The 57671-nt window shown below is 71.3% G+C and carries 49 protein-coding genes and 1 pseudogene (1 of these 50 running past the window's edge); 28 read left to right on the top strand and 22 right to left on the bottom strand.

The window, feature by feature from the left end:
- Positions 1 to 853, top strand: partial view of an ATP-binding protein gene (locus tag ACH4VX_RS15660; protein WP_398367945.1) — the 3' portion only. The gene continues 422 nt to the left of window position 1, outside the view; only the last 853 of its 1275 coding nucleotides appear in the window; the start codon falls outside the window, past its left edge; it ends in the stop codon at positions 851 to 853.
- 3 nt (positions 854 to 856) lie between these two features.
- On the opposite strand, the gene ACH4VX_RS15655 is transcribed toward ACH4VX_RS15660, so the two are convergent.
- The gene (locus tag ACH4VX_RS15655; RefSeq protein ID WP_398367944.1) at positions 857 to 1396 is read right to left on the bottom strand and encodes a GtrA family protein; all 540 of its coding nucleotides are present in this window, start codon (positions 1394 to 1396) and stop codon (positions 857 to 859) included.
- Positions 1397 to 1549: 153 nt separating this feature from the next.
- On the opposite strand from ACH4VX_RS15655, the gene ACH4VX_RS15650 reads away from it, so the two are divergent.
- The 4 genes from ACH4VX_RS15650 to ACH4VX_RS15635 all read left to right on the top strand — a co-directional run bounded on the left by ACH4VX_RS15650 (position 1550) and on the right by ACH4VX_RS15635 (position 5703).
- Positions 1550 to 2689 carry a 5-(carboxyamino)imidazole ribonucleotide synthase gene (locus ACH4VX_RS15650; protein WP_398367943.1) on the top strand — a complete coding sequence of 380 codons (1140 nt, stop codon included), beginning with the start codon at positions 1550 to 1552 and terminating at the stop codon, positions 2687 to 2689.
- The gene (purE, locus tag ACH4VX_RS15645) at positions 2686 to 3210 is read left to right on the top strand and encodes a 5-(carboxyamino)imidazole ribonucleotide mutase (RefSeq protein WP_398367942.1); all 525 of its coding nucleotides are present in this window, start codon (positions 2686 to 2688) and stop codon (positions 3208 to 3210) included. Before ACH4VX_RS15650 ends, purE begins: the two co-directional genes overlap by 4 nt.
- Positions 3211 to 3227: 17 nt before the next feature.
- On the top strand, positions 3228 to 4406 hold the full coding sequence (locus ACH4VX_RS15640; protein WP_398367941.1) for a dipeptidase: 1179 nt from the start codon (positions 3228 to 3230) through the stop codon (positions 4404 to 4406).
- A gap of 169 nt (positions 4407 to 4575) precedes the next feature.
- Positions 4576 to 5703: a dipeptidase gene (locus ACH4VX_RS15635; RefSeq protein ID WP_398367940.1), complete on the top strand. Its 1128-nt coding sequence runs from the start codon at positions 4576 to 4578 to the stop codon at positions 5701 to 5703.
- An 18-nt stretch (positions 5704 to 5721) separates the two neighbouring features.
- Here ACH4VX_RS15635 and ACH4VX_RS15630 read toward each other — a convergent pair whose 3' ends face one another.
- Positions 5722 to 6114 carry a VOC family protein gene (locus tag ACH4VX_RS15630; protein WP_398367939.1) on the bottom strand — a complete coding sequence of 131 codons (393 nt, stop codon included), beginning with the start codon at positions 6112 to 6114 and terminating at the stop codon, positions 5722 to 5724.
- Positions 6115 to 6136: 22 nt separating this feature from the next.
- Positions 6137 to 6496, bottom strand: coding sequence for a VOC family protein (locus tag ACH4VX_RS15625; RefSeq protein ID WP_398367938.1), 360 nt, complete (start codon positions 6494 to 6496; stop codon positions 6137 to 6139).
- 109 nt (positions 6497 to 6605) lie between these two features.
- On the opposite strand from ACH4VX_RS15625, the gene ACH4VX_RS15620 reads away from it, so the two are divergent.
- Complete coding sequence (locus ACH4VX_RS15620) at positions 6606 to 7112, top strand: CGNR zinc finger domain-containing protein (protein WP_398367937.1); 507 nt, start codon at positions 6606 to 6608, stop codon at positions 7110 to 7112.
- 236 nt (positions 7113 to 7348) lie between these two features.
- On the opposite strand, the gene ACH4VX_RS15615 is transcribed toward ACH4VX_RS15620, so the two are convergent.
- Positions 7349 to 8692 carry a UDP-glucose dehydrogenase family protein gene (locus tag ACH4VX_RS15615; RefSeq protein WP_398367936.1) on the bottom strand — a complete coding sequence of 448 codons (1344 nt, stop codon included), beginning with the start codon at positions 8690 to 8692 and terminating at the stop codon, positions 7349 to 7351.
- A gap of 181 nt (positions 8693 to 8873) precedes the next feature.
- Here ACH4VX_RS15615 and ACH4VX_RS15610 point away from each other — a divergent pair, with 181 nt between their 5' ends.
- A complete protein-coding gene (locus ACH4VX_RS15610; RefSeq protein WP_398367935.1) occupies positions 8874 to 10031 on the top strand; it encodes an acyl-CoA dehydrogenase in 1158 nt (385 codons plus the stop codon).
- Positions 10032 to 10229: 198 nt separating this feature from the next.
- On the opposite strand, the gene ACH4VX_RS15605 is transcribed toward ACH4VX_RS15610, so the two are convergent.
- Positions 10230 to 11099: a tyrosine-type recombinase/integrase gene (locus ACH4VX_RS15605; RefSeq protein ID WP_398367934.1), complete on the bottom strand. Its 870-nt coding sequence runs from the start codon at positions 11097 to 11099 to the stop codon at positions 10230 to 10232.
- Positions 11090 to 11404 (bottom strand): hypothetical protein, encoded by a 315-nt coding sequence (locus ACH4VX_RS15600; RefSeq protein ID WP_398367933.1) that lies wholly within the window; start codon positions 11402 to 11404, stop codon positions 11090 to 11092. The genes ACH4VX_RS15605 and ACH4VX_RS15600 overlap by 10 nt, the downstream gene beginning before the upstream one ends.
- A 136-nt stretch (positions 11405 to 11540) precedes the next feature.
- Between ACH4VX_RS15600 and ACH4VX_RS15595 the strand changes: the two genes are divergently transcribed.
- The 3 genes and pseudogenes from ACH4VX_RS15595 to ACH4VX_RS15585 all read left to right on the top strand — a co-directional run.
- Complete coding sequence (locus ACH4VX_RS15595) at positions 11541 to 12092, top strand: hypothetical protein (protein WP_398367932.1); 552 nt, start codon at positions 11541 to 11543, stop codon at positions 12090 to 12092.
- Between the two features lie 595 nt (positions 12093 to 12687).
- Positions 12688 to 13491, top strand: coding sequence for a class I SAM-dependent methyltransferase (locus ACH4VX_RS15590; protein WP_398367931.1), 804 nt, complete (start codon positions 12688 to 12690; stop codon positions 13489 to 13491).
- A gap of 95 nt (positions 13492 to 13586) precedes the next feature.
- Positions 13587 to 14124 (top strand): annotated as a pseudogene (locus ACH4VX_RS15585) (transposase family protein); the annotation flags it as partial.
- A 456-nt stretch (positions 14125 to 14580) separates the two neighbouring features.
- Here ACH4VX_RS15585 and ACH4VX_RS15580 read toward each other — a convergent pair.
- A complete protein-coding gene (locus tag ACH4VX_RS15580) occupies positions 14581 to 15744 on the bottom strand; it encodes a phosphatidylserine/phosphatidylglycerophosphate/cardiolipin synthase family protein (RefSeq protein WP_398367930.1) in 1164 nt (387 codons plus the stop codon).
- Positions 15745 to 15946: 202 nt separating this feature from the next.
- Here ACH4VX_RS15580 and ACH4VX_RS15575 point away from each other — a divergent pair, with 202 nt between their 5' ends.
- On the top strand, positions 15947 to 16315 hold the full coding sequence (locus tag ACH4VX_RS15575; RefSeq protein ID WP_384720144.1) for a four-helix bundle copper-binding protein: 369 nt from the start codon (positions 15947 to 15949) through the stop codon (positions 16313 to 16315).
- A gap of 52 nt (positions 16316 to 16367) precedes the next feature.
- On the opposite strand, the gene ACH4VX_RS15570 is transcribed toward ACH4VX_RS15575, so the two are convergent.
- Complete coding sequence (locus ACH4VX_RS15570) at positions 16368 to 17642, bottom strand: LCP family protein (RefSeq protein ID WP_384720146.1); 1275 nt, start codon at positions 17640 to 17642, stop codon at positions 16368 to 16370.
- 119 nt (positions 17643 to 17761) lie between these two features.
- On the opposite strand from ACH4VX_RS15570, the gene ACH4VX_RS15565 reads away from it, so the two are divergent.
- Complete coding sequence (locus ACH4VX_RS15565; RefSeq protein ID WP_384720148.1) at positions 17762 to 18319, top strand: acyl-CoA thioesterase; 558 nt, start codon at positions 17762 to 17764, stop codon at positions 18317 to 18319.
- Between the two features lie 18 nt (positions 18320 to 18337).
- Here the strand turns inward: ACH4VX_RS15565 and ACH4VX_RS15560 are convergent, their stop codons facing one another.
- Positions 18338 to 19699 carry an LCP family protein gene (locus ACH4VX_RS15560; RefSeq protein ID WP_398367929.1) on the bottom strand — a complete coding sequence of 454 codons (1362 nt, stop codon included), beginning with the start codon at positions 19697 to 19699 and terminating at the stop codon, positions 18338 to 18340.
- 233 nt (positions 19700 to 19932) lie between these two features.
- Between ACH4VX_RS15560 and ACH4VX_RS15555 the strand changes: the two genes are divergently transcribed.
- Positions 19933 to 20970, top strand: coding sequence for a glycosyltransferase family 2 protein (locus tag ACH4VX_RS15555; RefSeq protein WP_398367928.1), 1038 nt, complete (start codon positions 19933 to 19935; stop codon positions 20968 to 20970).
- 262 nt (positions 20971 to 21232) lie between these two features.
- Here ACH4VX_RS15555 and ACH4VX_RS15550 read toward each other — a convergent pair whose 3' ends face one another.
- From ACH4VX_RS15550 to ACH4VX_RS15525, 6 genes are all read right to left on the bottom strand, one after another.
- On the bottom strand, positions 21233 to 21652 hold the full coding sequence (locus ACH4VX_RS15550) for a spore-associated protein A (protein WP_398367927.1): 420 nt from the start codon (positions 21650 to 21652) through the stop codon (positions 21233 to 21235).
- 443 nt (positions 21653 to 22095) lie between these two features.
- Entirely contained in the window at positions 22096 to 23694 is a 1599-nt protein-coding gene (locus tag ACH4VX_RS15545; protein WP_398367926.1) for an LCP family protein, read from the bottom strand.
- Positions 23695 to 23832: 138 nt separating this feature from the next.
- Complete coding sequence (locus tag ACH4VX_RS15540) at positions 23833 to 25464, bottom strand: LCP family protein (protein ID WP_398367925.1); 1632 nt, start codon at positions 25462 to 25464, stop codon at positions 23833 to 23835.
- A gap of 71 nt (positions 25465 to 25535) precedes the next feature.
- Positions 25536 to 27284 (bottom strand): LCP family protein, encoded by a 1749-nt coding sequence (locus tag ACH4VX_RS15535; RefSeq protein ID WP_398367924.1) that lies wholly within the window; start codon positions 27282 to 27284, stop codon positions 25536 to 25538.
- A 244-nt stretch (positions 27285 to 27528) separates the two neighbouring features.
- The gene (locus ACH4VX_RS15530; RefSeq protein WP_398367923.1) at positions 27529 to 28734 is read right to left on the bottom strand and encodes an LCP family protein; all 1206 of its coding nucleotides are present in this window, start codon (positions 28732 to 28734) and stop codon (positions 27529 to 27531) included.
- Between the two features lie 277 nt (positions 28735 to 29011).
- On the bottom strand, positions 29012 to 29773 hold the full coding sequence (locus ACH4VX_RS15525; protein ID WP_398367922.1) for a TIGR03089 family protein: 762 nt from the start codon (positions 29771 to 29773) through the stop codon (positions 29012 to 29014).
- Between the two features lie 129 nt (positions 29774 to 29902).
- Here ACH4VX_RS15525 and ACH4VX_RS15520 point away from each other — a divergent pair, with 129 nt between their 5' ends.
- Together ACH4VX_RS15520 and ACH4VX_RS15515 are read left to right on the top strand one after the other, a co-directional pair.
- Positions 29903 to 31414 carry a peptidoglycan recognition protein gene (locus tag ACH4VX_RS15520; protein WP_398367921.1) on the top strand — a complete coding sequence of 504 codons (1512 nt, stop codon included), beginning with the start codon at positions 29903 to 29905 and terminating at the stop codon, positions 31412 to 31414.
- Positions 31415 to 31510: 96 nt separating this feature from the next.
- Positions 31511 to 32593 (top strand): sugar phosphate nucleotidyltransferase, encoded by a 1083-nt coding sequence (locus tag ACH4VX_RS15515; RefSeq protein WP_398367920.1) that lies wholly within the window; start codon positions 31511 to 31513, stop codon positions 32591 to 32593.
- A gap of 295 nt (positions 32594 to 32888) precedes the next feature.
- Here the strand turns inward: ACH4VX_RS15515 and ACH4VX_RS15510 are convergent, their stop codons facing one another.
- From ACH4VX_RS15510 to ACH4VX_RS15495, 4 genes are read right to left on the bottom strand one after another with little or no spacing between them, the layout of a single operon-like run.
- Complete coding sequence (locus ACH4VX_RS15510) at positions 32889 to 33890, bottom strand: DNA-3-methyladenine glycosylase family protein (RefSeq protein WP_398367919.1); 1002 nt, start codon at positions 33888 to 33890, stop codon at positions 32889 to 32891.
- A gap of 54 nt (positions 33891 to 33944) precedes the next feature.
- Complete coding sequence (locus ACH4VX_RS15505) at positions 33945 to 35246, bottom strand: coenzyme F420-0:L-glutamate ligase (RefSeq protein ID WP_398367918.1); 1302 nt, start codon at positions 35244 to 35246, stop codon at positions 33945 to 33947.
- Complete coding sequence (gene cofD / locus ACH4VX_RS15500; RefSeq protein WP_398367917.1) at positions 35243 to 36226, bottom strand: 2-phospho-L-lactate transferase; 984 nt, start codon at positions 36224 to 36226, stop codon at positions 35243 to 35245. The genes ACH4VX_RS15505 and cofD overlap by 4 nt, the downstream gene beginning before the upstream one ends.
- Before the next feature lie 33 nt (positions 36227 to 36259).
- Positions 36260 to 36802: a cysteine dioxygenase gene (locus ACH4VX_RS15495; protein ID WP_398367916.1), complete on the bottom strand. Its 543-nt coding sequence runs from the start codon at positions 36800 to 36802 to the stop codon at positions 36260 to 36262.
- A 716-nt stretch (positions 36803 to 37518) separates the two neighbouring features.
- Here ACH4VX_RS15495 and ACH4VX_RS15490 point away from each other — a divergent pair.
- From ACH4VX_RS15490 to ACH4VX_RS15480, 3 genes are all read left to right on the top strand, one after another.
- Complete coding sequence (locus tag ACH4VX_RS15490) at positions 37519 to 37782, top strand: WhiB family transcriptional regulator (protein WP_030377564.1); 264 nt, start codon at positions 37519 to 37521, stop codon at positions 37780 to 37782.
- Between the two features lie 323 nt (positions 37783 to 38105).
- Positions 38106 to 41690, top strand: a complete 3585-nt coding sequence (locus ACH4VX_RS15485; RefSeq protein ID WP_398367915.1) for a glycosyltransferase — start codon at positions 38106 to 38108, stop codon at positions 41688 to 41690.
- Entirely contained in the window at positions 41687 to 43207 is a 1521-nt protein-coding gene (locus ACH4VX_RS15480) for a DUF5719 family protein (RefSeq protein WP_398367914.1), read from the top strand. The genes ACH4VX_RS15485 and ACH4VX_RS15480 overlap by 4 nt, the downstream gene beginning before the upstream one ends.
- 272 nt (positions 43208 to 43479) lie before the next feature.
- Here ACH4VX_RS15480 and ACH4VX_RS15475 read toward each other — a convergent pair whose 3' ends face one another.
- The gene (locus tag ACH4VX_RS15475; protein WP_398367913.1) at positions 43480 to 43923 is read right to left on the bottom strand and encodes a metallopeptidase family protein; all 444 of its coding nucleotides are present in this window, start codon (positions 43921 to 43923) and stop codon (positions 43480 to 43482) included.
- 283 nt (positions 43924 to 44206) lie between these two features.
- Here ACH4VX_RS15475 and ACH4VX_RS15470 point away from each other — a divergent pair, with 283 nt between their 5' ends.
- The 7 genes from ACH4VX_RS15470 to ACH4VX_RS15440 all read left to right on the top strand — a co-directional run bounded on the left by ACH4VX_RS15470 (position 44207) and on the right by ACH4VX_RS15440 (position 51880).
- Positions 44207 to 44629, top strand: coding sequence for a DUF3499 domain-containing protein (locus ACH4VX_RS15470; RefSeq protein WP_040907000.1), 423 nt, complete (start codon positions 44207 to 44209; stop codon positions 44627 to 44629).
- Between the two features lie 140 nt (positions 44630 to 44769).
- On the top strand, positions 44770 to 46386 hold the full coding sequence (locus tag ACH4VX_RS15465; protein WP_398367912.1) for an L-lactate permease: 1617 nt from the start codon (positions 44770 to 44772) through the stop codon (positions 46384 to 46386).
- Between the two features lie 100 nt (positions 46387 to 46486).
- Entirely contained in the window at positions 46487 to 47857 is a 1371-nt protein-coding gene (locus ACH4VX_RS15460) for a phosphomannomutase/phosphoglucomutase (protein ID WP_398367911.1), read from the top strand.
- A 271-nt stretch (positions 47858 to 48128) separates the two neighbouring features.
- Positions 48129 to 48311 (top strand): Trm112 family protein, encoded by a 183-nt coding sequence (locus ACH4VX_RS15455; protein ID WP_398367910.1) that lies wholly within the window; start codon positions 48129 to 48131, stop codon positions 48309 to 48311.
- A 74-nt stretch (positions 48312 to 48385) separates the two neighbouring features.
- Positions 48386 to 49516: an SIS domain-containing protein gene (locus tag ACH4VX_RS15450; RefSeq protein ID WP_398367909.1), complete on the top strand. Its 1131-nt coding sequence runs from the start codon at positions 48386 to 48388 to the stop codon at positions 49514 to 49516.
- 87 nt (positions 49517 to 49603) lie between these two features.
- Entirely contained in the window at positions 49604 to 50755 is a 1152-nt protein-coding gene (manA, locus tag ACH4VX_RS15445) for a mannose-6-phosphate isomerase, class I (RefSeq protein ID WP_398367908.1), read from the top strand.
- Positions 50756 to 50899: 144 nt separating this feature from the next.
- The gene (locus ACH4VX_RS15440; RefSeq protein WP_398367907.1) at positions 50900 to 51880 is read left to right on the top strand and encodes a cation diffusion facilitator family transporter; all 981 of its coding nucleotides are present in this window, start codon (positions 50900 to 50902) and stop codon (positions 51878 to 51880) included.
- On the opposite strand, the gene lepB is transcribed toward ACH4VX_RS15440, so the two are convergent.
- Entirely contained in the window at positions 51799 to 52635 is an 837-nt protein-coding gene (gene lepB / locus ACH4VX_RS15435; RefSeq protein ID WP_398367906.1) for a signal peptidase I, read from the bottom strand. The genes ACH4VX_RS15440 and lepB overlap by 82 nt on opposite strands.
- 345 nt (positions 52636 to 52980) lie before the next feature.
- Here lepB and ahcY point away from each other — a divergent pair, with 345 nt between their 5' ends.
- The gene (ahcY, locus tag ACH4VX_RS15430) at positions 52981 to 54438 is read left to right on the top strand and encodes an adenosylhomocysteinase (RefSeq protein WP_398367905.1); all 1458 of its coding nucleotides are present in this window, start codon (positions 52981 to 52983) and stop codon (positions 54436 to 54438) included.
- Positions 54439 to 54588: 150 nt separating this feature from the next.
- Positions 54589 to 55203: a hypothetical protein gene (locus ACH4VX_RS15425; protein WP_398367904.1), complete on the top strand. Its 615-nt coding sequence runs from the start codon at positions 54589 to 54591 to the stop codon at positions 55201 to 55203.
- A 20-nt stretch (positions 55204 to 55223) separates the two neighbouring features.
- On the opposite strand, the gene ACH4VX_RS15420 is transcribed toward ACH4VX_RS15425, so the two are convergent.
- Entirely contained in the window at positions 55224 to 56171 is a 948-nt protein-coding gene (locus ACH4VX_RS15420) for an RDD family protein (RefSeq protein WP_398367903.1), read from the bottom strand.
- A 140-nt stretch (positions 56172 to 56311) separates the two neighbouring features.
- On the opposite strand from ACH4VX_RS15420, the gene ACH4VX_RS15415 reads away from it, so the two are divergent.
- Positions 56312 to 57319, top strand: coding sequence for a stage II sporulation protein M (locus ACH4VX_RS15415; protein WP_398367902.1), 1008 nt, complete (start codon positions 56312 to 56314; stop codon positions 57317 to 57319).
- Positions 57320 to 57671: the final 352 nt, after the last annotated feature.

Raw genomic sequence — 57671 nt, 5'->3', positions numbered from 1 at the left:
GCTGCTGGCGATCCGCCAGGCCAGCAGGCTCGCCTCCCCGCTGACCGACCTCGCGGAGACCGCCGAACGCCTCGGCTCCGGTGATCCCCGCCCCCGTCACCGCCGCTACGGCGTTCCCGAGCTGGACCGGGTCGCGGATGTGCTGGACCGCTCCGCCGAGCGCATCGCCCGCATGCTGACCGCGGAGCGGCGCCTCGCCGCCGACGCCTCCCACCAGCTGCGCACTCCCCTCACCGCCCTGTCCATGCGCCTGGAGGAGATCACCCTCACCGACGACCCGGACACGGTGAAGGAGGAGGCCACGATCGCGCTGACGCAGGTGGAACGGCTGACGGACGTGGTGGAGCGGCTGCTGACCAACTCCCGCGACCCGCGCACCGGCTCCGCGGTCACCTTCGACCTCGACGAGGTGATCCAGCAGCAGCTCGCCGAGTGGCGTCCCGCCTACCGCAGCGCGGGCCGCGCGATCGTCACCTCGGGCAAGCGCCACCTGCGGGCGGTGGGTACGCCGGGCGCGGTCGCCCAGGTGCTGGCGGCACTGATCGAGAACTCGCTGATGCACGGCGGCGGCACGGTCGCCCTGCGCACCCGGGTCACCGGCAACCAGGTCGTCGTCGAGGTCACCGACGAGGGGCCCGGCGTCCCCGCCGAGCTGGGCTCACGGATCTTCGAACGGGCGATCAGCGGCCACAACTCCACCGGCATCGGCCTCGCCGTCGCCCGCGACCTGGCGGAGGCGGACGGCGGCCGGCTGGAGATGCTCCAGGCCGGTCCGGCCGTCTTCGGCCTGTTCCTCTCCCGCACGCCGCCGCAGAAGTCCCCGGACGACGAGTCCCGCCGGACGGTGCGCTGACGGCTACGGCACGCGCTGCGTCGCGCGCGAGCCGCCGGGGGGCGTGCCCTGCGCCACCGGCTCGCGGACCGGCAGCGCGCGGAACACCCAGGTGCGGTACGACCAGAAGCGGAACAGGGTCGCCACGGCGATGCCGAAGAACTTGAAGATGTTGCTCTGCAGCGGGCTGTCCCAGCCGAAGCCGTACGTCGCCACGTACAGCACGCCGTTCTCGATCACCAGGCCGATCGCGCTGAACAGCAAGAACAGCGACATCTCCCGGGTGCGCCCGGACTTGTCGCGGTCCCGGTAGGCGAAGTACCGGAAGCCGATGTAGTTGAAGACGATCGCGACGACGGTCGCGATGACGCTCGCCCGCACCACCTGGAGGTCCGTCACCTGCCGGACCAGGTTGAACACGAGGAGATTGACCAGCAGACCGACTCCGCCGACCGCGCCGAACTTCACGACCTCACGGACGAGCCGGTCGATCCGCTCCCGCACGGTGCCGCGCGGGGCCGGAGCCGGGGCCGTGGTCGGAGGCCCGGAGGAACCATGTCCCATGGTCGTACCGACTCCCGTCCGTCGGTTGGCGTCAACCAGACCATGCTAACCACCCGTCCCCGCGATCTTCCTGCGGGCGAGGACCGCGACCGCGGATCGTCCCGGGGGAGGCCGGTAAACCGGCCACTGTGGCTCGGCCGATACCCTGGGGGCGTGACGTTCCCGGTAGTCGGCATGGTCGGCGGTGGCCAGCTCGCTCGTATGACACACGAGGCGGGCATCCCGCTCGGCATCAAGTTCAAGCTCCTCAGTGACACTCCGCAGGATTCCGCGGCGCAGGTCGTCGGCGATGTCGTCGTCGGCGACTACCGCGACCTGGAGACGCTGCGCGCGTTCGCGCGCGGCTGCGACGTGATCACCTTCGACCACGAGCATGTGCCCACCGAGCACCTCAGGGCCCTGGAGGCGGACGGCATCCCCGTCCGTCCGGGCCCCGACGCTCTGGTGCACGCCCAGGACAAGGGCGTGATGCGCGCGAAGCTCGACGCGATCGGGGTGCCGTGTCCGCGGCACCGCATCGTCGCCGACCCCGAGGACGTCGCCGCGTTCGCGGCTGAGGGCGACGGTTTTCCCGTCGTCCTCAAGACGGTCCGCGGCGGCTACGACGGCAAGGGCGTGTGGGTCGTCCGCTCCGTCGAGGAGGCCGCCGAGCCGTTCAAGGCGGGTGTCGCCGTCCTCGCCGAGGAGAAGGTCGACTTCGTGCGCGAGCTGGCCGCCGACGTGGTCCGCTCCCCGCACGGGCAGGCCGTCGCCTACCCCGTCGTCGAGTCGCGGCAGGTCGACGGCGTCTGCGACACGGTGATCGCGCCCGCCCCCGGCCTCGACGAGGTCCTCGCGCTGAAGGCCGAGGAGATGGCGCTGAACATCGCCAAGGAACTCGGCGTCGTCGGCCACCTCGCGGTCGAGCTGTTCCAGACCCGCGACGGCCGCATCCTCGTCAACGAGCTCGCGATGCGCCCGCACAACTCCGGACACTGGTCCATGGACGGCGCGATCACCTCGCAGTTCGCCAACCACGTCCGCGCCGTCCTCGACCTCCCGCTCGGCGACCCCCGCCCGCGCGCGAAGTGGACGGTCATGGTCAACGTCCTCGGCGGCGACTACCCGGACATGTACTCGGCGTACCTGCACTGCATGGCCCGCGACCCCCAGCTGAAGATCCACATGTACGGCAAGGACGTGAAGCCCGGCCGCAAGGTGGGCCACGTCAACACCTACGGCGACGACCTGGACGACGTGCTGGAGCGCGCCCGTCACGCAGCCGGCTACCTGAGAGGCACGATCACCGAATGAGCCCGGTCGTAGGCATTGTCATGGGGTCGGACTCCGACTGGCCCGTCATGGAGGCGGCCGCGAAGGCACTCGACGAGTTCGAGATCGGCTACGAGGTCGACGTCGTCTCCGCGCACCGCATGCCCCGCGAGATGATCGCGTACGGCGAGCAGGCCGCGGACCGCGGACTCAAGGCGATCATCGCGGGCGCGGGCGGCGCCGCCCATCTGCCCGGCATGCTCGCCTCCGTCACCCCGCTGCCCGTCATCGGTGTGCCCGTGCCGCTGAAGTACCTCGACGGCATGGACTCCCTGCTGTCCATCGTGCAGATGCCGGCCGGTGTCCCGGTCGCCACCGTCTCCGTGGCCGGCGCGCGCAACGCGGGCCTGCTCGCGGCCCGGATGCTCGCCGCCCACGACGAGGAACTCCTCGGCCGGATGCGGGAGTTCCAGCAGGAGCTGAACGACCAGGCCACCGAGAAGGGCAAGCGGCTGCGCGCCAAGGCCGAGGGGTCCGGCAGCGGTTTCGGTTTCGGGAAGTGAGCGGGGTGGGTCCTGCCGTGAAGTACCTCGACGAAGCCCGCGCGCTGCTGGCCGAGTTCCCCGTCGTCGACGGGCACAACGACCTGCCGTGGGCGCTGCGCGAACAGGTCCGCTACGACCTCGGCGCCCGCGACATCGCCGGCGACCAGTCCGCCCATCTGCACACCGACATCCCCCGGCTGCGCGCGGGCGGGGTCGGCGCGCAGTTCTGGTCGGTGTACGTCCGTGCGGACCTGCCCGACGCGGTACCGGCCACGCTGGAACAGATCGACTGCGTACGGCAGTTGCTGGCCCGTCACCCGCGGGAGCTGGCGCCCGCGCTGACCGCCGCCGACATGGAGGCCGCGCGCGGTCAGGGCCGTATCGCCTCCCTCATGGGGGCGGAGGGCGGCCACTCCATCGCCAACTCCCTCGTCACGCTCCGGGGGTTGTACGACCTCGGCGTCCGTTACCTGACCCTCACCCACAACTTCAACGTCGCGTGGGCGGACTCGGCGACCGACGAGCCCGGCGTGGGCGGCCTGTCGGCCTTCGGCCGTGAGGTGGTGCGGGAGATGAACCGGCTCGGCATGCTGGTCGACCTCTCCCACGTCGCCGCCACGACCATGCGGGACGCGCTGGACGCCACCTCCGCGCCGGTGATCTTCTCCCACTCCTCCGCCCGCGCGGTCTGCGACCACCCGCGGAACATCCCCGACGACGTGCTGGAGCGGCTGCCCGCCAACGGCGGCGTCGCGATGGTGACGTTCGTGCCGAAGTTCGTGCTCCAGGCGGCCGTCGACTGGACGGCCGCGGCCGACGAGAACATGCGCGCCCACGGCTACCACCACCTCGACACCACCGCCGAGGGGATGAAGGTCCACCGCGCCTTCGAGGAGACCCGCCCGCGCCCGGTCGCGACGGTGTCCACGGTGGCGGACCACCTGGACCACATGCGCGAGGTCGCCGGCGTCGACCACCTCGGCATCGGCGGCGACTACGACGGCACGGCCTTCACCCCCGACGGCCTGGACGACGTCTCCGGTTACCCCCACCTGATCGCCGAGCTGCTGGGGCGCGGCTGGTCGAAGGCCGACCTGGCCAAGCTCACGTGGAAGAACGCGGTACGGGTACTGGGCGCCGCGGAGGACGTGGCCCGAGCCCTCCAGGAGACCCGGGCGCCGTCCAACGCCACGCTCGAGTCGCTCGACGGCTGAGGGCTCCGCACCCGCCGCGCGGATGCCTTCCGCCCGGCTCGTGCGGTGCGGTCGTCCCGACGTGCCGAGGGGTGTGCCGTACCCCCGAACGCCGCGTTCACCAGGAAGCCGGTGGGTGCTCCGTGCGACGGTGACCGTACCGCCGAGGTCACGACGTACGGAGCCCGTGATGGCCGATCTCCAGGACGATCTGCACCCCGCCGCCGAGGTCGGCCGTATCGACGAGCCGTACCCCCAGGAGGCGGTCGTCGTCGTGCCGGAGACGTACGAGCCCGTCTCCGATCCGGACGCCGAACCCCTGACCCGCGCCCACGCCGTCCTCGCCGCCCACCCCGTCGCCGACGGTTACAGCGGACTGCCGTGGGCGCTGCGCCGACTGCCCTGGTACGACCTCGACCTGGGGGAGAGCGCCGTCGACGCGGATGTGCCCCGGCTGCGCAAGGGGCAGGTCGGCGCGGTGTTCTGGTCGCTGCACCTGCCCGAGGCCGACGACGGCGACCGGGCCGTCGGCACCACCCTGGAGCAGCTGGACCTGGCGAAGGCGGTGGTCGCCGCCCACGACGAGGGCCTGCGCCCGGCGCGCGGCGCGGGAGAGGTCGCCGACGCCCGCAACTGCGGCCGGGTCGCCGTCCTGTTCGGCCCCGCCGGTGCCGCCGCCCTCGGTGACTCCCTCGGCGTCCTGCGCTCGCTGCACACCCTCGGTCTGCGCGTGCTCACCCTGACCGGCGCCTCCTGGGCGGGTGCCGCGGGACTGACCCGGTTCGGCGAGGAGGTCGTCCGCGAGATGAACCGGGTCGGCATGATCGCCGACCTCTCGTACGCCTCGACCCCGACGATCCGCCGCGTCCTCACCGTCTCCAAGGCGCCCGTGCTGTTCAGCCGCTCCGCCGCCCGCGCCCTGCGCCCCCACCCGGCCAACCTCCCCGACGAGCTGCTCGCCGACGTGGGGAGGGCCAAGGGCCTGTGCATGGTGCCGCTGACCGCCGAGCAGTCCGGCCCGACCGTCCGTGACGTCGCCGACCACCTCGACCACGTCCGCACGGTCGCCGGACCGGAGTGCGTCGGCCTGTCCGGCACCTATGACACCGGCGGAGCCCATCCGCAGGAACTCGCCGACACCTCCTGCTACCCGAGGCTGATCGCCGAGCTGCTGCGGCGCGGCTGGGACGAGTCCGAGGTGGCCCTGCTGACCTGGGGCAACGTCCAGCGGGTGCTGCGCGAAGCGCACTTCACCGCCCATGTGGCCCAGCAGCGCCGCCCCCCGTCGACGGCGACCGTCGCCGATTTGGACGGCTGAGCGGTCAGGGCTGTTCGATCAGGGCTGTTCGATCCGGCAGAGGCAGAACGGATGCCCCGCCGGATCGGCGTACACCCGGAAGTCCTTGCTCTCGTAGTCCTCCCGGTCCAGCACCCGCGCCCCCAGTGCCAGCACCTTCTCCTCGGCCGCGTCGATCTCCTCCCAGGTCCCGCCGGCGTCGAAGTCGAGGTGGAACTGCTGGGAGTCGTGGTCGGCGCCCGGCCACTTCGGCGGGGCGTGCCCCGGCGCCCGCTGGAAGGCGAGCCGGGGCCCCGCGGGAAGCTGCAGCACCACCCAGTCCGGGTCCTCCTCCACGGGCGTGCCACCGCCGACGGCCGCGTAGAAGACGGCCAGTTCACGCGGGTCGGGACAGTCGAGGACGACGGAACGGAGACGGGCCACGGGGGCCATGGATCCTCCAGGAGTCAGCGGGTCAGCCGGCACACAGGCAGAACGGGTGCCCGGCCGGGTCCGCGTAAACCCGGAAGGTCCGCGAGCGGTCGTCGGCGTCCAGCGGCCTCGCGCCCAGCGCCAGCACCTCCTTCTCGGCCGCGTCCAGGTCCTCGACCGTCAGGTCCAGGTGGAACTGCTGGGAGCCGTCGGCCGACGGCCACCGCGGTGGTACGTACTCCGCGGACGCCTGGAAGGCGAGGCCCGGGCCGCCGGGCACCTTCAGGTCCACCCACTCGCCCTCGTCCACCACCGTGCCGCCCACCACCCCGGCGTAGAAATCGGCCAGCGCGCGCGGATCCGGACAGTCCAGGACGACGGATCCCACCTTGGCAACGGACATGACTTCCTCCTCGTTGTTACCGGCAGATCCGGTTAACCGGTAGCCGTTACTGCATGCTGCCCCATTGGGGGTAACGTCGCAAGGGGATAACGGGAGGTACGGTCCAGACATGAGTGAGAGAGCGGCCCCGCCCGGGAAGCTGGCCCTGGTCCAGGCCCTGGTCAACACGCTGGACGTCGAGTCGGGCGCCGACGCGCTGGACACGGCGGACGGGCGCGCGCCCTTCGGGCTCACCGAGGACACCGCCGCCTCCGCCCGTGAACTGCGCGAGTCCCTGCGCGCCGCCCTGCTCGCCCACGCCGGACACCCGCCCCACCGCGCGGTCACCCCGCTCGGCGAGCTGCTCGCGCGGGCACCCCTGGTGGTCACCGTCGACACCGCGGACGGCTCCGCCGCCCTCGCCCCCGTCGACGACGGGCCCCTGCTCTCCCGCATAGCCGACGCCGTCGCCGAAGCGGTCACGGCGGGCACCTGGGACCGGCTGAAGGCGTGCGAGGCCGCCGACTGCCTCTGGGCGTACTACGACCGCAGCCCCGCCGGACGCGGCCGCTGGTGTTCCATGCAGGTGTGCGGGGCCCGCGCGAAGATGCGCCGGTACCGGGCGAAGGGCGCCTGAGCGCTCCGCCGGAAGTCAGCGACGTGCCGTCGACCGTCTGCGGCGCCGTCGTGGCCGGTCGCGCCTACGGCGGCGGCAGCCGCACGTCGGTACGGTCCCGCGCCCTTCAGAGCGCTGCCGGACCTGCCCGGAAGGGCGCGTGGCCGCACCGCGCCCGAGCCTCGTGGGGCAGAATGCAGCAGGACGCCGGTTCGGCCGACTGAGCCTCGGCCGAACCGGCGTCATCCGCTTTCCGTCTACGCGGTGGGGCGCCCCATCGCGCGGTAGCGCCAGCCGGCCCGGCGCCACACCTCCGGGTCGAGCGCGTTGCGCCCGTCGAGGATCAGCCGCTCCGCCGTCACCTCGCCCAGCACCGCCGGGTCCAGCTCCCGGAACTCCCGCCACTCCGTCAGGTGCAGCACGACGTCCGCGCCGCGCACCGCCTCCAGCGCCGAGCCGGCGTACGCCAGGGTCGGGAAGAGGCTGCGGGCGTTGTCCATGCCCTTCGGGTCGTACACCGTGACCTGGCCGCCCTGCAGATGGATCTGCCCGGCCACGTTCAGCGCCGGCGAGTCCCGGACGTCGTCCGAGTCCGGCTTGAAGGTCGCGCCCAGCACCGCCACCCGCTTGCCCAGGAACGCCCCGCCGCCCAGAGCCTGCCTTGTCAGCTCCACCATCCGGCCGCGCTGGCGCATGTTGATCGAGTCGATCTCCCGCAGGAACGTCAGCGCCTGGTCCGCGCCCAGCTCACCGGCGCGCGCCATGAACGCCCGGATGTCCTTCGGCAGACAGCCGCCGCCGAAACCGATCCCGGCCCGCAGGAACTTCGCGCCGATCCGGTCGTCGTAGCCGATGGCCTCCGCCAGCTTGGCGACGTCACCGTCCGCGGCCTCGCACACCTCGGCCATCGCGTTGATGAACGAGATCTTGGTGGCCAGGAAGGAGTTCGCCGAGGTCTTCACCAGCTCCGCGGTCGCGAAGTCGGTCACCACGAACGGCGAGCCCTCCTCGACCGGCGTGGTGTACACCTCCCGCAGCAGCTTCTCCGCCCGCTCACTGCGCACACCCACCACCAGCCGGTCCGGGTGCAGCGTGTCGCGCACGGCGAAGCCCTCACGCAGGAACTCCGGGTTCCACGCCAGCTCCGCGTCCTGACCGGCCGGAGCGTGCTCGGCCAGATAGGCGGCCAGCCGGTCGGCCGAGCCGACGGGCACCGTCGACTTGCCCACGACCAGCGCCGGACCCTTCAGATGCGGCGCGAGCGAGGCGATCGCGGAGTCGACGTACGACATGTCGCAGGCGTACTCGCCGTGCCGCTGCGGGGTGTTCACACACACGAAGTGGACGTCGCCGAACTCGCCGACCTCGGCCCAGTCCGTCGTGAACCGCAGCCGCCCGCTGGACCCCTCGATCCCGGCCACGTGCTTGCGCAGCAGCTCCTCGAGCCCCGGCTCGTACATCGGGACCTCACCGCGCCGGAGCTTGTCGATCTTCTCCGGTACGACATCGAGGCCCAGCACCTCGAACCCCAGCTCCGCCATGGCCGCCGCGTGGGTCGCACCGAGATAACCGGTGCCGATCACGGTGATCTTGAGGGCCATGAGTGCTCCAGGGGTATACGGCATGCAGTGCGGGCCCGAGCATAACCGGGGGCACGGGACCACCACCGGCGGGCTGTCGCCCAGCTCACCTATCCACGACCGTGGATGACGCTCTAAAATTTGAGTTACTTAACGGTAGTTAGCGTGATCAGCATCGCAGCGTTTTGGAGCGTGAGAGACCTTGGCCGGATCGGCTGACTTCGACCTGTACCGTCCGTTGGAGGAGCACGACATGCTCCGTGACGCCGTCCGCTCGCTGGCCGAGGCGAAGATCGCGCCGTACGCCGCCGCGGTCGACGAGGAGGCCCGCTTCCCCCGGGAGGCCCTGGACGCGCTGACCGCGAACGACCTGCACGCCGTGCACGTGCCCGAGGAGTACGGCGGCGCGGGCGCCGACGCGCTCGCCACGGTGATCGTGATCGAGGAGGTGGCCCGCGTCTGCGCGTCCTCCTCCCTCATCCCGGCCGTGAACAAGCTGGGCTCGCTGCCGGTGATCCTCTCCGGCTCCGAGGCGCTGAAGAAGAAGTACATGACCCCGCTCGCCAAGGGCGACGGCATGTTCTCGTACTGCCTCTCCGAGCCCGACGCGGGCTCGGACGCGGCCGGCATGAAGACCAGGGCGGTCCGCGACGGCGACTCCTGGGTCCTCAACGGCGTGAAGCGCTGGATCACCAACGCCGGCGAGTCCGAGTACTACACGGTGATGGCCGTCACCGACCCCACCAAGCGCTCCAGGGGCATCTCCGCCTTCGTCGTGGAGAAGTCCGACGAGGGCGTCTCCTTCGGCGCCCCGGAGAAGAAGCTCGGCATCAAGGGCTCCCCGACCCGCGAGGTCTACCTGGACAACGTCCGCATCCCCGCCGACCGCATGATCGGCGAGGAGGGCACCGGCTTCGCCACGGCGATGAAGACCCTGGACCACACCCGCATCACCATCGCCGCCCAGGCCCTCGGCATCGCCCAGGGCGCCCTCGACTACGCCAAGGGCTACGTGAAGGAGCGCAAGCAGTTCGGCAAGCCGATCGCCGACTTCCAGGGCATCCAGTTCATGCTCGCCGACATGGCCATGAAGATCGAGGCCGCCCGCCAGCTCACCTACGCCGCCGCGGCGAAGTCCGAGCGCGGCGACGCCGACCTCACCTTCCAGGGCGCCGCGGCGAAGTGCTTCGCCTCCGACGTCGCCATGGAGGTCACCACCGACGCCGTCCAGCTCCTGGGCGGCTACGGCTACACCCGCGACTACCCGGTGGAGCGCATGATGCGCGACGCGAAGATCACGCAGATTTATGAAGGCACGAACCAAGTCCAGCGGATTGTGATGGCAAGGAACCTTCTCTAGCAGGGTTTTCGCAGGTCAGAAGCTATTTCGAAGGTCCGGAGGGAGACCCTCGGCTTGTGCCCGTGGCGGCCCGGTCAGGGCCGTTCCTGGGCGTGATGCTGGGGGGATCCTGGGCAAATGCCGGGCTGAGAACGGCCACTGACCTGTACAAACAACACAGCCCCGGGCATGACGCCGGGGGCTGTCGTTGTACGCGGATCAGACGACTTCTGATGCCTCCGTGGGGTCATCGGCGCCAGGCGTCAACATCGTTGCGATGGCGGCCCGGCCGCGCTGCTCGGCTCCTTCGAAGATGTAGTGGTAGTGCTCCCTCAGCACGTCCGTACTGCTGTGGCCCATCCAGTCGGCCACGTCGTTCTCGGGAACTCCGGCGTACAGCAGCCGCGACCCGTAGTAGTGCCGGAGTGAGTGAGCCTTGCCGTACTTCACCTGTCCCTTGCCCAGAGCCTCCATCCAGATCTTCGGGTAGAAGTACGACGCGTAGAGGTAGCCGGTCCGCGTCACGTTGGGGAAGAGAAGCCGCTCCGGCCCCCATGCGCCGTGGTTCTTGATGTGCCGCCGTAGCTCGAAGGCGACGTTCGGCGGGAGGGGGACGGTACGCCCTGGCTCGCCTTCGTCCCGAGCCTTGATGTGCCGCCGCTGGATCGCACTGTTCTTGCCCGACTCCGTGTCGCCGTCCTCCGCAATCTGGAAGTCGACGCGAAGCGTCTCGGCCTTGAAGTCGATCTGCTCGCGGGACACCGCCATGGCCTCACCCAGCCGCAGGCCGCACCCGGCCATGAGCCACAGCATCGCGCGGTATCGCGGAGGAGCGGCATCCAGCATCGCCAGAACTTCCCGCGTCGTGAGTCGCCGCGCGGTGCTCTTGTGCTCCCGGATCTCCTTGGCGCGGCTGCCCGCGCCCTTGACCGTCTTGCACGGGTTCCGGCCGATGATCTCGTTGACGACAGCCCAGTCCATCATCCCGGAGAAGAACGAGAACCGCTGACGCCGTGTGCGGGCGGACAGCTTCCGGTCCTGCTCCATCCACAAGAGCCACTGCTCAACATCAGCGACCTTCAGGGACACGATGGAACGGGCCTTGAAGAACGGCTCAAGGGTCGTCCTCTGGATGGACCGGTACTGTTTTTGGTGCTGTTCTCCAGCTTCCTTTGATTCGTCCACTGCTCCCAGACAGCCGTCACGGGCTGCTTGCCCAATCGGTCGTCCAGGTGGGTTCCGGCGTCGAGTTCCTGTTCCTTGCGCTTGCGGTGGTCGTCGGCTCGCGTCTTGGTGCCGAAGGTCTTCTGCTGCTGCTTGCCGTTCGTGTCGTACCAGAACGTCGTCCATTTCTTCGGGTCGTCCTCGGATCGCGCGACCCATGCCCTTGCCACTGAGGCGGCCCCCCTCTGTCGATGACGCACGGACGGCCCGGCGTCGTGCCGGTTGCCCGGCCTGCCCCAGTCTGCGCATGACTCACCCTGATTTGTCCACACAGGGTGGGTCACCCTGTGTGGTACGTTCGGAAGTGTGGAAGCGAATGAGAGCGGGTTCGAGATCACCCAGGAGCAAGGGGCTTGGGCGATCCGCATGTGGTGGCCGACAGGACCGATCACCGGAGGGCCACAGCGGATCACTGTCGAGGCGGCGGAAGGCTCCGCCGGGCGTGACGTGGCGCGTGGAATCTCCACGACTGTTCTGCGGAGGCTCGACCTTGCGGCGGCCATGAAACTGGCAGAGAAGGCGCCTGAGTTGCAGCAGGGCAGGGAGGACGTGACGGCGAAGGTGGAGGAAGCGGGTTCGGCGGCGGGCCTGTTGCTGACCAACGAAGGGGTGTCAGAGCCGTACTTGGCCATGCTGGCTTCGACTTACAAGACCATGGCCGATCTAGGCGCTCCGGCTCCTGTTCCGTGGCTGGCCCGACTTGTCGGCCGCCGTCCCGAGACTGTCAAAGACCATCTCAAGCGCGCGCGAAGAGAGGGCTACCTGACCACAGTTGCGGGCAAGGCTGGCGGTGAACTTACTGAGAAGGCCACGGAGGTCCTTGCGGCTTTCGTTAATTCTGATGACGACCAGGACTGACGTCCGCTACTGCTGAAGCAGTACTTAACCTCGATCTTTCATGAGGGCCCGCCGACGGAGTCGGTGGGCCCTTTTGCTTTCCGGAGCTGTCGGTGGGCAGGCCGGCGGTCCGGCTGTCGCGTCGGGTGGGCGCCGGATTCCACTGCGCGGGGCGGGTGATGTTGTCGTTGGGACGGTGGACGTTGCTGGTCAGCCAGGGTTTGGCAGGAGCGCGAGTCGTTCAGGGGCGCCTGTGATCTCGCCGGTCCAGGGCCAATGAACGATGCTGTCGAGGATCTTGGTCACGCCAGGGGTCCGGGTGGTACCCGCCCCGTCGTCGCACGCAGGGAACAAGATCCCCGACAGCATCGCTCAGTGAAAGCGCTCCGCAGTGAACGCGCGCTTGCCGGCCGCGGTCCCCATCGTGGCCGATGGGGCGCCGGTGGAGTGGGGACCTGCGTCGGTGCGGCGTGTCGCGGTTTCCCACGAAATCCGGTGGAGTCTCAGCGGCCGGAAGTGGTTAGGTCCTGCTCAATGCTTCGCTGACACGGCCCGGCACAGTGCGAGGCGCAAGGTCCGAATCGCAGGCGCGGTCCAGCCCGCGTGTCGTCGAGTGATGGAGGTTATCGCAGTGGGTGGTTACGGGGCGCTCTCCGACGTATACGAGTGGCTGATCGGGGACGACAGGTTGACCCCCGCCAAGGCGGCCGCGGTTTACTACAGCGATGTAGTGGGCTCTCTGCCGCCCAACGCGCGCGTCCTCGACTGCGCGTGTGGAACCGGCCAGCTCGCCGTCGGTCTCGCGAGTCTTGGCCTTGACGTGGTTGCCGCAGACGCCAGCAGCGGGATGGTTCGCCGGACCGAGAAGGCCGCCGACGAGCAGGGTGTCTCGCTTCGAGCTCTCCGCGCGAGCTGGGACGAGCTGCCCGACCACCTGGAGGACTCCGCGTTCGATCTGGTGTTCTGCGTCGGCAATTCGCTCGGGCACGCCGAGGGCGCAGCCGGGCGCCTGACCGCACTGGAAGCGATGTCGCGGCTGCTGAATCCGGGCGGACGTCTTGTGCTCCACTCACGCAACTGGGAGCTCGTGCGCTCCGCCGGCTCACGGGTAGACGTCCGTGATCGGCTCATCCGCCGCAACGACCGCGATGCGGTCGTCAGCTACTACTGGCAGATCGAGCAGTGCTGGGAGCAGGAACACTTCCTCGAGATCGTGGTCGCCCAGATCGAGCCGGATGGGGCAGTGCGAGCCTGCTCGGAGCGGTTGTCCATCTGGCCCTACCGGTACGAGGACCTCGTGGCGCAGTTGCGGAGCGTTGGGCTCACGGTGCGGTCCACCACCTTCGATCCCGAGAGCGATGGATACCTGGTGGTCGCCAGCCGCGACCAGGCGCGAGGCACGTCTGAGCCGGCGCGCTGATCCGCCTTTCGTCGTTGTCGTTGCCGACCTGCCGGCGCGCGACCGCCTGCAGCGGGTTCTTCGCGAAGTGTTCAGCGCTTGAAGCGGTTGCTGCGGGTGTGGTCCTCGCCGGGCTGGCTTCCGACCTGCGGACCGCGGCCTGCACCGCCTCCACCAAGGCCTTCGTGATCCTGGACGGCACGCTGCTGCCGATCGACCGAATCGCGGCCGACCGGCCCTTCTGCTCTGGGAAACATGAGAAGCACGGCATGAACGTGCAGATCATCACCGATCCCGCCCGGGCCACTGGTGTGAGTATCGCCTGCACTGCCCGGCGCGGTCCACGACATCAAGGCCGCGCGAACCCACGGCATCATCGACGCCCTGGAGGAAGTCGGCGTGGAGTGCTGGGCCGACAAGGGTTACCGGGGCGCCGGCGGCACCGTACGGCTGCCCTATCAGGGTCGCTGGGAGACGCTTTCCGCAGGTCAGCAGGCTGTCAACCGCTCGCATGCAAGGATCCGTGCGCTCGTCGAGCAGGCCATGGCCACCCTCAAGAGTTGGCGGCTCCTGCGTAAGCTGCAATGTTCCACGACTCGCATCACCAGCCTGATTCAGGCCGTCCTCACCCTGCATCTGACCTGCTCAAACTGAGGTTGGAAACAGCTCAGTCCTTGATGTCGCACGTGCTGACCAGCTTGGTGACCTTCATGGTCTGGGTTCCCTCTCCCGTGCTGCCAGTACCCCGCATCTGGGTTGATGCTCCCGAGGCCAGGGCGCGCGGGTCAAGCGATCACGGTTGACGGAACGGGAAACCGCGTAACCTCCCCGGAGCCTGCCGCTCCTCCGACCGGTCGGGGAGGCTGCCGCCAGCACCGTGCCGACCTGGGCAGACTCCCGAGGATCATGGGGAAATGCTGGGGAGGCTTCTATTGAGAGGGGTGTCCGTGCAGGTCAGCGCCGTGTGACCCGTAAAGCGCGCAGATTTATGAAGGCACGAACCAGGTCCAGCGCATCGTGATGGCCCGCAACCTGCCGTGACGGCCGGCCGACGGGTGAAGGGCGTCCGCGGGCCGGGCGCCCTTCACCCTTCCCGGCCGCCGCGCGCCGTCACAGGAAGTGGCGGATCGGCGTGACCGCGGCCTCGGCGAGGCGTGCGGTCAGGGGGCGGCGCCGCCAGCGGGCCGGGTCGACGGGCTCGCTCAGCTTGCGGTCGGCGTCGAAGTCGGCGTCCAGCTCGGCGGTGAAGTCCTCGTCGAGGACGGCCAGCATGACTTCCTCGTCGTGCTCCATGGAGCGGCGGTTGAAGTTGCTGGAGCCGATCAGCGAACAGACGCCGTCCACCGTGATGATCTTCGTGTGCAGCATGGTCGGCTGGTACTCCCGCACGTCCACGCCCGCGTCGACGAGGGTCTGGTAGTGCTGCCGTCCGGCCAGCAGGCAGGCCCGCTGGTCGGTGTGCGGGCCGGGCAGCAGGATCTCGACGCACACCCCCCGGCGGGCGGCGTCGGCCAGCAGGCCGATGAAGTAGGGATCGGGCGCGAAGTAGGCGGTGGAGAGCCGAAAACGCTCCTGCGCCGAGGTGATCACCACGCGCAGCAGTGTCTGCATGTCCTGCCAGCCGAAACTGGCCGAACCCCGCACCACCTGCACCGTGGCGTTCCCCGGCTGCTCCTGGGAGGTGAAGCGGTCGTGCTCGTCGTACAGGTCGTCGTGGCACTCGGCCCAGTTCTGGGCGAAGGCCGCGGCTATACCGTCCACGGCGGGTCCCTTGACCCTCACGTGGGTGTCGCGCCACTCGCCCGGGGTGCGGGCGTCACCGCACCACTCCTCTGCGATGCCGACACCCCCGGTGAAGGCGGTGTGCTCGTCGGTCACCAGGACCTTGCGGTGACAGCGGTGGTTCTGCCGCATCGGCGACAGCCGGGTGGGCTTGCGGAACCAGGCCACCCGGACACCGGCGTCGTCCATGGCGTCCAGCAGCTCCGGCTCGATCTCCTTGGCGCCGAAACCGTCCAGCAGCAGCCGCACCCGGACCCCCGAACGCGCCCGCTCGGCCAGGGCGTCGGCGAACTCCCGCGCTATGTCGCCGCGCCAGTACACGAACGTCATCATGTCGACGGTGTGTTCCGCGGCGCGGATGGCCTCCAGCATCGCGGGGAAGATCTGGTCACCGTTGCGCAGCGGCACGAGTTCGTTGCCCTCGGTCGCGGCGATGCCGATGAGCCGCTCCAGCCGTCTGCGCAGCCGCTGTCGCTCCGCCTGTGGTGTCACGTGTGCTCTCTCCTGCCCGCCCGTCCGGCCCCCGGGGTGTGCCCCGGCCGCCTCACCTCTTTTTGCCGCCGGCGGTGCTTTCAAGCAGACATGCGGAGCGGGGTGGCGGGCGGGGCCGTCCTGTGGCGGTCATGGGGGAGGGGGCGTAGGACGGAGGGGCGGGGGCCGGGCCCCGGCCCTCTCCGTCCCCCCGGGAGGAACCATGACCCAGCAGCAGCCGACCACCACGGAACCGATGAGCAAGGAGACGCAGGACTGCATCGCCGCCTGCATGGCCTGCCACGGTGTGTGCGAGGAGACCATGAGCTCCTGTCTGCAGACGGGCGGCCAGGACCGGATGCAGATCATGCGGACGCTCATGGACTGCTCGGAGATGACCCGCATGTGCGCGGACATGATGATGCGCCGCTCACCGTTGGCGAACGAGATGTGCATGATGTGCGCGCAGGCCTGCGACATGTGCGCCGAGGCGTGCATGTCCATGCCGGACGACGACCGGATGGCGCGCTGCGCCGAGTCCTGTCGCCGCTGCTCCGAGATGTGCCGTGCGATGGCGGGCGCCACGATGTGACGCCGTCGCCGGACGGGGCTGTGGGCACCCCCGCGGGGTGCCCACAGCCGGTTCAGTCGCCCTTGACGGTGACCTTCTCGTCGTTGTTCAGCTGGCTCACCAGCTGCTTCACCTTCGCCTTGTCCCAGAGCAGGTTGCCGCCGGTGGAGCCCGCGATCGGCATGTTCATGGACGTGCCCTCGCCGCCGCTGACGCCCTTCATCGACCAGAACATGTCGGCGAGGTCGAGCAGGCCCATGTCCTTGTCGACGATCAGGGAGTCCAGGCCGGCGCCCATGGTCGGGTAGAGCTTGAAGGGGTTGAGGACCGTGCCCGGCGTGGCCACCTGGTTGGCGAGGGCGGAGAGGAACTTCTGCTGGTTCTTCGTGCGGTCCAGGTCGGAGCCGGCCAGCGCGTAGCGGGTGCGGACGAAGGCGAGGGCCTCCTCGCCGTTCAGGGTCTGCTTGCCCTTCTTGAGGTCGGCGCCGGACTTGGTGTCCTTGATGTCCTGCGGGATGTCCATCTCCACGCCGCCGACCGCGTCCACGATGCTCGCGAAGCCGCCGAAGCCGATCTCCACGTAGTGGTCGATGTGCAGGCCGGTGTTGAACTCGACCGTGCGGACCAGCAGTTCGGGCCCGTCCTCGGCGTAGGCGGCGTTGAGCTTCACCTGCCGGCCGGTCGCGGGGTAGGTCTTGCCCGAATCGGAGCCCACGAAGGACGGGATCTCGACGTTGGAGTCCCGGGGCAGCGAGATCAGGGTGGGGCCGTTGTCACCGGTGTGCAGGATCATCATCGAGTCCGTGCGCTTGCCGTCGGCGGACCCGGTGTGCAGCTTCTTCTTGTCCTCGGCGGTCATGCCCTCGCGGCTGTCGGAGCCGACGATGAGGTAGTTGGTGCCCTCGCCCTTCTCGGGCCGCTCGATCACCTTCGACAGGTCGACGTCGCGGTTGAGCTTGGAGTCGGCCCAGAAGTACGTGCCGACGGTCGTCACGACCAGCACCGTCACCACGGTGATCGCCGTCCACTTGACGCGGCGGCGCCAGTCCGGCGCGGGGCGCTGCGGGCCGTAGCCGTCACCGCCCGGCCCGGCGGGCCCGCCGCCCCCGGGCGTGCCGTAGACCTGGCCGGTGTTGTAACCGCTGTCGTAGCCGTCGCCGCCGCCGTGGCCGTCCACGTACGACGGCTGCTGCGGGACGCCGCCGTACGCGCCCTGCCCGGGAGGGACCGCCGGGCCGCGGCGGACCTGCCGCATGACGCGGGCGCTCTCGGGCTGCGCGCTCGCGCTGCCGCGTCCATAGCGTCCGCCGCGGTGGTCGTCGGGCCGTGCCTCGGGCCAATCAGTCATGGAAGACAGTGTGCAGGTCCGGGCTGTGCGCCATACAAGGGTCGTCGGAAAATCAGGTCACCGCTGTTGCGAAGCTGACACAAATTCCGCAGATGTGACCTCGGCATAAGGTGGAGGCCATGACAGATCAGGCCTCCGCCGCAGCCACGGAGATTCCGGAGATCCCGGGCAAGTCCACCTCGGCGTCCCGTACGACCCTCAGCCACATCATGACCCACAACGACACCAACCTCCTGGGCACGGTGCACGGTGGGGTGATCATGAAGCTGGTCGACGACGCCGCGGGCGCCGTCGCCGGACGGCATTCCGGAGGGCCTGCCGTCACCGCCTCCATGGACGAGATGGTCTTTCTGGAGCCGGTCCGCGTCGGTGATCTGGTCCATGTGAAGGCCCAGGTCAACTGGACCGGGCGGACCTCGATGGAGGTCGGGGTGCGGGTGCTGGCCGAGCGCTGGAACGAGTCCACGCCGCCCACCCAGGTCGGCTCGGCGTACCTCGTCTTCGCGGCCGTCGACGCCGACGGCAAGCCGCGCCGGGTGCCGCCGGTGACGCCGGAGACCGAGCGGGACAGGCGCCGCTACCAGGAGGCCCAGATCCGCCGCGCCCACCGCCTGGCCCGCCGCCGGGCGATCGTGGAACTGCGGGAGAAGCGGGCCGCCGAGGGGTTCGAGGACTAGCCGTTCCGTCCGGGGAGGTCAGGAGCAGCCCGCCTCGTCGCCCCGCACCACCCCGAACTCGCCCTGCCCCGGGTCCTGCGCCCGCACCGTGCGGACCTTCTCGAAGTCGGCGCCCGCGATCACCTTCAGCGTGGCGCCCTGGCCCTTCACCGCGCGCAGCTCGCTGCCGGGAAGGGCCGCCGCGAGGGATTTCGCGGAGCGGTCCCAGCGGGGGTCGTAGGCGACGACCGTCCGCCGCACGTCCTGGTCCGCCGCGTTGACCGGGGCACGGGTGGTGGCGAAGCCGGTCGCCGCCAGCGCGGCGTCGACCCGTCGGCCGAGGCCCGCGGTGCGGGTGCCGTTCTCGACCTGGACGCGGACCTGCCGGGGGTCCACCGGGACGCGGAGCGCCGCGTCGGGGGTGCGGTGCGCGGAGAGCGGCTCGTCCCGGCGCAGCGCGTCGAAGATGCGCCCGGCCTTCCCGGCGTCCCACTTCAGGGTCGAGCCGACGCCCTTCACGACGTGTCTCATGTCGGAGATCGGCACGGTGGTGAACTCGGAGGAGGAGGGCGAGAAGTTCCGCATCGCCCGGCCGAGGTCCAGGAGTTCGCCGGTGCCGAAGCCCTCGTCGGCGCGGACCGAGCCGAGCACCGCCCGGGTCACGTCCCGGAACCTCATCGGGTTCAGCAGGATGCCGGAGGAGGTGACCCGGTCCACCAGGGCCGCCATGAAGTGCTGCTGGCGTTTCATCCGGCTGAGGTCGGAGGCGCCGTCGACGTGCCGGGCGCGGACGTACTGCAGGGCCTGGCCGCCTTCGAGGGTGTGCCGGCCGGCGGGCAGGTCGAGGCCGGTGTGGCTGTCCTTCAGCGGTTCGCCGGTGCAGATCTCGACGCCGCCGACCACGTCCACGGTCCTCATGAAGCTGGTGAAGTCGACCTCCAGGTAGTGGTCGATCTTCACCCGGGTCATCTTCTCGACCGTGCGCACGGTCAGCCGCGGCCCGCCCTCCGCGTACGCCGTGTTCAGCTTGAGCGGGTGCCCCTCGTGCCGCTCGCCGCTCACGCGGTCGGTGTGCGGGGGCGTCACGGCGTACGAGTCGCGGGGCAGGCTGACCACGGTGGCACGGTCGCGGTCCGCCGAGATGTGCACGATCATGATCGTGTCGGTGCAGTGGCAGGGCTCCCCGCCGAGCCGGTACTTCGCCCGCTCCTTCGCGCCGATCCTTTCCCGGCCGTCGGTGCCGACGAGCAGGATGTTCATGCCGTGACCGGCCTCGGGCCGGTTCTTCATGTCGCGGAAGGGGTCGACCCGGGCGATGTCCTCGTCGAGGCCGCTCATCACCGTGTGTCCGATCCCGGCGGAGGCGAGCACCACGACCGACAGCATGGAGACGGTGCGCATGACCCAGCGCGGCTTTCCGCGTGGCGGTGCGGGGGACGGAGCGGGTGGCCGTGGGGGACGCTGCGGTGCGGGGCGGGGCCGGGGGGACCGCGGCGGCGTGGGCAAGGGGGACACCTCCGGACGACGGCCGTGCGTGGGATCGTGAGCACGGTAGGCCGATACGATCTGTGGCCCGGTACATCGCCCCCGGCGCGCGCGGCGGTGTCCCCCGTTCGCGGTAACGTGAGGGCCCTATGAACGCCAATCCCGACGTGCGGCTCCCCGCCGTTTCCGTGATCATGCCTGTCCTCAACGAGGAGCGGCACCTGCGCGGCGCCGTCCGCGCGATCCTCGCCCAGGAGTACGCCGGCGAGATGGAGGTCGTGATCGCCCTCGGTCCGTCCACGGACCGCACGGACGAGATCGCCGCCGAGCTCGTGGCCGAGGACCCGCGGGTGCACACCGTGCCCAATCCGACCGGCCGCACCCCGGCCGCCCTCAACGCGGCGATCAAGGCCTCGCGCCATCCGGTCGTGGTCCGCGTCGACGGGCACGGGATGCTCTCCCCGAACTACATCGCGACCGCCGTACGGCTCCTGGAGGAGACCGGCGCGCAGAACGTCGGCGGCATCATGCACGCCGAGGGGGAGAACGACTGGGAGCACGCCGTCGCGGCCGCGATGACGTCGAGGATAGGTGTGGGCAACGCCGCCTTCCACACCGGCGGCGAGGCCGCTCCCGCCGAGACGGTGTACCTGGGGGTGTTCCGGCGCGAGGCGCTGGAGCGGCAGGGCGGTTACAACGTGGAGTTCATCCGCGCTCAGGACTGGGAGCTGAACTTCCGCATCCGTGAGGCCGGCGGGCTGATCTGGTTCTCGCCGGAGCTGAAGGTGTCGTACCGGCCCCGGCCGAGCGTGCGGGCGCTGGCCAAGCAGTACAAGGACTACGGCCGTTGGCGGCACGTCGTGGCCCGTTACCACTCCGGTTCCATCAACCTGCGCTACCTCGCCCCGCCGACCGCGGTGTGCGCGATCGCGGCCGGGATCGTGGTGGGGGCCGCGCTGACCCCGTGGGGCTTCGTGGTGCCCGGCGGTTACCTCGCGGCGATCGTGCTGGGGTCCGTACCGGCCGGCAGGGGACTGCCGTTCAAGGCGCGGCTGCAGATCCCGGTGGCGCTGGCCACCATGCACATGTCGTGGGGCTGGGGCTTCCTCACCAGCCCGAAGGCCCTGGCGCGCAAGGTGATCGCGAGCCGGCGCCCCGCGGTCCGCGCGGACGCGCCGGCCTCCTGACGTCATCGCATGCCGGGGGACCGGTGAGGGCGGCGTGAGAAGGCGTACGGTCGGCCCGCTGCCAGCGCTCGTCGGGCCGACCGCACAGGGCCCGCCACCGCCGGATCAGGGTGCCGGCGGAGTCCCGGGCGTGCGCCCACAGCCAGAAGGGGACGGAACCAGGGCGGTGCGGGTCCCCGGAAGCCTTTTCGTGGGCCGTCGATCAGGCGACGGCCCACGCATCGCGACGGGCGAGGCTCCCTGAACTGTGGGGCGAATGCCGTCAGCCGCAGTGGACGCCGTAGTTGATGCGCGTGTAGTTGGACTCCGCGCGGCCGCCCCAGTCGATGCAGGCACCCGGGGCGTAGAGGTAGAGGGGCCCCGCGTAGTAGTTGTAGACCCCGTCGTCCTGCGTGCCGGCCGGCCATGAGGTGGTGGTGTTGTGGCGCCGCAGGTTGGCTCCCAGGATCTGGGGCGTTCCCGGGGCGTCGCCCACGGTCACGACGCAGTTGTATCCGGTGGAGCTGTTGTAGGTCAGGAACGTGTTGCCGTCGCCCACATCCATCGAGTCGATCACTTTGTAACCCGAACCGCAGGCGCTGTTGTACGAGGCCGCCTCGGCGGTGCCGGTCGTGAGGGCCGTTCCGGTGACAGCGAGGCCGAGGACTGCCGCGGCGGACATGAGTCGTCTCGGAATGCGCATGACATTCTCCTAGGTCGGGCTTGTCGTGATGGTGAAGGCGACGGCCAGGGAAAGCCGGTTGTCGCCCGGGACGGCCGGCAGGGATGCCGTGGCCCCGCGACCGCACCGGCGCGAGTCCGATCACTGACGGGTCCTTGCGGGAATCCTGCCGGAGGATCCGGGTCCGGATCCGTCCAAGATCATCGTATGGCGGAGCCGAACCGGGAATACCCGTACGGGGAGATGGCCGGATAGGCAGGGGCGATGGCCGATAAGTGCGTCACCGGTGCGGAACCGCCTGCCCGTCCGGGACCCTGACAGTCGGAGCCGTTCCTTCCCGCAGGCCATGGTGTGCGCGACAGCGGCCGGGATCCTGAGGGTGCGGTGCTCGCCCCGTGGGGCCTCGTACCGAGGGTCCCCCTCCGGCCGGGAAGGGGCTCGTCGCGTTCATGCTCGTCGCAGGTTCACCAGGTGAAGCCCGGACTGACGTGCATGCACGCCTTGTCGTCGGCCCCGTTGAGCGCCTGTGCGGTCTCGGGGGTGGTGTTGTCCTCCTCGGGCGCCTTGTACGTCGTGCCCTCGCGCCAGTCGGCGCCCACGACGAGCGTGACGCCGGACACCTCGGTGGAGCGCTTCACCGCGCTCGCCGGGACGCCGAGGGCGTCGGCGACGCGGCGGGCGTCGCCCTCCAGGTCGGCGCTCGGGTACTGCACCACCGTCCGCTTCTCGCTGAGGGCACTGATGGTGTCGGCGGTCGCCGAGGTGAAGCCCTTCTCCCGCAGCGCCGTCACAACCGTGTCGGTGCGCCCGGGCGCGACGGCGAGGGTATCGGTGCGGGTGCCGTTGCGGACCTGTACGGCGATGTCGGCGTCGTCGGCCGCCGGGTCCGACGGCGTCTTCTCCTCGGCCTTCACCGGCTCGGCGTCCTTGCCGTCGAGGGCGATGTCCTCGCGCACCAGACGGAACAACTGCTCGGCGTCCTCGGTCGGTTCCACGCGAGCGCCCACGTACCGGTTGGGCATCGTCGTCATGGTGATGCGCTCCGGCTCCACCTTGCGCAGTTCGGTGCTCAGGTCGTACAGCTTCTTCACCGTGTCGAGGCCGGGGTCGACGGTGAGTGCCTCGGTGGCCTTCTCGGCGAGTCTGCGCAGCTTGTTGGGGTTGCTGAGGGTGGCGTTCTCGCGCAGCTCGCGGACCAGCGAGTTCATGTACATGTGCTGGGCCTTGGCACGGGCGAGGTCGCTGCCGTCCTCGAAGCCGTAGCGCGTGCGCAGCCATTGCAGGGCCTGTTCGCCCTTCACCGGGTGGGTGCCCTTCTCGAGTTTCAGCCCGGAGCCGTGGCCCTGGCCGTCGCGCGAGTGGATGTTGGCGTCGACGCACACCGGAACACCGCCGACCGCGTCCGCCATGGAGACCACGCCCGCGAAGTCGACCATGACGAAGTGGTCGATGTGGATGCCGGTGAGCTCCTGCCAGGTGGCCACCGTGCAGCCGGGGCCGCCGTGGCCGAGGCTCTGGTTGGTCATCGTCCGCCCGTCGCTCGCCGGGTACACCGTCCCGTCGTCCGGGTCGGTGCACTTGGGGATCTGGAGCAGGGTGTCGCGCGGCATGCTGACCACGGACATGTTGGAGCGGTCGGCGGACAGGTGCACCAGCATCTGGACGTCGGCGAGCGGAGTGGAGCCGAACGTCTCGCGAGCGCCCCCGAGTTGCTGGTTCTTCTCGGTGTCCCGCGCGTCGCTGCCGATGAGCAGGATGTTCAGCGGGGTCTGCCCGGCCGCGTTCGGCGTCGGCTCGGCGACCTCGGCGTCGCCCAGGTTCAGGGCGTCCTTCTTGATGTTGTGGTTCAGCTGCCGGTAGTAGAGGTAACCCGCCCCGGCCGTGCCGACTATGAGCAGGGCGAGGACCGCCGCGAACCACTTGAGCAGCCGGCGTGCGCGGCGCGGGCGGGGGCCGTCCGCGCCCTTGCCCTCGCCTTCGTCCCCGCCCTCGGCCGGACTGTCGTCCGGGTCCACCTCACGCTCGTCGTCACCGAGTGTCTCCGGTGCGGCGTTCTGCGTCACTGCCGCCGTTCTCCCCACTCCTGGCAACCCCTCGCCTCGTGAAGCAGGCCCGTCCTGCGTCCTGTTAGACGCACGACGGGCCCGTCAGTTGCCCCGGTATTCCAACCGACTTCAACAAGTTACGCGGGGGCCGGGGAGCTACCAGCGGTACGGCTTGTACACGTCCATGCACCTGCCCGTCTCCGCGCCGCTGAGGGCGTCGGCGTCGTCCGGCAGATCGCCGGCGGCGGGCGGCACCTGCTCCGGATAGGCCGTGCCCTCACGCCAGTCCGCGCCGATCACGACCGTGACACCGGAGACATCGGCGGACTGCTTGACGGAACTCGCCGGGATACCGAGCGACTCGGCCACCCGCCGGGCGTCCCCCTGCGAGTCGGCGGCCGGATACCGTACGACGGTCCGCTGCTCGGCGAGCGCGCGGGAGGTGTCCGGCGCGGCGCGGGGGAAACCCTTCGCCACCAGGGACCGGGCGATCGCGTTCGCCCGGCCGGTGACGGGGCCGAGGGACGCGGACCGGGTGGCGTTCTGGACGAGGACGCCGATCTCGGCGTCCGGGGCGGCGGGGTCGGCGGCGGCCCTGCCCTTCTCGTCCTCGCCGCTCGTCTTGTTCTTGCCGCCCTTGCCGCCCTTGCCGCCCTTGCCGTCGAAGGACACGTCGTCGCGGAGCATGGTCCACACCCGCTCGGCGTCGGCGCCGGCCGCGAGCAGGTGGTTGCGGTTCTGCGGGTCCTCGACCGTGGGCAGCGTCGTCATGGTGATGCGGTCCGGCGGCACCGTCTTCAGCTGCATCCCCAGGTCGTACAGCTTCTTCACCGAGCCGATCTCCTCGGAGACCGTCAGCGAGCCGGTCGCCGCCTCCGCCAGGTCCATCAGCCTGCCCGTGTCGGTGAACACGTTCTGGTCGCGCAGGGTGCGGATCATCGAGTTCATGTACATGTGCTGGGCCCGCGCCCGCAGCAGGTCGCTGCCCCAGGCGTGCCGGGTACGCAGCCACTGCAGCGCCCGCTCGCCCTCGACCTTCTCCGACCCGGCCTTCATCTTCAGGCCCGAGCCGCCGGGCACACCGGGCAGCGGTCGGTCCCACACGTTCTGGTCGACGCAGACCTCGACGCCGCCGATGGCGTCCGCCATCGACACGACGCCCGCGAAGTCGATCGTCATCCAGTGGTCGATGTAGACGCCGGTGAGGTTCTCCCAGGTGGCCAGGGTGCAGCCGGGACCGCCGCGGGCCAGCGAGGTGTTGATGATGTCGTTGGTGGCCGGGTAGGTGTCCCCGGTCTTCGGGTCGGTGCACTCGGGGACGTCGACCCGGGTGTCGCGCGGGATGCTCACCACGGCCGCGCTCTCGCGGTCGGCGGCGAGATGGATCAGCATCTGCACATCGCCCAGCGGTGGATTGCCGCGGGTGTCCCGGCTGCCGCCGAGCGCGACGTTCTTGTCGGAGGCGCGGCTGTCGGAGCCGATCAGCAGGATGTTCAGTGGCGTCTGCCCGGCCGCGTTCGGCCCGGTCTTGTGCGCCTTGGAGTCACCGCTGCTGCGCTCACCCTTCTCGATATTGCCGTTCAGATGCTCGTAGTACAGGTAACCGGCGCCGGCCGTCCCGAGTATCAGTACGGCCAGGGTCGCCGCCGACCAGCGCAGCGCGCGCCGGCCCCGCCCGGCGGACGGCCGCCGTCCGCCTTTCGGCGGGCCGTCACCGCCCTCCGGGGCCCGAGGGCCGCCGTCCGGCAGGCCGGGCCCGGGTTCCTCCCGCACACCGCTCCGCGTCACCGTCTCCCCCTCGCCGCACCATGGAACGGGCCTGCCCCGCGCCCTGTAGGACGCGGAACAGGCCCGTCAGGTCACTTGGCGCACTCGACCTTGTCCGCCGTGGACTTCCGGGCGTCATCGGGCACGTCCGCGGCGGCCGCGTCGATTTTGACGCCGGCACCCTTGAAGTCCTTGCCGAGGGTCAGCGTCATCGCGGGCACACCCTGGGAGTTGGTGACGCTCTCGCCGGGCTTCATCGCCGAACCGGACAGCCCCATGATGTCGGCCAGGCGGCGTGCCTGGTCGGCCTGGTCGGGGGCGTACTCCAGCGTCGTCCTGCTCAGTTCCTCGGGCGCGTTGCCGGCGTTCTCCGACTTGGTGACGCTCTGGTTCACCTGCAGCCAGCTGAGGGTCTCCTGGGCGCTGCCGTCCACGGCGCCGCCGTTGAGGATCCGCACGCGGACCTCGGAGGCCGGTGCCTTCTCGCCCTTCAGCCGGGCGGCGACGGCGGCCTTCTCCTTCTTCTTCTGCTGCTTGACCTCGGTGAAGGAGACGTCGTTCTTGACCATGTCGAAGACCTGCTGGGCGGACTCCTTCAGCACGACGGTCACCGGCGTCTTCTCGGCCGGGTTGTCCTTGACCGGCACGGTGGCGAAGGTCAGGTTCTTGACGTTGAGCTTGCCCAGCTCCAGACCCAGGTCCTTGAGCTTGTTGATGCTGTCCAACTGGGAGTCGACGGTGAGCGCCTTGGTCCCCGCCTCTGCCAGCTTGATCATCTTCGTCGGACTGGTGAGCGTGTCGTTCGACTTCAGCTTCCGCATCAGCGAGCTCAGGAACTGCTGTTGCAACTCGATCCGGCTCAGATCGCCGCCGAAGCCGACCGAGTGCCGGGTGCGGACGAACGCCAGCGCGTCCTCACCCTCGATGGTGTGCGTGCCCTTGGACAACTTCAGATGAGAATCCGGGTCGTCGATGTCCTTGGCCAGACACACCTCGACGCCACCGACCGCCGACGTCAGCGTCTTCACCGCGTTGAAGTCGGCCACCATGAAGTTGTCCGGCGTGATGCCGGTCAGCTCCGTCACCGTCCGCATGGTGCAGCTGGGCGTACGGCCACCCTGGCCGAGGCTGGTGTTGAAGCGGACGCCGGCCGAGCCCGGGATGATCTTCTCGCTGCCGTCCTCCTGCTGCGTCGGGCAGTCGGGGACGTCGACTATCAGGTCACGCGGAATGCTCAGCGCGGTCGCGTTGGAACGGTCCTTGGAGACGTGCAGCAGGAGCGTGGTGTCGGCGTGCCCCTCGCTGCCTTTGTCGCCGTAGCTTTCGTTGCCGGAGCCGGTGCGCTTGTCGGTGCCGATCAGCAGGATGTTGATCGCCTTGTCCTTGCTGAAGCCGCCCGTGCTGGCGCCGTCGTCGGAGACGGACTGGATGTTGTCGTTCAGATGTTCCAGATAGAGGTACCCGGCCGTGCCGGCCACGAGCACCACGAACGCCATCGTGCCGCCGGTCCACAGCAGGACCTTCTTCGCCTTCGACTTCTTCTTCGCCGGCCGGCGCCCGCGCTGCCCCGGGGGCGGCTCCTGCGGCACACCCCGGCGTCTGCGCTGCGGCGGCACCTCGCGACCGGGTGCCTCCCGCTCACGTTCGGGGGTGCGGCCCGGCGCCGCCGACCGGCCGCGCGCGGCGCCCGCACCCGGGGGGCGCGGTCCGCGCGGTCCGGGAACCGCCGATTGCGGTGCGGAAGGGCCCAGTCGCAGTTCGTATTCGCCGGTGTCCGGGTTGAGTACCCACTGGTCTGCGGGATCGATGTTCTCCGCCCGCCCACGGCCTTGCGCGTCCACGTCGCTTGAATCCTCCGTCGGGCCCACGCGGCGCCTTTCCCCTTCCAAGGCGCTCGGGTCTCGGTCACACAGTGCGGGATTCTCAGGACAGGCCTGAAGGAACGGACGCACCGGAGCGCTCACACTAACGGTCCTGATCGAGTGGAAGCGACGGCGGTGACGAATTCCACTTCCTCACAAGTGGGCAATCCGCCCATTTCTTCGGACAAAGGCGCGGTGCCTTGGGGTTGGCTCGGGGCAGGCTCTACGCGCAGGTGTCCTCGGCGGCCGTGTTTCCCGAGAACGTCGGTGCCGGAGAGGAGTCGCCGGACGCCTTCCCGGATTCCTTTTCCGTGCCCTTCCGGTCACCGTCCGTGTCGACGGCCACGGGTGCGTCCCCGCGCAGCCGTTCGAACAGTTCCTCTGCGGCGGGCTGCGCGAGTTGGTCCCGATTCACGTTCCCGGCGTACGGCTCCCGGGGAACGGTCAGGAAGTGCACCCGCTCCGCGGGGATCTCGCGCAACCCGCGCGCGAGATCGTACAGACCCCGCAGACTGGCCAGCCCCGGGTCGGTCGTGAGCGACGAGGTGGCCGCGTCCAGAACGGGATACAGCTTCACCGGATTCAGCAGAACGTCATTGCCGCTCACCTTGTTGACCAGCGCGCCGAGGAAGCGCTGCTGGCGCTCCATACGGCTGGTGTCGCTGCCGTCGCCGAGGGACTTGCGGGCGCGGACATAACCGAGCGCCTGCTCCCCGTCCAGCGTCACCCGGCCCGCCGGAAGTCTCAGTTCGGCGTCCTCGTCGTCGACGGGCTCGCGCAGGCACACCTCGACACCGCCCACCGCGTCGACCATGTCCTTGAAGCCGTCGAAGTCGACGACGACGTGGTGGTCGACGCGGATGTCCGTGAGTTTCTCCACCGTTCGGATGGTGCAGGCCGAACCGCCCACCGCGAAGGCCGAGTTGAACATCGTGAACACCGGCTCGGCACGCGACCCGTCGGGGCGGCGGCAGCCGGGCACGTCCACCATCAGGTCCCGGGGGACGGACACCGCGGTGGCGCTGCGCCGGCCCGCCGACAGATGCAGCAGGATCACGGTGTCCGAACGTTCCGTCCCCACGTCCCGCCCGTAGCGGGCGTTCTCGTCCCCCGCGCGCGAGTCCGAGCCGATCAGCAGGATGTTCCGGGCGTCCTTGACGAGCGCCGTGGGCCGTTCCCTCTCGAACCGCGCGAGTTCGGCGGCCGCCGCCTCGTCCGGGGTGATGTTCCCCTCCAGCTTCATGTACACCGCCCACCCGGCGCCCGCGGCCGCGAGCAGCGCGACGGTGACGGCGAGCCCGGTGCCGCACGCCCAGCGCCGCCGCCGGCGCCGGGCCCGCCCCCGCCCGCTCGCCGAGGACCCCGTCCCCGGGCCGAGGACACGGCTGCCCCCCGGCTGCGCGGAGGACGCGCCTGCGGTGTCGCTCATGACCGGGTCCACCCCTCACTGCGTACGGCGTGTGGTGGTGCCGTTGGGTACGACGATGACCCGGGACGACGGTCCGGGGCGGGTGGTGGTGCGCCGGACGGGGGAGGGGGTGGGGCGGACGGGGGTGTCGGTGGGGGCCCGGTTTCGGTGGGGCGGTGGGGAACGTGTTCCCGGGGGTGGGGTGGCGCCTTTTACGGCGCGGTGGGGGACGGGGACGCGTTTCCCGGGAGCGGGCCGGCGAGTGACGCCTTCCGCGATGCGGCGGGTGGCGGCGCCGTCACCGGGCGATGACCGTCACCCGTTCGCTCTCCACCCGCTTGTCCAGGGCGTCGTCCCCGAGGCGGTCCAGGTTCCGGCACAGCACCACGGAGCCGCCGGTCGCCAGTGGCCCGTACAGGCCCGTGTTCAGGCCCTCCCACGTGTCGTACGGCCGCCCCGACAGGATCCGCGAACCCGGTCCGGTCAGACCGAGCTCCGGCGCCTCGGCCCGGGCCCGCTCGACCACCTCCGCCCCGGTGAACTCCCGGCCCGCCACGATCAGCGCCGGCTCCTCGGGGCCGACCGGCGCGTACGGCACGAAGCGGTCGCCCTGCCCCGGCACCTCGACGGCGTAGTCGGCGAAGCCCTCCGGCGGCTGCGGGAAGCGCCCGCCGAGAGGCCTGAGAGCCAGCGCGATCCTGGGCCCCGGGCAGGCCCGCGCCGCCTCCAGCGACTCCGGCTCCGGACCGCTCACCACCACGTCCGCCGCCGCCGGGTCCCCGGCCACGTCCGCGACCACGCCCACCGACGCGCACGCCAGCAGCCAGACCGCCGTCTGCCAGTGCGCGGGCAGCAGCAGGGCCACCCGGTCACCGGGTTCCACGGACAGCTCGTCCTGGAGGAGGTTGGCGGTCTTGGCCACCCAATTGGCGAAGGTGGCCACGGACAGTTCGACGCGTTCGCCCGTGGCGTCGTCGTAGAAGGTCACCAGGGGGCGTCCCGGGTCCGCGGCGAGCGCGGAACTCAGCAGGTCGGCAGGGGTGCGGTCGGTGGCGTTCACCCGCGCAAGCGTACGCGGACCCGCCCGCGCGCACCGCCCGCCGGGGGCACCGGTTCGGGGGAACGGGCTCCGACAGGCCGTCAACTCCCCGATGGACAGATTTGTCTGACTGTGTCCAAGCTCAGGGGCATGCGTGGAATTCTTGCTTCCTCAATCGGTGTCACCTGCGCCGCCGCCCTCGCCCTCCCGCTCGTTCCGCCCGCCACCGCGGCGGACGCGAGACCGGCGCCGACGGCAGAGGCGGCCACGCGCGCAGCGGTGACGGACCGGTCCGACGTACCCGGCAGCACCCGGTCGCTGCCCCTGAGACCCCTCAGCCGTGACCGTGCCTCCGGCGTCGTCCTCGGCCTCGCCCCGCGGGCCGTACGGCCCTTCTCCCTTCTCGGCGTCGTCTGGGACGACCCCGCCGCCGAACTCCACGGCCGCGTCCAGGTCCGCACCCGGGCGGCCGGCACCGGCGTCTGGTCCGGCTGGCAGGACGTCGAGACGCACTACGCCGACCACGCGGCCGATCCGGACAGCGCGGAGGGCGCCGCGGACGGGGTCCGCGGCGCCACGGCGCCGCTGTGGGTGGGGGAGTCGGACGGGGTGGAGATCCGGGTCCGGCCGGAGCCCGGTGAGGGCGGGGCCGAGGGGGGTGGGGTGGATGGGACCGGAGTGGATGGGACCGGAGTGGATGGGACCGGGGTGGATGGGACTGGGGTGGATGGGACTGGGGTGGATGAGACCGGAGTGGATGGGACCGGTGCCGGTGAGTTCGGGGCTGTAGAACCAGGGACCGGTGAGCCCGGAACCGGCGACCACTCGGTGTTGCCCTCCGGGCTGCGGCTCGAACTCGTCGACCCGGGGGACGAGGCCCTGGAGAGTCCGCGCACCGGCGTCATGAGCGCCGAAACGACCGCCGCCTCCGCGGCCAACTCCGCACTCGCACCGCTCGGGACCCTGGAGATCCCCGCACTGAGCGGCGAGCGGACCCGGCAGGAGTACCTCACCCTGGGCGGGGCCGAACTGACCGAGCAGCAGCGGGCCAGGCCGTACATCGGGCCGCGCCCCGCCATCGTCACCCGGCGCGGCTGGGGGGCCGACGAGAGCCTGCGGGAGAAGCGGTTCGTGTACACCGGCAAGGTCAAGGCGGCCTTCGTGCACCACACCGCCTCCGGCAACGGCTACACGTGCTCGCAGGCCCCTTCGCTCGTCCGCGGGTTCTACCGATACCACGTGCGGAGCCTGGGCTGGCGGGACATCGGCTACAACTTCCTCGTCGACAAGTGCGGCAGGATCTACGAGGGCCGGGCCGGAGGAGTGGCGAAGGCGGTCAAGGGGGCCCACACCATGGGCTTCAACACCGACACCACGGGCATCGCGGTGATCGGTTCCTACGGCTCCAGGAAGCCGTCCTCCTCCGCCGTGAAGGCCGTCGCCCGGCTCACCGCGTGGAAACTCGGACTGCACGGGATGAATCCACGCGCCAAGACATATCTGAAGTCAGCCGGTGGCAATCTCTACCGAAAAGGTAAGAAGGTACGACTGAACGTGATCTCCGGTCACCGGGACGGGTTCAACACCTCGTGCCCAGGGGGGAAGCTGTACAAGAAGCTCGGCACCGCGCGTTCCACGGCGGCTCGTTACCAGGGCCGCTGAGACGGGCCGGGCGCTCCCTCCTGCCGGAGGCGGTCTGCATACACTGGCCGGCCGAAAGACAGTTCGGCCGGTCCCGGCAGGAAGCAGAGACGACAGGTGACAGAAGCGATCCTCCTGGTCGGCGGCAAAGGCACGCGGCTGCGACCGCTCACGGTGCACACGCCCAAACCCATGGTCCCGGCGGCCGGGGTGCCGTTCCTCACCCACCAGCTGGCGAGAGCGAGAGCGGCGGGCGTCGAGCACATCGTCCTGGCCACGTCCTACCTGGCCGAGGTCTTCGAGCCGTACTTCGGCGACGGGGCGGCCCTGGGGCTGCACATCGAGTACGTGACGGAGGAGGAACCGCTCGGTACGGGCGGCGCCATCCGGAACGTCGCGTCCCGGCTGCACTCGGGTCCGGACGAACCGGTGCTGATCTTCAACGGGGACATCCTGACGGGGCTGGACATCCGGGCGCTGGTGCGGACGCACGAGACGACCGGCGCGGATGTCTCGCTGCACCTGACGAAGGTGACGGATCCGCGGGCCTACGGGCTGGTCCCCACGGACGGGACGGGGCGGGTGCAGGCGTTCCTGGAGAAGCCGCAGACGCCGGAGGAGATCGTCACCGACCAGATCAACGCGGGGGCGTACGTCTTCCGCCGGTCGGTGATCGACACGATCCCGGCGGGGCGGGTGGTGTCGGTGGAGCGGGAGACGTTCCCGGGGCTGCTGGCGGCGGGGGCGCATCTGCAGGGGATGGTCGACTCCACGTACTGGCTGGACCTGGGGACCCCGGCGGCCTTCGTGCGGGGCTCGGCGGATCTGGTGCTGGGCCGTGCGCCGTCGCCGGCGGTGCCCGGGCGCTGCGGGGACCGGCTGGTGCTGCCCACGGCGACCGTGGCACCGGACGCGAAGCTGGCGGGCGGGACGGTGGTGGGCGAGGGCGCGTTCGTGGCGGAGGGCGCGCGCGTCTTCGGCAGCACGATCCTGCCGGGGGCGGTGATCGAGCCGGGCGCGGTCGTCACCGACTCGCTGATCGGTACGCGGGCACGGGTGGGCGAACGCTCGGTCCTCACCGGCACGGTCATAGGCGACGGCGCGATCATCGGCCCCCGCAACGAACTCCGTGAGGGCGCCCGCGTCTGGTGCGACGCGACAATCCCAGCAGGCGCCCTCCGCTTCTCCTCGGACCAGTAACCCCCACAACCGACGGACGGACCGAGCCCCTGTAGCCGGCCACGTCACCGCCGCTCCCGCGGGCAGTCGCACCGCCGCTCCCGCGGGCGGTCGTGCCTCCCCCAGTGCCTCAAGGGCCTGGGAGGTACCCCCAGGGCGGCACGGGTGGGCTGGGGGTACCCCCTCTGGGGGAGGCACCCCGCAAGCGCCGGGCCGCGCGGACACCCCCCCGCCTCACACCCACGCGGAGCACCCCGCCTCACACCAGGCCGCGCAGACCCACTCCGGCCCACACCGACACCGGCCCAGCCGCCCCTCAAAGCCGCCCGATATCCCCGTACGGCATCCGCGGCGCCCGCCGCCCCGGCACCCTCCCGCTCAGCAGAATCAACCGCGCAGCCCGATGCCGCTGCCCCGCATACGGCTCCAACAGCGACAACATCACCGCGTCGTCCGCATCCCGGTCCCCCGCGAGCGCCCACCCCACGATCCCCGGCAGATGCAGATCCCCCACGGTCACCGCGTCCACCGCCCCATGACTCCGCTGCACCGTCTCCGCCGACGTCCACGGCCCGATCCCCGACACCAGCTCCAACCGCGCCCGTGCCGCTTCCGGAGGCATCCCCACCGCCTCCTCCAGCCGCGCGGCGACCCGCACGGCCCGCAGGACCGTCGACGCCCGCTTGTTGTCGACCCCGGCCCGATGCCACTCCCAGGAGGGAATCAGCGCCCACGTCCGCGGCGCCGGCATCACCGACATCCGCTCCGGCGCGGGCCCGGGCGCCGGCTCCCCGTACTTCCGTACCAGCAGCCGCCACGCCCGGTACGCCTCGCCCGTCGTGACCTTCTGCTCCAGAATCGACGGGATCAGCGACTCCAGGACCAGCCCGGTCCGCGTCAGCCGCAGTCCCGGACGCCGGTGCCGGGTCAGTGCCAGCAGCTTGTGCCGGGGCACGAAGGCGGACGGATCGTCGGCGGCACCGAGCAGCTCCGGCAGCTTGTCCAGGAACCAGTCGGCGCCCGGCCCCCACGCCTCCCCCCGGATCCCACCGGAACACCCCGTCACCCGGAGCGTCCCCGGACCTGCCGGCGTCAGGCCGGTCCGCCACACGGAACCGTCCGGCAGCGTCCGGAACGTCGGGTCGCCGGGTCCGCGCCGCAGCGGCCCGAGGACCAGCCCGAGGTCCAGGGGCCCCTCCGGCACCCACGTCCGTACGCGGGCCGGGGCCGGTGCCCGGCGGGGGGTCCCCCCGGGCACGGCGACATGCCCGCCGCGCACCGTCGTACGAGCCGGGCGGGGGGCGAAACGTCCTGCCACGAGAGATCCCAGGGGTGGAAGTGAAGCGGGGGCCCTATGAGGGTAGGCCCCGCCTCACCGCACCTCGATGAAACCGCCCGCGTCCCGCTCCGGCCGCGGGCGCGGGTCCTCAGCCGGGTGGCCGACCGCCACAGCGCCCATCGGGTCCCAGTCCGCGGGCAGGTCCAGGACCTCGCGGACCACCTCGCGGCAGAACATCGTCGACGACACCCACGCCGAGCCCAGCCGCTCCCCGGCCAGCGCGACCAGGAAGTTCTGCACGCCGGCGCCCGCGGCGACCACGAACATCTCCCGCTCCGCGCCGTCGCGCCGCGCGTCCCCGTAGGTGTGCGAGCCGTCCATGACCAGGCAGGGGACGACCAGGTACGGCGCGTTGCGCAGGACGTCGCCGCGGCGGACGCGCTTGGCGACGGACTCCTCCGGCTTGCCGTCGCGGCGCAGGTCCGCGATCCAGGCCTCGCGCATGGCGTCCAGGAGGCGGGTGCGGGAGCCGGGCGACTCCAGCAGCACGAACCGCCACGGCGTGGTGTGGTGCGGGGCCGGTGCCGTGACCGCCGCGGCCACCGCGCGGCGTACGGCTCCGGGGTCGACCGGCTCGTCCGTGAAGGCCCGTACCGTACGGCGCTGGGTCACCGCCTGGCGCACCGCCTCGGACGTGCCGAGGCGGAACATGTCGTCGCGCGCGCCCCGGACCATCGCCCGTGCGCCCTCGCCGTCGTCGGCCGCCACCATGTGCGCCAGTCCGCGGACCACGGCCACCGGGAGACCGGACGCCTTGCCCTTGACCAGGTCGCCCGCCGCGGCGAGCTCGTCGGCCGTGGCGACGACCGTGGCGCCGAGCGGATTGCCGTACGCGTCGGTGCCGCCGCGCAGGTCGTCCAGCACCCGGATGCCCGCCGCGCCGATCGCGACGTCGGTCAGCCCCGCACGCCAGGGCCGGCCGAAGGTGTCGGTGACGATCACACCGACCTCGACACCGAGAGCGTCGCGCAGGCCCTCGCGGATCGCCCGCGCGGAGGCGTCCGGATCCTCGGGCAGCAGCAGGACCGTGCCGGCGGGAGTGTTGGAGGCGTCGACTCCGGCCGCGGCCATGACCAGGCCCTGCCGGTTCTCCACGATGCGCAGGGGACCGCGCCGGGCCACCACGCGCACCGTCTCCGCGTCGATCGCGGCCTCCCGGTCCGTCGCCTCGACGATCCGGCCCTCCGCCTTGGAGACGATCTTCGAGGTGACGAGGAGGACGTCGCCGTCGGACAGGTCCGGTGCGGCGGCCGCGATCAGCTTGGCCAGGTCGTCGCCCTCGTGGATCTCGGGCAGGCCCGCCACGGGCCAGACCCGGTAACCCGTGCTGCTCATACCGCCCGGACCTCCTCCGCCAGCGTCAGCGCCTCCCGCGCCATCCGCGCGGCCGCGTCGACGTCGGTCATCATCAGCGGTACGGCCCGGCAGCGGATCCCCGCCGCCTCGACGCGCTCCACGCAGGCCGCATCGACCGTGTCGACCAGCCAGCCGTCCAGCAGACCCGAGCCGTAGTGCTCGGCCACCGCCGGGGCCGTGGACTCCACGCCGACGGCCGCCAGCACCTTGTCGGCCATGCCGCGCACGGGCGCGTCCCCGACGATCGGCGACAGACCGACCACCGGCACGCCCGCGTCGGCGATCGCCTCCCGGATGCCGGGGACGGCGAGGATGGTGCCGACGGAGACCACGGGGTTGGACGGCGGGAAGAGGATCACGTCGGCCTCGGCGATCGCCTCCAGGACGCCCGGCGCCGGTTTCGCCTGCTCCGCGCCGACCGGCACGACCGCCTCGGCCGGTACCGACGCCCTCAGCCGCACCCAGTACTCCTGGAAGTGGACCGCCTTGCGTTCACCGGAGCCCGCGGCGGAGCCGCTGTCGGGCAACGTGACCGCCACGTGGGTCTCCACGCGGTCGTCGGTCATCGGGATGAGACGCACGCCGGGCTTCCAGCGGTCGCAGAGCGCCTCGGTCACCGCGCTGAGCGGGAACCCGGCGCCGAGCATCTGCGTCCGCACGATGTGCGTGGCGAAGTCCCGGTCGCCGAGCCCGAACCACTCCGGGCCGACGCCGTACGCCGCGAGCTCCTCCTTGAGGTGGAAGGTCTCGTCGGTCCGCCCCCAGCCCTGCTCCTCGTTGATACCGCCGCCGAGCGTGTACATCACCGTGTCGAGGTCCGGGCAGACCTTCAGCCCGAAGAGGTGGATGTCGTCCCCGGTGTTGCCGATGACCGTGATGTCCGCGTCCGGCACGGCCCGCTTCAGACCGCGCAGGAAACGGGCACCGCCGATGCCGCCTGCCAGAACCACAATGCGCATGGGGCCATCCTTGCAGGCCGCTACGACATCGCGTCAGGCAGTTACCGGGCCGGGCGCCGTGCGGGCCTCGCAGTGGGGGGCGGTGGGGGTCCCCCCGGTCGAACGAAGCTGAGACTGGGGGAGCATCGGCATGTCGGTCAGGCCCGGGTGGTAGATGTGCAGGCTGACCGCGGGTTCCAGGGCGTCGTTGACGACCTCGTGCACGTAGCCGGGTGCGAACACGCGCTGGGCGCCGGTCGTCAGCGCGCGCGTGCCGCGCCCGGTGCGCTCGGTCAGGGTGCCGTCCAGGACGGTGAGCACGCCGGAGGAGCGGCCGTGGTCGTGCAGCCCGCTGCCCTGGCCGGGCACCCAGGACAGCAGCCACACCTCGTAACCGGGGCCGGTGCGCAGCCGGTGGTACCAGCGGCTGGTGGCGTCGTACCGGACGAGGTGCTCCCACCGGGAGCGGTCGGCGGCGAGGGAGCGGGCCAGGCCGGCGAACTCGGCGACGGTGGCCGGGTGCTCGCGCGGGGGCTGGAGCAGGTGCGGGACTTCGAGGATGTCACCGGCGATCTGGAGGTCGCTGTCGCTGTTCATGGATGCGGGGGTCCTTGGCGGAGAAGCGGTGGGGGTGAGGGTGTCGCGTCGCGTGCGCCCGGGTCGCGGGCGGCGGCGAGGGGTGCCCTGGTGGGAGCGGAGGAGACAGCGGCCGAGTCGCGTGGGACTCAGCGGTGGCGGGAGCGCGTTGGGCTCAACAGCCGGAACAGCGACAGCTACAGCGAGCGCGGGCAGCACCGAGGAACCCGGCGGAGCGGGTCGAGGTGAGTGCCGGATTCGCGAGCATGCCCACTAGGACAGCGGTTCACTCCTCCACTGTCAACTTGGCGCCCGGTATGTGGGACATGGTTCACCTCATCCGGTTCATCTCGTAGGCGAAAGGTTTGCTCAGTCGTTTCCCGGGACACATGGTGCCCACGGCCGGGCGCCCTGCGCGCCGTTGCGATCCCGTGATCCGACTGTGATCCGGTTCGCTTCGGTGCGGGTGTCGGAACGAGACCGATCCCCTGGGCGTCCTCCCCGTGGAGGCTCCGCGTGGGGCCGGAAGCCTTCGCGGGCCCCGTACGCGTGTCAAGGTTTAGGATGATTTGAACACTTTCCGCTCGGCCTTGGTTCCGCAGAGTGAATAAGGGGCCCAATAGCAGATCTCGGCTTGACTCGCCCGGAGCAGCACACTTGTAATTTCACTCGTGTCGTTCAGCCGGAATCGGTAACGGCTGAATCACGGGGACGCGAAAGACGGACGAGGGGCGCACATGACCGAGCTGGTGGAGCAACTGCTGGTCGACGACGCGGACGAGGAGCTCGGCTGGCAGGAGCGCGCACTGTGCGCCCAGACCGACCCCGAGTCCTTCTTCCCCGAGAAGGGCGGCTCGACCCGGGAGGCGAAGAAGGTCTGCCTCGCGTGCGAGGTCCGCTCCGAGTGCCTCGAGTACGCCCTCGCCAACGACGAGCGCTTCGGCATCTGGGGCGGCCTGTCCGAGCGGGAGCGCCGTCGGCTGAAGAAGGCCGCCGTCTGACGGACCGGCACATCACCGCCGTACGCACAGTACGCGTGTCACTTCGCGCAAACGTTGCTCAAGGCCTGTCGCGGGTGGGTTGTCCACAGGCGGCGGGCCGCTCCGCCCGCCCGGCGCCCGGCCACCGCCCCTCATCGAGACGCTCCGCACCGCCCCGTTCGATCTGCCGATAGTGTGGTCGCTCGTCCGAGACGCCCCGCTGCCCCCATCGGGCACAGGCGTCCCCCACAGACCACCGAACCGGGGCCCGTACCTCGATGTCCGTGCACAGCCACACGGCAGCCCGGCAAGACCTCGCTGCCTCACCTGAGTTCCCGCGTCACGTGGTGACCGCGGTCCTCGTCTCCCACGACGGCGCCCGCTGGCTGCCCGACGCGCTCGCCGGGCTGCTCGGCCAGGAGCGCCCCGTCCAGTTCGCCATGGGCGCCGACACCGGCAGCGCGGACGACTCCGCCCGGCTGGTCGCCGAGGCCCTCGGCGACGACCATGTGCTGCACCTCGCCCGGCGCACCGGCTTCGGCCAGGCGGTCGAGAAGTGCAACCGCAGCGCCCCGCACCTCACGCCGGACGACCTGCCGTACCTGAAGCGGCCGAGCGGCTGGGACCCGGTCACCCGCAGCTGGCGCGACGACGCCTACGACCTGCCGGACCTCCCGCACGGGGAGCCGGTGCAGTGGCTGTGGCTGCTGCACGACGACTGCGCACCCGAACCCGACGCGCTGGCCCAGATGCTGCGCGTCGTGGAGAACGAGTACGAGCTCGGCCGCGACGACGTGGCCGTCGTCGGCCCCAAACTCCGCGGCTGGTACGACCGCAGGCAGCTCCTCGAGGTCGGCGTCTCCATCGCCAACTCCGGCCGCCGCTGGACCGGCGTGGACCGCCGCGAACAGGACCAGGGGCAGCACGACCACGTACGGACCGTGCTGTCGGTGTCCACCGCGGGCATGCTGATCCGCCGTGACGTCTTCGACCGGCTCGGCGGATTCGACCGGCATCTGCCCCTCATGCGCGACGACGTCGACCTGTGCTGGCGCGCCCACTCCGCGGGACACCGGGTCCTGATCGCCCCCGACGCGGTCCTCCGGCACGCCGAGGCCTCCTCCCGCGAGCGCCGCACCGTCGACTGCGTGGGCCGCACCTCCGCCTCCCCGCACAAGGTGGACAAGGCGGGCGCCGTCTACACCCTGCTCGTCAACACCCGCACGGCCGCCCTGCCCTGGGTGCTGCTGCGCGTCGTCCTCGGCACCCTGCTCCGCACCCTCGCCTACCTCGTCGGCAAGGCTCCCGGACAGGCCGTCGACGAGATCCGCGGCCTCATGGGCACCCTGCTTCGGCCCGAACGGATCCTCGCCGGGCGGCGTCACCGCGGCAGCCCGGGGACCGACAAGGGCGAGATGCGGCCGCTGTTCCCGCCGCCCGGCGCGACCGTCCGCGTCACCGTGGAACAGGTCGCGAGCAGCCTCGTGGGCCGCTCCGACCCCGAAACCGCCTCCGGCGCGGGACGCCACGGCAGCGCCGTCGAGTCCGGACCCGGCGGCGACGACGCCGACTTCCTGGAGGTCGAGCAGTTCGCCCGCCTCAAGCGCATCGCCCGCAAGCCCGGCCCGGTGCTCTTCCTGGTGCTGCTGCTCGTCTCCCTCGCGGCCTGCCGCCAGCTCCTCGGCGGCGGCGCGCTCGCGGGCGGCGCCCTGCTCCCCGCGCCCGCCGGCGCCGGCGAGCTGTGGGCCCGTTACACCGACGCCTGGCACACCGTGGGCGCCGGCGGCACCGGATCCGCACCGCCCTACCTGGCGATCGTCGCGGCCTTCGCCGCTCTCCTGCTCGGCTCCACCGGCCTCGCCGTCACGATCCTCCTGGTCTGCTCGGTACCGCTGGCCGGCCTCACCGCGTACTTCGCCTCCCGCCCGCTCGTCGAGTCCCGGCTGCTGCGCGCGTGGGCGGCCGTCGCCTACGCCTTCCTGCCCGCCGCGACCGGCGCCCTGGCCGGTGGCCGCATCGGCACCGCCGTACTCGCCGTACTGCTGCCGCTGATCGCCCGCGCGGGCATCGCCGCGAGCGGCCTCACGAACCCCGCGGGCACCCGCGGCAGTTGGCGTGCCACCTGGGCGTACGCCCTGCTGCTGACGATCACCACGGCGTTCACCCCGATCGTGTGGCCCATCGCCCTGGTCCTCGGCGTCGGCGTACTGGCTCTGCGCAGGACCGACATCCCGGCCTACGGACTCCGCTTCCTGGCCCAACTGGGCACCCCTCTGCTGGTCCTCGCCCCGTGGTCGCTCTCCCTCCTCCCGCTCGGTTTCTTCCGGGAAGCGGGCCTGGAGTACGGCTCCTCCGCCGCCTCCGCCCTCGACCTGCTCGGCGCGAGCCCGGGCGGCCCCGGCACCGCCGGCGGCCTGCTGCTCGTCGGCCTGGTGCTCGCCGCGCTCGCGGCCCTGCTTCGCTCCGAGCGCCGGACGGCGATCCTCACCGCGTGGGCGGCCGCCCTGGTGGGCCTCGTCTTCGCGGTCCTGTCCAACAGCTCCACCTGGGCGGGCCCTGCGACCCTCGTCTACGGCATCGCCGTCCTGGCCGCCGCCGCGCTCGGCGCCGACGGGGCACGCGCGCGTGTCGCCGAGCAGAGCTTCGGCTGGCGCCAGCCGGTCGCCGCGCTGATCGCCCTCGCCTGCGCGATCGGCCCGCTGGTCGCCGTCGCCGGCTGGGTGATCCGCGGCGCCGACGGACCCGTGGAGCGGCGCGACCCCGTCCAGGTGCCCGCGTTCGTCGCCGAGGAGAGCGGCACCCGGGACCAGGCACGCACCCTCGTCCTCGAGGGCGACTCCACCGCCCGGGTCGGCTACGTCCTGGTCCGCGGCTCCGGCGCCCGCATGGGCGACGCGGAGATCGCCGCGGTGGACGGCGAGAACACCGGGCTCGACAAGGTCGTCGCCAACCTCGTCGCCGGCTCCGGCGCCGACCAGGCGGACCAGCTCGGCGGCTTCGCCGTCCGCTACGTCCTCGTTCACCCGGGCGCGCCGCGCGAGGTCACCCGCGTCCTGGACGCCACCCCCGGCCTGTCCCGGCTCAGCCAGCAGGCGGGCGGCGCGCTGTGGCGGGTGGACCGGCAGGTCGCCCGCGCGAGCATCGTCCCCGCCGAGGGCAGCGCCGACGAGCCCGTGCCCGTCGCCGCCGGACCGGTCGACATCCACACCAAGATCCCGAACGGTGCGGAGGGCCGCGTCCTCCGCCTCGCCGACACCACGGCCGAGGGCTGGACCGCCACCCTCGACGGCAAGCCGCTGACCCGCACCACGGTCGACGGCTGGGCCCAGGGCTTCGAACTCCCCGCTTCCGGCGGCACGCTGGACGTCACCTACGACGACCCGATCACCCACACCGCCTGGCTGTGGGCCCAGGGCCTGCTCGCCGTCGTACTCGTCGTCATGGCCCTGCCCGGCCGCCGCCGCGACGTCGACGACGACCTGCCCGAGGAGCCGGCCGTCCCCGCCGAGGCCCTGGCCGGCGAGGGCCGCCGCGCCCGCCGCCTGCGCGCCCAGGCCGAGGCGGAGGCGGAGTCCGCCACCGAAGAACCGGGCGCCGACGAGGACTTCCCCGCCCCGCCCGAGCAACCCCCCGCCCCCGTCCCGCAACAGCCCGACCACGGCGACTGGGACGCGGCGGCGCAGTACCCGAACGCCTACCCGGACGAGCAGTACCAGCAGTACCCGACGGACGCCTACGGCCGGCCCTACCAGGCGGAGGCCTATCCCCAGGGCGGCGAGTACGACCCGTACGCCTACGGCGCCCAGCAGCAGACGCCGTACGACCAGACGTACACACAGGGCTACGACCAGAACTACACCCAGGGCTACGACACGTCGTACGACCCCCATGGCACGGGCAGTGAGCGTCCCGACGGGAGCCAGCAGTGAACCGCACCACCCTGTCCCTGATCGCGGGCGTGACCGCGCTCGCCGCCGTCACCGGCTTCGCCGCGGTGTCCTCACCGGACGCCGGGACCACGGACGGGACGGCGGAGGCGGCGGCCCACCTCCCCGTGGAACGCACGAGCCTGGTGTGCCCTCCGCCCAGCACCTCCGACCTGGCCGAGACGACGTACACGTCCTTCACACCGGTCACGAAGGGCACGGAGAACGAGGGCGGGGCCGAACTCCAGCCGGCCACGGAACAGAAGCCGGACGAGTCGGAGTCCGAGGACGACAAGGACGAGAAGGACGACAAGGACGCCAAGTCGGAGAAGCCCGTACTGGAACCGGAGGACCCCGGCAAGCCGGCCACCGGGGAGACCACCGGCGGCGAGTCCCCCGCCCTCCTCGGCACCGCCGAGGGCCGCTTCGCGCCGGGCTGGACCGTGCAGGAGACGACGACGGTCTCCGCGGGCACGGGCCGGGGCATGCAGGGCGTCACCTGCACGGCCCCGGACACGGAGTTCTGGTTCCCCGGCACGAGCACCGACGCCGACCGCACCGACTACGTCCATCTGACCAACCCCGACGACTCGGCGGCGGTCGTGGACATCGAGCTCTACGGCAAGGACGGTGCCCTCGAGACGACGGTGGGGGAGGGCATCACGGTCCAGCCGCACTCCGCCGAGCCGGTCCTGCTCTCGACGCTCACCGACGAGAAGCAGACCGATGTGACCGTGCACGTGGTGGTCCGCAGCGGCCGGGTCGGTGCCGCCGTACAGGCCCTGGACGACAAGCTGGGCGGCGACTGGCTGTCCGCGTCGACCGACCCGGCCGGCAGCCTGGTCCTGCCCGGTATCCCGAAGGACGCCACCGCCGTACGCCTGGTCGCCTTCACCCCCGGTGACGCCGACGTCGACCTGAAGGTCCGCCTCGCCTCCCCCTCCGGCCTGATCACCCCGGCCGGCCACGACACCCTCCATGTGAAGGGCGGCATGACGGCGGCCGTCGACCTGGACGACATCACGCGCGGCGAGGCGGGCTCCCTGGTCCTGACGGCGCCGGACGACTCCGTCCCGGTGGTGGCGGCGGTACGGGTGCTGCGCGGCAAGGGCGACAACCAGGAGTCGGCCTTCGTCCCGGCCGCACGACCGGTCGGCACGCGTGCGACGTCCGTGGACAACACGGCCAAGGGCACGACGCTCTCGGTGACGGCTCCCGGGGGCACGGCGAAGATCAAGGTCACGGCCTCGGCGGGCACCGAGGGTGGTACGGCGGTCTCGAAGACGTACACGATCAAGTCGGGCACGACGCAGGACCTCGAGGCGCCGGTGCCGGCCGGGGTGAAGGGCACGTACGCCCTCACGGTGGAACCCGGGTCCGACACGCCGGTCTACGCGTCCCGGACGCTGACGACGACGGAGAACGGCGTCCCGTTCTTCACGGTCCAGCCCCTCCCGGACGACCGGGGGACGGTGGCGGTGCCGGAGTCGAACGAGGACCTGTCGATCCTGCAGAAGTAACCACACAGCGGGAGCACCGCAAGTGCGCCGCTCCCGCTCCCGCGGGGAGTCGTGCCGCTGGGGCGATGGGGGTCCCCCCGCGCGAGCGAAGCCGAGAGTGGGGGAGGGCGGGCGCGACGGCACCCCGCAAGCGCCGGGCTGCGCGACCCCACCCCCGGCCCCCACCAGCGCGGGGCGCCCAAGAAGACGCCGGGCTGCGTACCCCCACCCCCCGCCAACGCCGCACAGGCACCGCAGGCACCGCAGGCACCGCAGGTACCCGCACGGAACGCTCAGTCCTCCCCGTACAGAGGATCCACCGTCTCCGGCGTCAGCCCCAGCAACTCCGCCACCTGCTCGACCACGACCTCATGCACAAGAGCAGCCCGCTCGTCCCGCCCCTTGGTGCGGATCTCCACCGGCCGCCGGTAGATCACCACCCGCGCCGGCCGCCCCTCAAGAGCAGCCACGGTCCCACCCAGCGGCACCGCCTCGTCGCTCCAGGCACCCCCGTCCAGCCGTGGCACGTCCAGCACCAGGAAATCGATGCCGGCCAACTGCGGCCACCGCCGCTCCAACCGCTCCACGGAGTCCTGCACAAGATCCGCGAACGTCTCCGCACGACTCGCGGCGAGCGGCACCTGCGGAGGTGCGATCGGGCCGCGCATGCCCCGGCCGTGGCGATCACGGCGTCGGGGCCCGGGGCCGGCGGCACGGGGCGTCACAGAGCTGTCCATCACTGCGAAGCGTAGCCGTCACGTCGCCGCCCCGCCCGATCCCCGCACGCGTTCCGGCCGACCCGCACGGCATGTCACAACATGACCATTCCAGCCAAGGTTGGGCTCGATTCCGTATCCCTCCGAGACCGATGACCTCAAGGCAATTGACGGTGTTTGTGTCGAATGGTGATCAAAATCAGTGCCGACCAGCCCCTCGGAACCTCACGCCGACCCAGGTCGGCAAGGTGTGCCCAAAGGGGCGTGTGGGGCGTTTCACGCCACGACACGGTGGAGTGACCTGGTGGAGAGTCGTCGCGGCCCGCTCAAGAGTGCGGTACCGTCCAACATCGTGAGCCCTGTACGTCGCTGTTCGCGCACCGCCTGCGGCCGTCCCGCCGTCGCGACGCTGACGTACGTCTACGCCGACTCGACCGCGGTCCTCGGCCCGCTCGCCACCTACGCCGAACCCCACTGCTACGACCTGTGCGCGGAACACTCCGAGCGCCTCACCGCACCGCGCGGCTGGGAGGTCGTCCGTCTGCTCGACGGTTCGGCCCCGGCCCAGCCCAGCGGAGACGACCTGGAAGCGCTTGCGAACGCGGTGCGCGAGGCGGCCCGCCCCCAGGAGCGAGCGGCGGGAGCCGGTGGCGGTTCCCGCACCGCGGACCCCATGGAGGTCGCGCGCCGCGGCCACCTGCGCGTACTCCGCTCCCCGGACAACTGACCGGGGCGAGTCTCCCTTCCCGCACCTCAGGCACCACATCAACCCCGCACGCCCATTGACGCCTGCTTGTCGCGGACACGACCATTTCCTGGAGTGCAGCGAGAAATCGCTTTCGCACAGCGGAAATCCGGGAGGCGCCCGTGTACGTCCAGGAACTGGAACCCGTCGTCGGCTCGCTCGGCCTCTCCGCCCTGGTGGCGGCCCTGCCGCTCGTGATCGTCCTGGTCCTGCTCGGCGGCGTCCGGATGAAGGCACACTTCGCGGGCCTGATCGGCCTGCTGGCGGCCGTCCTGGTGGCCTGTCTGGCGTACGGCATGCCACTGGACCAGACGCTCTCCAGCGGCGTCCAGGGCGCCGTCTTCGGCATCTTCCCCATCATGTGGATCGTCATCAACGCCCTGTGGGTCTACCGGATGACCGTCCGCACCCGCCACTTCGACATCCTCCGACGCTCCTTCGGCCGCCTCTCCGACGACCCCCGCATCCAGGCACTCGTCATCGCGTTCTGCTTCGGCGCCCTGCTGGAGGCCCTCGCCGGATTCGGCGCCCCCGTCGCGATCTCCGCCGTGATGCTGGTGGCCCTCGGCTTCGACCCCGTACGCGCCGCCGTGGTCGCGCTGGTCGCCAACACCGCGCCGGTGGCGTTCGGCGCCATGGGTACGCCCGTCGTCACGCTCGCCCAGGTCACCGGCCTGCCACTGGACTCCGTGGCCTCCGTGGTGGGCCGCCAGACCCCGCTGCTGGCTCTCGTGGTGCCTCTCGTGCTGGTCTGGCTGGTGGACGGCCGCCGCGGCCTGCGCGAGACCTGGATCCCCGCACTGGCCTGCGGAGTCGCCTTCGCCGTGGCGCAGTTCGCCGCCTCCAACTACGTCTCCGCGCAGCTCGCCGACATCGGCGCCGCCCTGGCCGGCGCCGGTGCCCTGGTCGCCGTACCGCACGCGCGGGTGCCCGCCGCCGAGTCCGTACGGACCTCCGTGCTGACCGGCGCGCGCAGCGAGGAACTGGACGAGGAGGACCCGCGCGGCGAGGTGGTACGGGCCTACGCCCCGTACGCGCTGATCGTCGCGATCTTCTCCGTCGCCCAGATCCCGGCGGTGAAGGACTGGCTCGCCGGTGCCACCCAGACCTACGACTGGCCCCTCCTGGACGTCGTGGGACCGGACGGTGAGCCCGTCGGCGGCAACATGTTCACCTGGCCGATCGTCTCCACCGGCGGCACCCTCGTCCTGTTCGCCGGAGTGCTCACGGCGGCGGTGATCGGGGTGCACGCGCGCGTGGCGGTCAAGGAGTGGCTGGCGACGGTCCGCGAACTGCGGTTCGCGATCCTCACGGTGACGTCCGTCCTGGCCCTCGCCTACGTCATGAACCTCTCGGGCCAGGCGGCGACGATCGGCCGCTTCGTGGCCGCGGCCGGGGCCGGCCTCGCCTTCCTGTCCCCGGTCCTCGGCTGGTTCGGGGTCGCGGTCTCCGGTTCGGACACCTCCTCCAACGCCCTCTTCGGCTCCCTCCAGGTGACCGCCGCCCAGCAGTCGGGGCTGTCGCCCGAACTACTGGCCGCCGCCAACAGCTCCGGCGGCGTCCTCGGCAAGATGATCTCGCCGCAGAACCTCACCATCGCCTGCGCGGCCGTCGGACTGGCGGGCCGCGAGGGCGATCTGCTGCGCAAGGTGCTGCCCTGGAGCCTCGGCCTGCTGCTCGTGATGTGCCTGATCGTGGTGGGCCAGAGCACGGCGGCGCTCGGCTGGATGCTGCCCTGAGCCGCCGCGCCATCCGTGGGCCCGTTCGACGGCCCCGACCGGGGTGTCACCCTCTACGGGTAGTTTGTGGTGACCGACAGGACTTCCGGAAGGGCTGGCCGTGGCTGCTGATCTGTCGCAGATCGTGAAGGCGTACGACGTGCGCGGAGTCGTCCCCGACCAGTGGGACGAGTCCCTCGCCGAGCTCTTCGGCGCCGCCTTCGTCCGGGTGACCGGGGCGGCCGCCGTCGTCACCGGTCACGACATGCGGCCGTCGTCCCCCGGCCTGTCGGGAGCCTTCGCGCGCGGGGCGGCGGCCCGGGGCGCCGACGTCACCGAGATCGGTCTGTGCTCCACGGACCAGCTGTACTACGCCTCGGGCGCACTGGACCTCCCCGGCGCGATGTTCACGGCCTCGCACAACCCGGCCCGGTACAACGGCATCAAGCTCTGCCGCGCGGGCGCCGCCCCCGTGGGCCAGGACACGGGTCTGGCGGAGATCCGGGAGCTCGTCGAGCGATGGAGCGAGCCGGGCGCCCCGGAACCGACGACCGGTCCCCGGGGGACGATCACCCGGCGCGACACGTTGGACGACTACGCGGCGTACCTGCGCTCGCTCGTCGACCTGGCCTCCGTCCGCCCCCTGAAGGTCGTCGTCGACGCGGGCAACGGCATGGGTGGGCACACGGTCCCGACGGTCTTCGCCGGCCTGCCGCTCACCCTCGTCCCGATGTACTTCGAACTCGACGGCACCTTCCCCAACCACGAGGCCAACCCCCTCGACCCGGCCAACCTCGTCGACCTGCGGAAGCGGGTCCGCGAGGAGGGCGCCGACCTCGGCCTCGCCTTCGACGGCGACGCCGACCGCTGCTTCGTCGTCGACGAGCGGGGCGAACCGGTCCCCCCGTCCGCGATCACCGCCCTGGTCGCCTCCCGCGAGCTGGCACGCAACGGCGGCAAGGGCACGATCATCCACAACCTGATCACGTCCTGGTCGGTCCCCGAGGTCGTGCGGGAGAACGGCGGCACCCCCGAGCGCACCCGCGTGGGCCACTCCTTCATCAAGGCCGAGATGGCCAGGACCGGCGCGATCTTCGGCGGTGAGCACTCCGCGCACTACTACTTCCGCGACTTCTGGAACGCCGACACGGGCATGCTGGCGGCCCTGCACGTCCTCGCCGCCCTCGGTGGCCAGCAGGGCACCCTGTCGGCCCTGGTCGCCCAGTACGACCGCTACACCGGCTCCGGCGAGATCAACTCCACGGTCGACGACCAGACCGCCCGTCTCGCCGCGATCAGGGCCGCGTACGAGGGCCGTGACGGCATCACCCTCGACGACCTGGACGGCCTCACCGTCACCTCCACCGACTGGTGGTTCAACGTCCGCCCCTCCAACACGGAACCCCTCCTCCGTCTGAACGCCGAGGCCCGCGACGAGCCCACCATGAAAAAAATCCGCGACGAGGCCCTGACGATCATCAGATCCTCCTAGCCACATCCCCCGCCCGCGGCTGCTCCCGCGAGCAGCTGCCGCGTGCCGCCGTTCCCGCGGGCAGTCGTGCCTCCCCCGCTCGAGCGCAGCCGGGAGTGGGGGAGGGTGTGCCGGGGGCACCCCTCCGGGGGAGGCACCCCGCGAGCGCCGGGCCGCGCGAACACCCCCCGGCGCACACCAGTACCGGGTACCGTGCGATCCCGCCCACCCCACCGCCCGCCCCCCACCGGCGGTACCCTGACCAGCACATCCACCCAGCGAAGGGACCCCCATGCCACTCGAAGCCGGCCTCCTGGAGATCCTCGCCTGCCCGGCCTGCCACTCCCCCCTCAAGGAGCAGGAGCAGGAGCAGGCCACGGAACTGATCTGCACCGGCCAGAACTGCGGCCTGGCCTACCCCGTCCGCGACGACATCCCCGTCCTCCTCGTCGACGAGGCCCGCCGCCCCGCGTGACCGACGCGCATCCGACGTCCCGCGGACCGACGACGCCCCGCCGATCGGAGATCGGAGATCGGAGCCTGCCGCCCATGCTCGACGAATCGCTGCTCGACTCACCGGAGGGCCTCGCCGAGGCCGACCGCCGCGCCCTGCTCCGCGGCGCCGCCGAAGCCGGAGCCCGCGTCCGCACCGCCGCCCGGCACGTCGCCGAGGCCGGCGTCAACGACCTGAAACCCGACGGCCGCCCCCGCGCCGTCCTCATCGCCGGCCCCGGCGCCGCCGCCACCCAGGCCGCCGACCTCCTCGGCACTCTGGCCGGCGCCGGCAGCCCCGTCACCCGCCTCGCACCCACCGGCGTCGCCCCCGTGGCAGGCGCCCTGCGCTGGGAACTGCCCGGCTGGGCCGGCTCCGTGGACCTGCTCCTCATCGCCACCCCGGACGGCACCGAACCGGGCCTGTCCCTGCTCTCCGAGCAGGCCTACCGCCGCGGCTGCACCGTCGTCGCCGTGGCTCCCGCCCGCACCCCGCTCGCCGATGCGGTCGGCGGCTCCCACGGCCTGTTCGTCCCCATGGCGACCGCGCCCTACGACCAGGACGAACCCCTCGCCGCCTCCGCCCCCGGCGTCCTGTGGGCACTGCTCACCCCGCTGCTCGCGCTCCTGGACCGCACCGGCCTGCTCACCGCCCCGCCGGACACCCTGGAGAAGATCGCCGCCCGCCTCGACCTCATCGCCGAACGCTGCGGTCCGGCCGTCGCGACGTACAGCAACCCCGCCAAGACCCTGGCCGCCGAACTCGCCGAAGCGCTGCCCGTCGTATGGACCGAGGGCGTCTCGGCAGGCCCGGCCGGCCGCCGGTTCGCCGCCGCGCTCGCCGAACTGTCCGGCACCCCCGCCGTCGTCGCCGAACTGCCCGAGGCGCTCGCCGCGCACAGCGCCCTGCTCGCAAGCCGACTCGCCGCCGGTGCGGACCCGGACGACTTCTTCCGCGACCGCGTGGAGGAGGCACCCGCCCTGCACGCGCGCGTGGTGCTGCTCCGCGACCGCCCCATCGGCGGCCTCACCGCCGCCCCCGCCGCCCGTGAAATGGCGCTCACCCACGACACGCCGATCAGCGAGCTGGAACCGGAGGCGGGCGGCGAACTGGAGACCCTCGCGGAACTGATCGCCGTCACGGATTTCGCCGCCGTTTACCTGGCGCTCGCCTCGGGAGCCCGATGATGCCCGGGAACCCCTGACCCCCCTCCGCGCAGACGCACGACACCGCGCGCCCGCACGAGAACCGGCAGAAGGAACGCAGAGAACCCCATGGACCGCCTCGACAACACCATCCGCCCCTACGCCTGGGGTTCCACCACCGCCCTCCCGCGGCTGCTCGGCACCGAACCGACCGGCGAGCCGCAGGCGGAGATGTGGATGGGCGCCCACCCCGGCGCGCCCTCGCGCACCGGCCGGGGCACGCTCGTCGAGGTCGTCGACGCCGCCCCGGAGCGGGAACTCGGCCCGGACTCGGTCGCCAGGTTCGGCCCCCGCCTGCCCTTCCTGCTCAAACTCCTCGCCGCCGGAGCCCCGCTCTCCCTCCAGGTCCACCCCGACCTGACCCAGGCGAAGGAGGGCTACGCGGACGAGGAGCGCCGCGGCGTCCCCGCGACCGCCCCGCACCGCAACTACAAGGACGCCAACCACAAGCCCGAACTGATCTGCGCCCTCACCGAGTTCGACGGCCTGTGCGGCTTCCGTGCCCCGCAGCGCGCCGCCGAACTCCTCGACGGCCTGGGCGTCGACTCCCTCAAGCCGTACGTCGACCTGCTGCACGCCCACCCCGAAGAGGCGGCCCTGCGCGAGGTCCTCACCGCGATCCTCACCGCCGACCCCGACGAGATGGCTCGCACGGTCGCCGAAACCGCTGCTGCCTGCGACCGCCTCGGCGGTGCCTACGCCCCGTACGCCGACATCGCCCACCACTACCCGGGCGACCCCGGTGTCATCGCCGCGATGCTCCTCAACCACGTCCGGCTCCAGCCCGGCGAGGCTCTCTTCCTCGGCGCCGGCGTCCCGCACGCCTACCTGGACGGCCTCGGCGTCGAAATCATGGCCAACTCCGACAACGTCCTGCGCTGTGGCCTGACCCCCAAACACGTCGACGTCCCCGAACTCCTGCGCATCGTCCGCTTCGAGGCAGGCGAACCCGGCGTGCTGCGCCCGGAGGCCGGCCCGGACGGCGAGGAGGTCTACGAGACCCCCACCGACGAGTTCCGCCTCTCCCGCTACGTCCTCCCCGCGGGCGGCGCCACCCACGACCTCACCCTGACCACCCCGCAGATCCTGCTCTGCACCGCCGGCTCCGTACGGGCGGGTGAGCACGAACTGACCCCGGGCACATCCGTGTTCGTCCCTTCGGGTGAGAAGGCCGAAGTGTCGGGTACCGGAACCCTGTTCAGGGCCACCGTCGTCGCCTGACCGCCCTGTGACGGCGACCTGACACGCCGTCGCCGGACCCGGCTGCAACAATGGCCCACCGTCAAAGGACGGGCAAAGTCCCGGGCTGCGTACGCACACGCATGCCCGGGCTTCACACGGCGTACGAAGGGACAACGCGAACACATGAGCGCGTCAGGCGGCACCAAGGCGATCGTGGCGGCACTCGCCGCCAACCTCGCGATCGCGGTAGCGAAGTTCGTGGCGTTCCTCTTCAGTAACTCCTCGTCGATGCTCGCGGAGTCCGTGCACTCGCTCGCCGACTCCGGGAACCAGGCCCTGCTCCTGCTCGGCGGCAAGAAGGCACAGCGCCAGGCCACCAAACAGCACCCCTTCGGTTACGGCCGTGAGCGCTACATCTACGCCTTCCTCGTCTCCATCGTGCTCTTCTCGGTCGGTGGCATGTTCGCCCTCTACGAGGGCTACGAGAAGATCAAGCATCCGCACGAGCTGACGCACTGGTACTGGCCGGTCGGCGTCCTCGTCTTCGCGATCATCGCCGAGTCCTTCTCCTTCCGCACCGCCATCAAGGAGTCCAATCCCCTGCGCGGTGGGCGCTCCTGGAAGGAGTTCGTCCGTCACGCCAAGGCACCCGAGCTGCCGGTCGTCCTCCTGGAGGACCTCGGCGCGCTCGTCGGTCTGGTCCTCGCCCTCGGCGGTGTCGGCATGGCCCTGGCCACCGGCGACAGCGTCTGGGACGGCATCGGCACCCTGTGCATCGGTGTCCTGCTCATCCTGATCGCCCTGGTCCTCGCCGCCGAGACGAAGTCGCTGCTGCTCGGTGAGGCCGCAGGCGCCGAGGAGACCCAGAAGATCGAGGCCGCCGTCGTCGACGGCGACACCGTCACCCGCATCATCCACATGCGCACCCTCCACATCGGCCCCGAGGAACTGCTGGTCGCCGCGAAGATCGCCGTCCGGCACGACGACACGGCCACCGAGATCGCCTCCGCCATCGACGCCGCCGAGTCCCGCATCCGCGACGCCGTCCCGATCGCCCGCGTGATCTACCTGGAGCCCGACATCTACAGCGAGACCGAAGCCGCCAAGGGCCCCGACCCCGAGGCCACCCCCGGCGGTCCGACCCCCCAGGACGCCGGACACTGAGCACCGGCCCCGCCGGCACCCGCAGGACCTCGTGACGGAGGGGCCCGCCACCTCGGCGGGCCCCTCCGCCGTCCGGAGCGGCCCCGCGCCTCAGAAGTGCGCCGGCCACAACTCCGTGCCGAACTCCGCCGCCCGGCCCGCCCCGCGAGCACACCGACCAGGCCCGCGATCGCCGGCAGCAGCCCGAACAGCGTGGCCCCGGCGAGCAGCACCACATCCAGACGGTCCTCCGTCACACGGCCTCGCACCACCTCCGCGGGCACCGTGCCGCCGTGGTCGTCGGCGAAGAAGCGGGAGTCCCGCGCATTCGGACGGTGATCGCCCAGCAGGAAGAGCCGCTCCTGCGGCACCCGGACGTCGTACTGCTGCGGAAAGGGGCCGTTGACGTCCCCGTCCTTGACGTACGGCTCCTCGAACGTCCTGCCGTTCACCGTGAGCCGCCGCGCGGACCCCTCGCCCTCGCAGCACACGATCCGGTCACCGCCCACCCCGATGACCCGCTGCATGACGAGCCCGCCTCCCGGCCAGCGGCCGGGCGCCGGGAACAGCACCACGTCACCACGCCGCACCTCGGCCCCGTCCACGCGCGCGTGGACGACGTCGTCACCGAGCCGGTGCGTCGGCGCCATGCTCCCGCCCCGCACATCGGCCATCCCGTAGTTCAGCCGCAGCGCCCCCAGGGACGCCACCACCGACAGCAGCCCCGCCGCGAGCATCACCCACCCCGCGACCAGCGTTCCCCGTCCCGTGCCCATGCCCGGCCCCCTCCCCACACGGCCCACTCGCGCGGGGTGAGGCCGGCGGCCCGCTCGGCGACGACCGCCGGGGACCGGGGACAGGGCGCCCGCCAGATCGGCCTGATGTGTACGCGGCCGGACTGGGGGCGGCCGGGCCCGGCGGTGTAGCTTGGGACGGAGCCAGACGTCGCTGCTGATGGCGGTCGGGCGGTCCCCAGCGGACCGGCCGAGGGAGAGAGGGCCTCCGACGGACTGCGCTGCGCGCACGCGGGCATGCCTGTGTCCTCCTCGGGCACCCCTGTGTCCGACGCCGCGCAGACCAGCCGTACCCACCTCGACCCACACCCCGAGGAGCAGCCCGCAATGACGACTGTCGACAACCGACAGGACTTCAAGGTCGCCGACCTCTCCCTGGCCGAGTTCGGCCGCAAGGAGATCACCCTCGCCGAGCACGAGATGCCCGGCCTGATGGCGATCCGCAAGGAGTACGCCGACGCCCAGCCCCTGGCCGGCGCCCGCGTCACCGGCTCCCTGCACATGACCGTGCAGACCGCCGTCCTCATCGAGACCCTGGTCGCCCTCGGCGCCCAGGTCCGCTGGGCGTCCTGCAACATCTTCTCCACCCAGGACCACGCCGCGGCCGCCATCGCCGTCGGCCCGGACGGCACGCCCGACAACCCGCAGGGCATCCCGGTCTTCGCCTGGAAGGGCGAGACCCTGGAGGAGTACTGGTGGTGCACGGAGCAGGCGCTGACCTGGCCGGACAGCCCCACCGGCGGCCCCAACATGATCCTCGACGACGGCGGTGACGCCACCCTCCTCGTCCACAAGGGCGTCGAGTACGAGAAGGACGGCAAGGTCCCCTCCGTCGACACCGCCGAGAACGAGGAACACCGCGTCATCCTCGAACTCCTCAACCGCACCATCACCGACGGCTCCCAGAAGTGGACCCAGCTCGCCTCCGAGATCCGCGGTGTCACCGAGGAGACCACGACCGGCGTCCACCGCCTGTACGAGATGCAGCGCGACGGCACCCTCCTGTTCCCGGCGATCAACGTCAACGATGCCGTCACCAAGTCGAAGTTCGACAACAAGTACGGCTGCCGCCACTCCCTGGTCGACGGCATCAACCGCGCCACCGACACCCTGATCGGCGGCAAGACCGCGGTCGTGTGCGGCTACGGCGACGTGGGCAAGGGCTGCGCGGAGTCCCTGCGCGGTCAGGGCGCCCGCGTCATCGTCACCGAGATCGACCCGATCTGCGCCCTGCAGGCCGCGATGGACGGCTACCAGGTCACGACGCTCGACGAGGTCATCGACAAGGCCGACATCTTCGTCACCACGACCGGCAACAAGGACATCATCATGGCCACCGACATGGCCAAGATGAAGCACCAGGCCATCGTCGGCAACATCGGCCACTTCGACAACGAGATCGACATGGCCGGCCTCGCCAAGGTCCCCGGCATCGTCAAGGACGAGATCAAGCCGCAGGTCCACACCTGGACCTTCCCCGACGGCAAGAAGATCATCCTCCTCTCCGAGGGCCGCCTGCTGAACCTGGGCAACGCCACCGGCCACCCGTCGTTCGTGATGTCCAACTCCTTCGCGGACCAGACCCTGGCCCAGATCGAGCTGTTCACCAAGCCCGACGAGTACCCGACCGGTGTCTACGTGCTGCCCAAGCACCTCGACGAGAAGGTCGCCCGCCTCCACCTCGACGCACTCGGCGTCAAGCTGACCACGCTCCGCCCGGAGCAGGCCGAGTACATCGGCGTGCAGGTCGAGGGCCCGTTCAAGTCGGACCACTACCGCTACTGAGCCCACGCTCCCGCTTCGGGGAGTCCGTCCGTGCACGGACGGACTCCCCGGCAGCAGGTCCTCCGAGGCAGGCCCCCGCACCCCCGTGCCGGGGGCCTGCCCCATTGGCGGACCGGTGACCGGCCCAGCCCGTTACGACCCAGGACCCCCATGCCTCGCGGCCGCTATTCGCTCCATGATCCGCACGATCACACCCCCCTCGCAGAAGAACACTTCCACTGCGCCCCCGGCCCCTCCGGCTGGCGCTACGTCTCTCAGCTCACCGCCCCCTCAGGCGATCACCTGGGCTCGGTCGACCTCGCCCTCGACGAACTCGGCCGCCCCATCCGCCTCGAACTCCATGCCGCGAGCTGGCAGGTCCGCGGCGCCGCCCTCGACGGCGTCACCTGGGTCCGCACCGACCCCACCGGAATCCATGCCACCGAAGGCAACGTGCGCGCCCACACCTTCACCGGCTCGTCCCCCGCCTTCCTCGTCGCCACCGCCCGCCTCCTGCGCCTCACCCCCTCGGCACCAGCCACCCGCGTACGCCTCGTCGCCTTCACGGACCCGGTCCTCGCCCCGCGCACCCTGGACCAGTCCTGGGCGCTGGTGAAAAGAGAAGCACACGCCACTGACAACGGCCCCCTGACCGTGGACGAATACCAGGTCACAGCCCTGGACACAGGCGAGCAGCACTCCGTGCACCTCGCCGGGGACGTGGTCCTCGCGGCCCCCGGCATCGAACTGGAGAACCTCGAATCACCACCGTCGGTCTTCGACTGACCGGCGCTTCCCGAAGACGCCTACGCCGGCGGGGCGAACCCCGTCGACGGCCGATCGGCCGATGGTCCCTCCTGCGGCGCACGCACCACGGCTCCCGGATCCGCCGACGGATACGCAGCCGGCCGTACATCCGGCACGACGGCCGCAGCGGGATACACCGGCGGGGCACAGGCGCCGGCCGAACCAGCCGGACCCGCGGGCCCGCCGCCCCCGGCCGGTCCATGCTCGAACGCCCGCCGGACCTCCCGGGCCTGCCGCTCCTGCACCACCGCCGCGAGATACGCCGCGGGCGGCACTCCCGGCGGCACCGGCGCCCCCGTGCGCTCAGCCAGGTCCGCGGCCAGCCGCTCCGCCATCGACCAGCCGACCTGCGGATCGAGCTGCCCCATCCGCGTCAGGTACTGCCGGACGGCGAGCCACAGACCATCGGGCACCGCCGACAGATCGAGCCCCGAGAAACGCCCGGCCAACCACGGCGGAGGCGGCGGCACGAACCCCGCCTGTCCGACCGGCACCCGCTCGCGCACGACCAGGGTCCCCGCGAACACGTCCCCGAGCCGGCGCCCCCGCGCCGAAACCAAGGACGCGATGCAGGCCACGACCCCGAGCGTCATCAGGATCTCGATCACGCCGATCAAGCCCCGCACCAGCGCGTGCCGGAACCGGATCGGCCCCCCGTCGTCCCGCACCACCCGCAGCCCGCAGGCCATCTTCCCGAGCGACCGCCCATGGCTGAGCGTCTCGACCAGGATCGGCCCACCGACCAGCACGAGGACGAACAAGGCGATCGAGATCGCCGTCTGCGCCGCCTCGTCCAACGATGCCGTGGCTGCCACCAGAGCGATGGTCACCGCGACATAGACGGCCACGGCCGCCACCAGATCGAGCAGCACGGCCAGTGCCCTGCTGGGCAGTCTCGCGGGGCGTAGTTCCAACGCCACCGCCTCGCCCGTCACCAGCTCACTCACGCCCGCCGCCCTTCCCTGGCCTGCCCCGAACACCGCCAGTCTGCCAAGCTGATGGCACATCGCACCGCAGTACGACCAGCCGATCATCCTTCCACCGGTCGGGCCGACCGCCGACGAACAGCCGAGGAGCAGGCACACCGATGGACCTCGACGTCTTCGTCTCCGCCCACCGCGCGGAGTGGGACCGCCTCGACGCCCTGCTCCGGCGCCAGCGCCGCCTCACCGGCGCGGAGGCCGACGAACTCGTCGTCCTCTACCAGCGCACGGCCACCCACCTCTCCCTGATCCAGTCGGCCGCCCCCGACCCGCAACTGACCGGCCGGCTCAGCCAACTGGTGGCACGCGCGCGAAGTGTCGTGGCCGGCGCCCGCCGCGCCTCCTGGCGGGACGTCACGCGCTTCCTGTCCCACAGTTTCCCGGCCGCCGTCTACAAGTCACGCCACTGGTGGGTGCCCACAGCGCTCCTCTCCACAGCCGTCGCGGCACTCCTCGGCTGGTGGATAGGCACCCACCCCGAAGTGCAGGCGTCCATAGCGGCCCCCAGCGAGCTGCGTGAGCTCACCCGCCCCGGCGGCCAGTACGAGACGTACTACTCGAGCCACCCCGCGGCCTCCTTCGCCGCCCAGGTCTGGACGAACAACGCGTGGGCCGCGGCCCTCTGCCTGATCCTGGGTGTCTTCCTGGGCCTGCCGGTTCTCTGGATCCTCTTCCAGAACATGCTCAACCTGGGCGTCGGCTTCGGTCTGATGTCCTCCGCCGGCCGTCTCGACACCTTCCTCGGCCTCGTCCTGCCGCACGGCCTCCTGGAACTCACCGCGGTCTTCGTCGCAGCCGGCACGGGCCTCCGCCTCGGCTGGACCGTCGTCGACCCGGGCCCCCGCACCCGACGCACAGCCTTGGCGGCAGAAGGCCGGGCGGCCCTGGCCATGGCGATCGGCCTCGCCCTGGTCCTCTTCATCTCCGGCGCCATCGAAGGCTTCGTCACCCCATCGGGCCTGCCCACCTGGGCGCGCATCACCATCGGGGTCATCGCCGAGCTGGCCTTCCTGGCCTACGTCTATGTCCTGGGCAGACGTGCGGCGCGCGCCGGAGAGACCGGTGACCTGGAGGCATTCGAACGCAGTGCCGACGTGCCCACGGCTGCCTGATGTGCGCGAGGGTCCGCTGAGCTGCTAGTCTCCTCTTCGCCCCGCAGGAACCGTTGACACGGATCAGGCGAGGAGGTAGATTCAAACAGTTGCCTGGAGACGGGGTCTGACCCGGAAGGCGACAGTGAGCATCTATCAGCTTCTCATCGAAACGTTGATTTCGAAGAAGCACCTCCCGATAAATCGGAAAACGAAGGCCGGTCAGTCCGCCCTGGAACTTCTGATAAAGTCGGAACCGCCGGAAAGGGAAACGCGAAAGCGGGAACCCGGAAAGCACCGAGGAAATCGGGTCGGAAAGATCTGATAGAGTCGGAAACGCAAGACCGAAGGGAAGCGCCCGGAGGAAAGCCCG

Origin of the sequence: Streptomyces sp. NPDC020731 (genome assembly GCF_044334705.1) — a bacterium.
Taxonomy (GTDB): domain Bacteria; phylum Actinomycetota; class Actinomycetes; order Streptomycetales; family Streptomycetaceae; genus Streptomyces.
Note: the sequence above shows the minus strand (reverse complement) of the source record. Positions and strands in the feature narration are given on the sequence as shown.

Excerpts from the sequence above, each read along its gene's own strand:
- ACH4VX_RS15655 (WP_398367944.1), bottom strand. The coding sequence starts at position 1,396 with ATGGGACATGGTTCCTCCGGGCCTCCGACCACGGCCCCGGCTCCGGCC.
- purE (WP_398367942.1), top strand. The coding sequence starts at position 2,686 with ATGAGCCCGGTCGTAGGCATTGTCATGGGGTCGGACTCCGACTGGCCC.
- ACH4VX_RS15635 (WP_398367940.1), top strand. The coding sequence starts at position 4,576 with ATGGCCGATCTCCAGGACGATCTGCACCCCGCCGCCGAGGTCGGCCGT.
- ACH4VX_RS15630 (WP_398367939.1), bottom strand. The coding sequence starts at position 6,114 with ATGGCCCCCGTGGCCCGTCTCCGTTCCGTCGTCCTCGACTGTCCCGAC.
- ACH4VX_RS15625 (WP_398367938.1), bottom strand. The coding sequence starts at position 6,496 with ATGTCCGTTGCCAAGGTGGGATCCGTCGTCCTGGACTGTCCGGATCCG.
- ACH4VX_RS15620 (WP_398367937.1), top strand. The coding sequence starts at position 6,606 with ATGAGTGAGAGAGCGGCCCCGCCCGGGAAGCTGGCCCTGGTCCAGGCC.
- ACH4VX_RS15615 (WP_398367936.1), bottom strand. The coding sequence starts at position 8,692 with ATGGCCCTCAAGATCACCGTGATCGGCACCGGTTATCTCGGTGCGACC.
- ACH4VX_RS15590 (WP_398367931.1), top strand. The coding sequence starts at position 12,688 with ATGGAGGTTATCGCAGTGGGTGGTTACGGGGCGCTCTCCGACGTATAC.
- ACH4VX_RS15575 (WP_384720144.1), top strand. The coding sequence starts at position 15,947 with ATGACCCAGCAGCAGCCGACCACCACGGAACCGATGAGCAAGGAGACG.
- ACH4VX_RS15570 (WP_384720146.1), bottom strand. The coding sequence starts at position 17,642 with ATGACTGATTGGCCCGAGGCACGGCCCGACGACCACCGCGGCGGACGC.
- ACH4VX_RS15565 (WP_384720148.1), top strand. The coding sequence starts at position 17,762 with ATGACAGATCAGGCCTCCGCCGCAGCCACGGAGATTCCGGAGATCCCG.
- ACH4VX_RS15560 (WP_398367929.1), bottom strand. The coding sequence starts at position 19,699 with ATGCGCACCGTCTCCATGCTGTCGGTCGTGGTGCTCGCCTCCGCCGGG.
- ACH4VX_RS15555 (WP_398367928.1), top strand. The coding sequence starts at position 19,933 with ATGAACGCCAATCCCGACGTGCGGCTCCCCGCCGTTTCCGTGATCATG.
- ACH4VX_RS15550 (WP_398367927.1), bottom strand. The coding sequence starts at position 21,652 with ATGCGCATTCCGAGACGACTCATGTCCGCCGCGGCAGTCCTCGGCCTC.
- ACH4VX_RS15530 (WP_398367923.1), bottom strand. The coding sequence starts at position 28,734 with ATGAGCGACACCGCAGGCGCGTCCTCCGCGCAGCCGGGGGGCAGCCGT.
- ACH4VX_RS15520 (WP_398367921.1), top strand. The coding sequence starts at position 29,903 with ATGCGTGGAATTCTTGCTTCCTCAATCGGTGTCACCTGCGCCGCCGCC.
- ACH4VX_RS15505 (WP_398367918.1), bottom strand. The coding sequence starts at position 35,246 with ATGAGCAGCACGGGTTACCGGGTCTGGCCCGTGGCGGGCCTGCCCGAG.
- cofD (WP_398367917.1), bottom strand. The coding sequence starts at position 36,226 with ATGCGCATTGTGGTTCTGGCAGGCGGCATCGGCGGTGCCCGTTTCCTG.
- ACH4VX_RS15495 (WP_398367916.1), bottom strand. The coding sequence starts at position 36,802 with ATGAACAGCGACAGCGACCTCCAGATCGCCGGTGACATCCTCGAAGTC.
- ACH4VX_RS15490 (WP_030377564.1), top strand. The coding sequence starts at position 37,519 with ATGACCGAGCTGGTGGAGCAACTGCTGGTCGACGACGCGGACGAGGAG.
- ACH4VX_RS15475 (WP_398367913.1), bottom strand. The coding sequence starts at position 43,923 with ATGGACAGCTCTGTGACGCCCCGTGCCGCCGGCCCCGGGCCCCGACGC.
- ACH4VX_RS15455 (WP_398367910.1), top strand. The coding sequence starts at position 48,129 with ATGCCACTCGAAGCCGGCCTCCTGGAGATCCTCGCCTGCCCGGCCTGC.
- ACH4VX_RS15450 (WP_398367909.1), top strand. The coding sequence starts at position 48,386 with ATGCTCGACGAATCGCTGCTCGACTCACCGGAGGGCCTCGCCGAGGCC.
- manA (WP_398367908.1), top strand. The coding sequence starts at position 49,604 with ATGGACCGCCTCGACAACACCATCCGCCCCTACGCCTGGGGTTCCACC.
- ACH4VX_RS15440 (WP_398367907.1), top strand. The coding sequence starts at position 50,900 with ATGAGCGCGTCAGGCGGCACCAAGGCGATCGTGGCGGCACTCGCCGCC.
- lepB (WP_398367906.1), bottom strand. The coding sequence starts at position 52,635 with ATGGGCACGGGACGGGGAACGCTGGTCGCGGGGTGGGTGATGCTCGCG.
- ahcY (WP_398367905.1), top strand. The coding sequence starts at position 52,981 with ATGACGACTGTCGACAACCGACAGGACTTCAAGGTCGCCGACCTCTCC.
- ACH4VX_RS15425 (WP_398367904.1), top strand. The coding sequence starts at position 54,589 with ATGCCTCGCGGCCGCTATTCGCTCCATGATCCGCACGATCACACCCCC.
- ACH4VX_RS15415 (WP_398367902.1), top strand. The coding sequence starts at position 56,312 with ATGGACCTCGACGTCTTCGTCTCCGCCCACCGCGCGGAGTGGGACCGC.